This window comes from Hymenobacter citatus (assembly GCF_014333615.1).
GTDB classification, from domain to species: domain Bacteria; phylum Bacteroidota; class Bacteroidia; order Cytophagales; family Hymenobacteraceae; genus Hymenobacter; species Hymenobacter citatus.
This window is the reverse complement of the sequence record NZ_JACSCY010000009.1, coordinates 115344-171711: the sequence shown is the minus strand read 5'-3', so window position 1 is coordinate 171711 and position 56368 is coordinate 115344. Positions and strand designations below refer to the sequence as shown.

The 56368-nt window shown below is 56.2% G+C and carries 53 protein-coding genes and 2 tRNA genes (1 of these 55 running past the window's edge); 35 read left to right on the top strand and 20 right to left on the bottom strand.

Features of this window, described 5'->3' with window-relative positions; all coding sequences use genetic code 11:
- Window positions 1-492: 492 nt before the first annotated feature.
- A tRNA-Ile gene (locus H8B15_RS13075) sits at window positions 493-566 on the bottom strand.
- A 151-nt stretch (window positions 567-717) separates the two neighbouring features.
- On the opposite strand from H8B15_RS13075, the gene H8B15_RS13070 reads away from it, so the two are divergent.
- The 3 genes from H8B15_RS13070 (at window position 718) to H8B15_RS13060 (ending at window position 3340) form a co-directional block, all read left to right on the top strand.
- Window positions 718-1371, top strand: a complete 654-nt coding sequence (locus H8B15_RS13070) for an HAD family hydrolase (RefSeq protein WP_187320126.1) — start codon at window positions 718-720, stop codon at window positions 1369-1371.
- Window positions 1346-2578: a site-2 protease family protein gene (locus tag H8B15_RS13065; protein WP_343069159.1), complete on the top strand. Its 1233-nt coding sequence runs from the start codon at window positions 1346-1348 to the stop codon at window positions 2576-2578. The genes H8B15_RS13070 and H8B15_RS13065 overlap by 26 nt, the downstream gene beginning before the upstream one ends.
- A gap of 129 nt (window positions 2579-2707) precedes the next feature.
- Entirely contained in the window at window positions 2708-3340 is a 633-nt protein-coding gene (locus H8B15_RS13060; protein WP_187320125.1) for a hypothetical protein, read from the top strand.
- Window positions 3341-3464: 124 nt separating this feature from the next.
- On the opposite strand, the gene H8B15_RS13055 is transcribed toward H8B15_RS13060, so the two are convergent.
- Entirely contained in the window at window positions 3465-4655 is a 1191-nt protein-coding gene (locus H8B15_RS13055; RefSeq protein WP_187320124.1) for a phosphoglycerate kinase, read from the bottom strand.
- A 271-nt stretch (window positions 4656-4926) separates the two neighbouring features.
- On the opposite strand from H8B15_RS13055, the gene H8B15_RS13050 reads away from it, so the two are divergent.
- From H8B15_RS13050 to H8B15_RS13020, 7 genes are all read left to right on the top strand, one after another.
- Entirely contained in the window at window positions 4927-7680 is a 2754-nt protein-coding gene (locus tag H8B15_RS13050) for a D-alanine--D-alanine ligase family protein (RefSeq protein ID WP_187320123.1), read from the top strand.
- 169 nt (window positions 7681-7849) lie between these two features.
- Window positions 7850-8641 carry a PASTA domain-containing protein gene (locus tag H8B15_RS13045; protein ID WP_187320122.1) on the top strand — a complete coding sequence of 264 codons (792 nt, stop codon included), beginning with the start codon at window positions 7850-7852 and terminating at the stop codon, window positions 8639-8641.
- Window positions 8642-8753: 112 nt separating this feature from the next.
- Window positions 8754-10625, top strand: a complete 1872-nt coding sequence (locus H8B15_RS13040; RefSeq protein ID WP_187320121.1) for a T9SS type A sorting domain-containing protein — start codon at window positions 8754-8756, stop codon at window positions 10623-10625.
- Between the two features lie 26 nt (window positions 10626-10651).
- On the top strand, window positions 10652-10951 hold the full coding sequence (locus H8B15_RS13035; protein ID WP_187320120.1) for a rhodanese-like domain-containing protein: 300 nt from the start codon (window positions 10652-10654) through the stop codon (window positions 10949-10951).
- A 164-nt stretch (window positions 10952-11115) separates the two neighbouring features.
- Window positions 11116-11583, top strand: a complete 468-nt coding sequence (locus H8B15_RS13030; protein WP_187320119.1) for a MarR family winged helix-turn-helix transcriptional regulator — start codon at window positions 11116-11118, stop codon at window positions 11581-11583.
- A 40-nt stretch (window positions 11584-11623) separates the two neighbouring features.
- Window positions 11624-12055: an organic hydroperoxide resistance protein gene (locus H8B15_RS13025; RefSeq protein WP_187320118.1), complete on the top strand. Its 432-nt coding sequence runs from the start codon at window positions 11624-11626 to the stop codon at window positions 12053-12055.
- Window positions 12056-12142: 87 nt separating this feature from the next.
- Window positions 12143-13156 carry an NADP-dependent oxidoreductase gene (locus H8B15_RS13020; protein WP_187320117.1) on the top strand — a complete coding sequence of 338 codons (1014 nt, stop codon included), beginning with the start codon at window positions 12143-12145 and terminating at the stop codon, window positions 13154-13156.
- Window positions 13157-13317: 161 nt separating this feature from the next.
- On the opposite strand, the gene H8B15_RS13015 is transcribed toward H8B15_RS13020, so the two are convergent.
- Complete coding sequence (locus H8B15_RS13015) at window positions 13318-15255, bottom strand: RecQ family ATP-dependent DNA helicase (RefSeq protein WP_187320116.1); 1938 nt, start codon at window positions 15253-15255, stop codon at window positions 13318-13320.
- A gap of 467 nt (window positions 15256-15722) precedes the next feature.
- On the opposite strand from H8B15_RS13015, the gene H8B15_RS13010 reads away from it, so the two are divergent.
- Window positions 15723-16214, top strand: coding sequence for a hypothetical protein (locus H8B15_RS13010; protein ID WP_187320115.1), 492 nt, complete (start codon window positions 15723-15725; stop codon window positions 16212-16214).
- 162 nt (window positions 16215-16376) lie between these two features.
- Here H8B15_RS13010 and H8B15_RS13005 read toward each other — a convergent pair whose 3' ends face one another.
- Window positions 16377-17171 (bottom strand): hypothetical protein, encoded by a 795-nt coding sequence (locus H8B15_RS13005; protein WP_187320114.1) that lies wholly within the window; start codon window positions 17169-17171, stop codon window positions 16377-16379.
- A 489-nt stretch (window positions 17172-17660) separates the two neighbouring features.
- A complete protein-coding gene (locus H8B15_RS13000) occupies window positions 17661-18314 on the bottom strand; it encodes an ABC transporter ATP-binding protein (RefSeq protein ID WP_185282911.1) in 654 nt (217 codons plus the stop codon).
- A 198-nt stretch (window positions 18315-18512) separates the two neighbouring features.
- On the opposite strand from H8B15_RS13000, the gene sucC reads away from it, so the two are divergent.
- The gene (gene sucC, locus H8B15_RS12995; protein ID WP_187320113.1) at window positions 18513-19715 is read left to right on the top strand and encodes an ADP-forming succinate--CoA ligase subunit beta; all 1203 of its coding nucleotides are present in this window, start codon (window positions 18513-18515) and stop codon (window positions 19713-19715) included.
- Window positions 19716-19781: 66 nt separating this feature from the next.
- Here sucC and H8B15_RS12990 read toward each other — a convergent pair whose 3' ends face one another.
- Window positions 19782-20273 carry an Ohr family peroxiredoxin gene (locus H8B15_RS12990; protein WP_187320112.1) on the bottom strand — a complete coding sequence of 164 codons (492 nt, stop codon included), beginning with the start codon at window positions 20271-20273 and terminating at the stop codon, window positions 19782-19784.
- A 149-nt stretch (window positions 20274-20422) separates the two neighbouring features.
- On the opposite strand from H8B15_RS12990, the gene H8B15_RS12985 reads away from it, so the two are divergent.
- A tRNA-Arg gene (locus tag H8B15_RS12985) sits at window positions 20423-20497 on the top strand.
- A gap of 484 nt (window positions 20498-20981) precedes the next feature.
- Window positions 20982-21410, top strand: coding sequence for an STAS/SEC14 domain-containing protein (locus H8B15_RS12980; RefSeq protein WP_187320111.1), 429 nt, complete (start codon window positions 20982-20984; stop codon window positions 21408-21410).
- Between the two features lie 14 nt (window positions 21411-21424).
- Here the strand turns inward: H8B15_RS12980 and H8B15_RS12975 are convergent, their stop codons facing one another.
- From H8B15_RS12975 to H8B15_RS12965, 3 genes are all read right to left on the bottom strand, one after another.
- Window positions 21425-21874, bottom strand: coding sequence for a hypothetical protein (locus tag H8B15_RS12975; RefSeq protein ID WP_187320110.1), 450 nt, complete (start codon window positions 21872-21874; stop codon window positions 21425-21427).
- A gap of 426 nt (window positions 21875-22300) precedes the next feature.
- Window positions 22301-24610, bottom strand: coding sequence for a heavy metal translocating P-type ATPase (locus H8B15_RS12970; RefSeq protein ID WP_187320109.1), 2310 nt, complete (start codon window positions 24608-24610; stop codon window positions 22301-22303).
- 147 nt (window positions 24611-24757) lie between these two features.
- Window positions 24758-25039 carry a GNAT family N-acetyltransferase gene (locus H8B15_RS12965; RefSeq protein WP_187320108.1) on the bottom strand — a complete coding sequence of 94 codons (282 nt, stop codon included), beginning with the start codon at window positions 25037-25039 and terminating at the stop codon, window positions 24758-24760.
- A 162-nt stretch (window positions 25040-25201) separates the two neighbouring features.
- Between H8B15_RS12965 and H8B15_RS12960 the strand changes: the two genes are divergently transcribed.
- From H8B15_RS12960 to H8B15_RS12945, 4 genes are all read left to right on the top strand, one after another.
- Window positions 25202-25678 (top strand): hypothetical protein, encoded by a 477-nt coding sequence (locus tag H8B15_RS12960; protein WP_187320107.1) that lies wholly within the window; start codon window positions 25202-25204, stop codon window positions 25676-25678.
- A gap of 22 nt (window positions 25679-25700) precedes the next feature.
- On the top strand, window positions 25701-25949 hold the full coding sequence (locus tag H8B15_RS12955) for a hypothetical protein (protein WP_187320106.1): 249 nt from the start codon (window positions 25701-25703) through the stop codon (window positions 25947-25949).
- Between the two features lie 126 nt (window positions 25950-26075).
- Window positions 26076-26891, top strand: coding sequence for a universal stress protein (locus H8B15_RS12950; RefSeq protein WP_187320105.1), 816 nt, complete (start codon window positions 26076-26078; stop codon window positions 26889-26891).
- A 17-nt stretch (window positions 26892-26908) separates the two neighbouring features.
- A complete protein-coding gene (locus H8B15_RS12945) occupies window positions 26909-27013 on the top strand; it encodes a twin-arginine translocation signal domain-containing protein (RefSeq protein ID WP_187320104.1) in 105 nt (34 codons plus the stop codon).
- A 66-nt stretch (window positions 27014-27079) separates the two neighbouring features.
- On the opposite strand, the gene H8B15_RS12940 is transcribed toward H8B15_RS12945, so the two are convergent.
- Together H8B15_RS12940 and H8B15_RS12935 are read right to left on the bottom strand one after the other, a co-directional pair.
- Window positions 27080-27775 (bottom strand): peptidase associated/transthyretin-like domain-containing protein, encoded by a 696-nt coding sequence (locus H8B15_RS12940; protein ID WP_187320103.1) that lies wholly within the window; start codon window positions 27773-27775, stop codon window positions 27080-27082.
- 269 nt (window positions 27776-28044) lie between these two features.
- Window positions 28045-30141 (bottom strand): TonB-dependent receptor family protein, encoded by a 2097-nt coding sequence (locus tag H8B15_RS12935; protein WP_187320102.1) that lies wholly within the window; start codon window positions 30139-30141, stop codon window positions 28045-28047.
- A gap of 168 nt (window positions 30142-30309) precedes the next feature.
- Between H8B15_RS12935 and H8B15_RS12930 the strand changes: the two genes are divergently transcribed.
- The gene (locus H8B15_RS12930) at window positions 30310-31401 is read left to right on the top strand and encodes an acyltransferase family protein (protein WP_187320101.1); all 1092 of its coding nucleotides are present in this window, start codon (window positions 30310-30312) and stop codon (window positions 31399-31401) included.
- 154 nt (window positions 31402-31555) lie between these two features.
- Here the strand turns inward: H8B15_RS12930 and H8B15_RS12925 are convergent, their stop codons facing one another.
- Window positions 31556-32422 (bottom strand): alpha/beta fold hydrolase, encoded by an 867-nt coding sequence (locus tag H8B15_RS12925; RefSeq protein ID WP_187320100.1) that lies wholly within the window; start codon window positions 32420-32422, stop codon window positions 31556-31558.
- A gap of 110 nt (window positions 32423-32532) precedes the next feature.
- Between H8B15_RS12925 and H8B15_RS12920 the strand changes: the two genes are divergently transcribed.
- From H8B15_RS12920 to H8B15_RS12880, 9 genes are all read left to right on the top strand, one after another.
- Window positions 32533-32814 carry a hypothetical protein gene (locus tag H8B15_RS12920; RefSeq protein WP_187320099.1) on the top strand — a complete coding sequence of 94 codons (282 nt, stop codon included), beginning with the start codon at window positions 32533-32535 and terminating at the stop codon, window positions 32812-32814.
- A gap of 4 nt (window positions 32815-32818) precedes the next feature.
- Window positions 32819-33517, top strand: coding sequence for a hypothetical protein (locus tag H8B15_RS12915; RefSeq protein ID WP_187320098.1), 699 nt, complete (start codon window positions 32819-32821; stop codon window positions 33515-33517).
- 51 nt (window positions 33518-33568) lie between these two features.
- Entirely contained in the window at window positions 33569-34762 is a 1194-nt protein-coding gene (locus H8B15_RS12910; RefSeq protein ID WP_187320097.1) for a PQQ-dependent sugar dehydrogenase, read from the top strand.
- Window positions 34763-34932: 170 nt separating this feature from the next.
- Window positions 34933-36219, top strand: a complete 1287-nt coding sequence (locus tag H8B15_RS12905; RefSeq protein ID WP_187320096.1) for a dicarboxylate/amino acid:cation symporter — start codon at window positions 34933-34935, stop codon at window positions 36217-36219.
- Window positions 36220-36706: 487 nt separating this feature from the next.
- Window positions 36707-37255 carry a hypothetical protein gene (locus H8B15_RS12900; protein ID WP_187320095.1) on the top strand — a complete coding sequence of 183 codons (549 nt, stop codon included), beginning with the start codon at window positions 36707-36709 and terminating at the stop codon, window positions 37253-37255.
- A gap of 171 nt (window positions 37256-37426) precedes the next feature.
- The gene (locus H8B15_RS12895; protein ID WP_187320094.1) at window positions 37427-37750 is read left to right on the top strand and encodes a hypothetical protein; all 324 of its coding nucleotides are present in this window, start codon (window positions 37427-37429) and stop codon (window positions 37748-37750) included.
- Window positions 37751-37764: 14 nt separating this feature from the next.
- Window positions 37765-38073 carry an outer membrane protein assembly factor BamE gene (locus H8B15_RS12890; protein WP_187320093.1) on the top strand — a complete coding sequence of 103 codons (309 nt, stop codon included), beginning with the start codon at window positions 37765-37767 and terminating at the stop codon, window positions 38071-38073.
- Between the two features lie 141 nt (window positions 38074-38214).
- Window positions 38215-41037: a S8 family peptidase gene (locus H8B15_RS12885; RefSeq protein ID WP_187320092.1), complete on the top strand. Its 2823-nt coding sequence runs from the start codon at window positions 38215-38217 to the stop codon at window positions 41035-41037.
- A gap of 261 nt (window positions 41038-41298) precedes the next feature.
- Window positions 41299-41547: a hypothetical protein gene (locus H8B15_RS12880; RefSeq protein ID WP_187320091.1), complete on the top strand. Its 249-nt coding sequence runs from the start codon at window positions 41299-41301 to the stop codon at window positions 41545-41547.
- 80 nt (window positions 41548-41627) lie between these two features.
- On the opposite strand, the gene H8B15_RS12875 is transcribed toward H8B15_RS12880, so the two are convergent.
- Window positions 41628-42335, bottom strand: a complete 708-nt coding sequence (locus H8B15_RS12875; protein ID WP_187320090.1) for a carbonic anhydrase — start codon at window positions 42333-42335, stop codon at window positions 41628-41630.
- Window positions 42336-42466: 131 nt separating this feature from the next.
- Between H8B15_RS12875 and H8B15_RS12870 the strand changes: the two genes are divergently transcribed.
- Window positions 42467-42880: a hypothetical protein gene (locus H8B15_RS12870; RefSeq protein WP_216859147.1), complete on the top strand. Its 414-nt coding sequence runs from the start codon at window positions 42467-42469 to the stop codon at window positions 42878-42880.
- 6 nt (window positions 42881-42886) lie between these two features.
- Here the strand turns inward: H8B15_RS12870 and H8B15_RS12865 are convergent, their stop codons facing one another.
- Together H8B15_RS12865 and H8B15_RS12860 are read right to left on the bottom strand one after the other, a co-directional pair.
- Window positions 42887-43573 (bottom strand): TIGR02117 family protein, encoded by a 687-nt coding sequence (locus tag H8B15_RS12865; protein ID WP_187320089.1) that lies wholly within the window; start codon window positions 43571-43573, stop codon window positions 42887-42889.
- Window positions 43574-43710: 137 nt separating this feature from the next.
- On the bottom strand, window positions 43711-46017 hold the full coding sequence (locus H8B15_RS12860) for an aconitate hydratase (RefSeq protein WP_187320088.1): 2307 nt from the start codon (window positions 46015-46017) through the stop codon (window positions 43711-43713).
- Between the two features lie 167 nt (window positions 46018-46184).
- On the opposite strand from H8B15_RS12860, the gene H8B15_RS12855 reads away from it, so the two are divergent.
- Window positions 46185-47471, top strand: a complete 1287-nt coding sequence (locus tag H8B15_RS12855; protein WP_187320087.1) for a TlpA disulfide reductase family protein — start codon at window positions 46185-46187, stop codon at window positions 47469-47471.
- Window positions 47472-47557: 86 nt separating this feature from the next.
- Here H8B15_RS12855 and H8B15_RS12850 read toward each other — a convergent pair whose 3' ends face one another.
- Window positions 47558-48148: a GNAT family N-acetyltransferase gene (locus H8B15_RS12850; RefSeq protein WP_187320086.1), complete on the bottom strand. Its 591-nt coding sequence runs from the start codon at window positions 48146-48148 to the stop codon at window positions 47558-47560.
- Window positions 48149-48300: 152 nt separating this feature from the next.
- On the opposite strand from H8B15_RS12850, the gene H8B15_RS12845 reads away from it, so the two are divergent.
- Complete coding sequence (locus H8B15_RS12845) at window positions 48301-48627, top strand: hypothetical protein (RefSeq protein ID WP_187320085.1); 327 nt, start codon at window positions 48301-48303, stop codon at window positions 48625-48627.
- A gap of 171 nt (window positions 48628-48798) precedes the next feature.
- On the opposite strand, the gene H8B15_RS12840 is transcribed toward H8B15_RS12845, so the two are convergent.
- Window positions 48799-49779: a polyprenyl synthetase family protein gene (locus H8B15_RS12840; protein WP_187320084.1), complete on the bottom strand. Its 981-nt coding sequence runs from the start codon at window positions 49777-49779 to the stop codon at window positions 48799-48801.
- 156 nt (window positions 49780-49935) lie between these two features.
- On the opposite strand from H8B15_RS12840, the gene H8B15_RS12835 reads away from it, so the two are divergent.
- From H8B15_RS12835 to H8B15_RS12820, 4 genes are all read left to right on the top strand, one after another.
- Window positions 49936-50310 (top strand): DMT family protein, encoded by a 375-nt coding sequence (locus tag H8B15_RS12835; RefSeq protein ID WP_187320083.1) that lies wholly within the window; start codon window positions 49936-49938, stop codon window positions 50308-50310.
- A 38-nt stretch (window positions 50311-50348) separates the two neighbouring features.
- Window positions 50349-51209: an alpha/beta hydrolase family protein gene (locus tag H8B15_RS12830; protein ID WP_187320082.1), complete on the top strand. Its 861-nt coding sequence runs from the start codon at window positions 50349-50351 to the stop codon at window positions 51207-51209.
- A 96-nt stretch (window positions 51210-51305) separates the two neighbouring features.
- A complete protein-coding gene (gene folK / locus H8B15_RS12825; protein ID WP_187320081.1) occupies window positions 51306-51791 on the top strand; it encodes a 2-amino-4-hydroxy-6-hydroxymethyldihydropteridine diphosphokinase in 486 nt (161 codons plus the stop codon).
- 55 nt (window positions 51792-51846) lie between these two features.
- Entirely contained in the window at window positions 51847-52338 is a 492-nt protein-coding gene (locus tag H8B15_RS12820) for a hypothetical protein (RefSeq protein ID WP_187320080.1), read from the top strand.
- Window positions 52339-52407: 69 nt separating this feature from the next.
- Here H8B15_RS12820 and fabD read toward each other — a convergent pair whose 3' ends face one another.
- The 3 genes from fabD to H8B15_RS12805 form a co-directional block, all read right to left on the bottom strand.
- Window positions 52408-53289, bottom strand: a complete 882-nt coding sequence (gene fabD / locus H8B15_RS12815) for an ACP S-malonyltransferase (protein WP_187320079.1) — start codon at window positions 53287-53289, stop codon at window positions 52408-52410.
- A gap of 135 nt (window positions 53290-53424) precedes the next feature.
- On the bottom strand, window positions 53425-53802 hold the full coding sequence (locus H8B15_RS12810) for a hypothetical protein (protein ID WP_187320078.1): 378 nt from the start codon (window positions 53800-53802) through the stop codon (window positions 53425-53427).
- Window positions 53803-53872: 70 nt separating this feature from the next.
- A protein-coding gene (locus H8B15_RS12805; RefSeq protein ID WP_187320077.1) for a T9SS type B sorting domain-containing protein crosses the window boundary here: on the bottom strand, window positions 53873-56368 show its 3' portion. 279 nt of this gene lie beyond the right edge of the window; 2496 of the gene's 2775 nt are visible here — the last part of the coding sequence; its start codon lies off the right edge, out of view — the gene reads right to left on this strand; its stop codon occupies window positions 53873-53875.

Genomic DNA, 56368 nt, shown 5'->3' with positions numbered 1-56368 from the left:
CAGACACCGTATCTTACTCACCAACAGCTCCTCCAACCTAACGCCCTAAACTGTCCAGCGTAATCGGACCACCTCATCGTTACTATATGATTTGTCCGGTATCCGGCCGGCGGGCAACGGTCTTGTTTCTCCGTGAGGGCACAGGTAAGTTTGCCCACCGTCTAGCTTACGGCCCGACCCAGCTTTTTTATAGTTCACAGTTAGAATCTAAAACGTTCCGGGGGTTGAGCAGCTATTTTGGTGTTGATAGAGAGTGGGAGAAACACTACAAGAAAGGCCGCAAAACGCACTACCAAGGCAAGCCTACCAAATGGTACACCCGGTTGCTAAAACTAGGTGAGAAAGCCGACGCCCTAGCGCCAACAATGGATAAGCTACTGAATGGGTACCGATAAATAGGGCATTGATTCTTTTTTGTCCCGTAAAACGTCCCAAGCAAAAACAAGAAAGCCTGTATAATGTTGATAAACAACGCTATACAGGCTTTACTTGTGGGCCCACTTGGAATCGAACCAAGGACCTACTGATTATGAGTCAGTTGCTCTAACCGATTGAGCTATAGGCCCGATGCGTACTAATCTGACAGAGCAGGTTGGTTTCGCTGCTACAAACTTCGAAGTTTGCGGGCGAATTTCCAATTTTAATCCGCGTCGGAGTGGTTCCGAGCGGACGAAACCTGCCTTCGGGCGGCTGCAAGCTGCCCCTACCTAACCCCGTATGACCAAGAAACCCAATCTGCTGTTCGACTTTGGCGGCGTTATTATCAACATCAACTACCAGCGCACGCTGGACGAAATGCGCCGTTTTAGCCCGGCGGGCAGCACTATTGCCTTCAACCAACAAGCCCAGGCCGAGCTATTCGACCAGCTGGAAACCGGCCGCCTCACGAGTGAGGCGTTTCGGGAGGGGCTGCGCACGGGCTACCAGCTCACCGCCACCGACGACGAGCTGGACGCCGCCTGGAACGCCATGCTGCTGGATGTGCCCGCCGAGCGTCTGGCTCTTATTGCCGAACTGCGGGAGCAAGGCCACGAAACGGCGCTGCTCAGCAACACCAACCACATGCATATCAACGTCATCAACCGGCAATTGCAAGAACAATACGGCTTCGCGCACGGCATTGCCGATGCGCTAGACCGCGTGTTTTACTCCCAGGAGGTAGGGCTGCGCAAGCCCGGCGAGGAGATTTTCCGGCACGTGCTGCGCGAAATGAACTGGAAAGCCGAGGAAACTCTTTTCATTGAAGACAGTATCCAACACATTGAAACAGCGCGCCGCCTGGGAATACAAACGCTATTTCTGGCGCCACCGCTGACGCTCACCGACGCTTTGCCCGACGCCATTCGTGCCTTCTCCCCTACCTCTGCCTGACGCCGAAGCCCCCACGGCTGCCGACGATTCTGCTTCTTATACCCTGGCCGATGCCCAAGAGGCTTTCGTGCGCTACGAGCAGCCCGAGCCGCCGCGCTGGCGCGTGTATGGCCTGCACCTGCTGCTATTCCTGGTCACGCTGGTGACTACCACGTTGGCGGGCATCATGCTCACGCGCGGCGGGTTGGATTTCCTACCCCTCGATGTCTTTGGGCTGCGGGGTGAGGCCTTGCGCACGGAGTTGAGCCGGGGGCTGTGGTTTTCGGTGCCATTTTTGGGCGTGCTCACGGTACACGAGTTTGGGCACTACTTCACGGCGCGCTACAACCGGGTGCGGACTACCCTACCCTACTACATTCCGTTTGTGCTGGGCATTGGCACGTTTGGGGCGGTTATTCGCATCAAAGACCGGATTTTCTCGCGTCGGGAGTACTTCGACATTGGCCTGGCCGGGCCACTGGCGGGCTTCCTGGTGGCGGTGCCGCTGCTGCTATATGGCTTCACGCATTTGCCGCCGCTGGCCGATTATTTATTCCAGATTCATCCGGAATACCAGCAATTCGGAGCCGATTATGCACGCCATGTATACCCACCCGGCGCCCAGGGCATCACTTTCGGCAAACCCCTGATTTACCAATGGCTGGAAACCTGGCTGGCCGATCCAGCACGGTTGCCGCATCCGTATGAGCTGCTGCACTACCCGGTGCTGCTGGCGGGGGTGCTGTCGTTATTTTTCACGGCGCTCAATCTCCTACCTATTGGGCAGCTCGATGGGGGGCACATCCTATACGGTTTGTTGGGCTACCGGCGCTTCAACCGGCTATCCACGGTACTGTTCATCGGCTTTATTTTCTATGCCGGGCTAGGAATATTTTCGCTGCACTCTGACTACGACACGTGGCTGTATGGCGGCGTGCCCTACGCGCTATACCTGTTTGTGGTGTTCCGCAAACTACTCCCTACCCCCGGCCGCACGGTGCTGCTAGCAGCAGCCGTGTGGTTTGGGCAGTTGGCCCTCACGGTGGCCCTACCCGGTGTGCTGGGCAACCCCGGCTGGCTGGTCTTCGGTCTACTGTTGGGTAGACTGACTGGCGTACACCACCCTCCTGCCCCCGACGAAAGTCCGCTGTCGCCGGGCCGCAAGGTGCTGGGCTGGTTGATGCTGGCGATATTTGCACTGTGCTTCACCCCGGCACCGTTTCATTAAATGGTGAAATGGTGAGGTGGTGAAATGGTGAGTTTGTTGTCCTGATCGCGCGAAATGCGCCGATAGCTCAATCAGAACAATAAACTCACCATTTCACCACCTCACCATTTCACCTCTCGCAACTACTTGATGGTTTTAGAACAACGCTCGCTTTTCTCTACCACCCAGCTCACCTTGCGTGCCCACGGCGTGCACGTCAGCAAGCGTTCGGCCACTGGCGACGTGCTGCTGGAATTTGAAATGCCGTACGAAGAGGTGTTGCCCGTGCGCGTGGAGAAGCGCCGCCCTACCCTGCCGCACCGCTGGCGCACGTGGCTGTTTGTGCTAGGCTGGCTGGTAGTGAATGCCTTGGGCAGCTCCTACGTGCGCGACCGGCTGAGCAACACCGTCTGGCTGGCCGCTACCGGCGGCGTGCTGGTGCTGGGCTTGATGCTCTATGGCTGGAACACCTGGCGACGCTATTTTGTGCTCGTCACGGCCCGCGCCCACGTGGTGCTGTCCGACAGGTGGCGGCAGCGTCGGGAGTTGCACCGCTTCGCCGATAAACTAGAGCAAACCACTAAAGATTACCTGCGCTATCACTACGCCGACGTGAACCCGCTGGGCCTGATTGAGCCGCAACTGCGTCGCCTACGCTGGCTCCGCGAACTGGAAGTCATCAGCGAAACCGAAGCCCGCACCGGCACCGTGCGCCTCACCGGCCGCCACTCCGACACCATCCAAAGCATGGGCCAGGAGCTGGAAGCGCCTTACTTGAATTAGTGGTGAGATGGTGAGATAGTGAAATGGTGAGTTTGATGTTCTATTGGTGCAACCTGCGCAAACTGCGCCAATGACACCAGTAGAACATCAAACTCACCATTTCACTATCCCACCATCTCACCTTCTACCCCAGCGCGGCTACGCCGGGCAGCTCTTTGCCTTCCATATACTCCAGCAGGGCGCCGCCGCCGGTGCTGATGTAGGAAACCCGGTCAGCAAAGCCAAGCTGATTGACGGCCGCCGCCGAGTCGCCGCCGCCAATGAGGGAGTAGGCGCCGTTTTCGGTGGCTTCGGCCACGGCGCGGGCTACGTACTCAGTACCCAGCGAGAAGTTCGACATCTCGAACACGCCCATCGGCCCGTTCCAGAGAATAGTTTTGGAGTTGCGGATAATGTCGGCGAAGATTTCGCGCGACTCAGGGCCGATGTCGAGGCCCATCCAGGTAGCAGGAATGGTGTGGTTGCCGGCCACGTCGATGTCGGCGTCGTTGGCAAACCGCGTGGCAATGATGCTGTCGCCGGGCAGTACCAGATTTACGCCTTTGTCTTTGGCTTTTTGGATGAGGCTGGCGGCCAGATCTACCTTATCAGCTTCCAGCAGCGAGTTGCCGATGCTGCCGCCTTCGGCCACCGAGAAGGTGTAGGCCATAGCACCGCCAATCAGCAGGTTGTCTACTTTATCCAGTAAGCGCTCAATGATTTCAATTTTATCCGAAATCTTGGCGCCGCCCATGATGGCCGTGAAGGGATGCTCGGGGTGCTCCAGCACTTTTTGGGCGTTGTCCAGCTCGCTTTGCAGCAAGTAGCCGCCTACCCGGTCTTCGGGGCCAAAGTATTGCGCCATCACGGCCGTAGAGGCATGGCGGCGGTGGGCCGCACCAAAGGCATCGTTCACGTACACGTCGCCGAGGCGGGCGAGTTGCTGGGCAAAGGCAGCGTCGCCTTTTTCTTCTTCGGCGTAGAAGCGCACGTTGTCGAGCAGCAGGATTTCGCCGGGTTGCAGGTTGTTAGCCATATCGGTGGCTTCCTGGCCGAGCACGTCGCCACCAAATTTCACTTCCTGACCATACTCCTGTTGCAGGCGCAGCACGAGGTTGCGAAGCGAATTTTTCTTATCGGGTCCGCCTTTGGGCCGGCCCATGTGCGAGAGCAGCACCACGGAGCCACCATCAGCCAGAATCTTCCGGATGGTAGGCGTAGCGGCCCGGATGCGGGTGTCGTCGGTGATGCGCAGCTCGTCGTCGAGGGGCACGTTAAAATCGACGCGCACCACCGCACGGTGGCCGGCAAAGTTGTATTGATCGAGCGTTTTCATGGGTGAAACGGTTGGGTTAGGTACCGTCTTATACGCGACGGCGCCGCGTAGTTCGGGAGAATTTCGGAAATGTTGCGTGTTGAGCCGCGTTAAATTGCCTTTCTGCTGTGCTGTCATCCTGAGCGGAGCGAAGGACCTTCTCACGCCAGAACAAGCCATTGGTACGCTAGTCAAGCACGCGTGAGAAGGTCCTTCGCTGCGCTCAGGATGACAAATGGGTTTACCTCACAGCACTCAACACTTCTAAACTCCTCCTACCTTTGCACTACGTATGAAAATAGGCATCTTCTTCGGCGGCACTTCGCGCGAGCGGGAAATTTCGTTTGCGGGCGGCCGCACGGTATATGACAATCTGGACAAGGCCCTGTTTGAGGCCGTGCCCATCTTCGTGGACAGTCGCGGCAACTTTGTGTTGCTGGACTGGCAGTACATCTATAAAGGCACCATCCGGGACTTCTACCCGCCCGTATCGGCACTGCCGGCTTCTGAACACAAGATGCAAGTCTACCTCGAAAGCCTGGGTGATTTGACCCAGCAGGAGCAAGACCAGATTATCAGCGAGGTAGGCCGCCGCGTGGCTCCGCATGAGCTGCGCGAGTTGCTGGATTTTGCTTTCCTGGCCTTGCACGGCCCCAGCGGAGAAGACGGTGCCATTCAGGGCCTGCTAGAATGGTATGGCATTCCGTATTCCGGCTCGGGCATTCTCCCCTCGGCCTTTGGTATCGATAAGATTGCGCAGAAAAAACTGCTGAAAGCGCTGGGCCGCCCTACCCCCGAGTTTCGCGTGATAACGCAGGAGGAGTGGGACGCTGTCGACCCGGAGGCTACCCTTGCCTACCTCACGCGGGAACTGGGCCTACCCCTCGTGTTCAAGGCGCCGCGCCAGGGTAGCAGCATCGGCGTGAGCATCCTGCGCAACAACGACGTGGCTAAGTTCCGCGCCGCCGTGGAGCGCAGCTTGTTCCGCAAAACCGTGTACCGCTCGGAATGGGCGCAGTTCACGGAGCGCGACAAGCTCGTGTGGGTGCAGCAGCTCACCGACATTCGCGAGGGCATCGGCCTGCCGGTAGAGCTGCGAGTTATAAGCTCCGAGTTACCAGTAAGCGACGATTCGCAACTCGCAGCGCGTAACTCGCAGCTCATCTACCATCCCGCAGCCCTGCTACATGCCCTCAACGAGGCTTTCTTGACCTCCGACGAAGTGCGCCTGACTAACGCCGACGGCGAAACGCAGGTATTAGTAGAGCAATTTGTGCACGGGCGCGAGTTTTCGTGCATTGTGGTGGAAGACCCCAATGGCAATCCGCTGGCCCTACCCCCCACCGAGATTGTGAAGGGCGAGGAGATGTTCGACTACCGCTCGAAGTACTTACCCGGCCTCTCGCGCAAAATCACACCCATCGACCTGCCGGAAGCCGACATTCAGCGCATTCGGGAGCAATGCGAGGAGATGTTCCGCACGTTTGGTTTCCAGGTGTATGCGCGCCTGGATGGCTTTATGACGGCCGATGGTGAGCTATTTTTGAACGACCCCAACACCACGTCGGGTATGCTGCCGGCGTCGTTCTTCTTTCATCAGGCCGCGGAAATTGGGCTGAACCCGAGTCAGTTCCTCACCTACCTTGTTCGCACTTCCCTGGCCGCGCGGCGGCGGGCGGGTATGAAGCCGCTGCAACTGGCGCAGCAGCTACAGCAGCTCGACACGGCCGTGGCCCAGCGTCAGCAGGAAGACCGGCCGCGCACGAAGGTGGCCGTGATTATGGGCGGCTACTCGTCGGAACGGCACATTTCGGTGGAGAGCGGGCGCAACATTTACGAGAAGCTGTCGTCGTCGGCTAAGTACCAGCCGGTGCCGGTGTTCCTGACGGGTAGCAGCGAGCATTTCCGGCTGTACGTGCTGCCCATCAACGTGATGCTGAAGGACAACGCCGACGACATTCGGGAGAAGATTGAGCAGCACGAGGCTGGCCACGACCTGCACCCGATCTTGCAGCGCATCCGGCGCGAGGCGGAGGGCATCACCAGCACCTACGCCGGTCAGCCCACGGCCCAGCCGCGCCGCATCTCCTTCGAGGAGTTGGCCCAGGAGGTAGACGAGGTGTTTATTGCCCTTCACGGCCGCCCCGGCGAGGATGGCGCCCTGCAAACCGAGTTGGAAAAGTACGGCCTACCCTACAACGGCTCGGGCACAGCTAGCAGCAGCATCACCATCAACAAGTTCGAAACCAACAAACGCCTGCGCGAAGCCGGCCTGCGCGTGGCCGAGCACCGCATGGCTACACGCCTGCACTGGGAGGCCGACCCCGAAGGCTTCTACAACGAGCTGGAAACGCAGTTCCCCTACCCCTTCATTGCCAAGCCCGCCGACGACGGTTGCTCCTCGGCCGTCAAGAAAATTAAAAACCGCGACGAGCTGGTAGCGTTCTGCCGTCTCATCTTCCGCCACCAGGAAGACCTGCTGCCCGACGCGGCCACAACCCTGCACTTGGGCTTCAAAGAGGAGTTTCCGCGCAAGGATGCTTTCCTGGTGGAAACGCTGATTGACCGCGACGGCGCGGCCCACTTCCTGGAAGTAACCGGCGGCCTGCTCACGCACTGGGGCGAGGCCGGCGAGTTGGAAATTGAGGTATTCGAGGCCTCGGAAGCCCTGGCCACGGGCGAGGTGCTGAGCCTGGAGGAGAAGTTTTTGGCCGGCGAAGGCCAAAACATCACCCCCGCCCGCTACGCCCCCGACCCGCAGGAGCGCCAGCGCATCTCCGAGGAGGTGAAGGAGGAGCTGCGCCGCGTGGCCGAAATCCTGGACATTCAGGGCTACGCCCGCATCGACGCGTTTGTGCGCGTGCGCCAGACCGGCGCCGTGGAGGTCATCATCATCGAGGTGAACTCCCTACCCGGCATGACGCCCGCTACCTGCATCTTCCACCAAACGGCCCTCAACGGCTACACGCCCTACCAGTTCATCGATCAGATTCTGGAGTTTGGCAAAGCGCGGCAGGAGAAGGCAGCGTTGGAGGCCGGAGAATAGAAAACCATTTGTCATCCTGAGTGCAGCGAAGGACCTTATTACGCAAGAACAACTGGCACAATAACGACTCGTTCTACCCTGAGAAGGTCCTTCGCTCCGCTCAGGATGACAAACGGTTTATTCCCACCCTCAATTCTTAATTTATAATTCTTAATTTTTAATTGAATAAATGGCTTTCCTGAAATCCGATACGCCTTTTGACGTGGTGAAGCACCTGGTGGTGATTGGCGTGCTGGGCGCGGCACTGCTGTTTGCCTTCTTCTTCGTGTACCTGCCGATTTCGACCAACCACGGCGAAACCATCATGGTACCTAAGATAACGGGCATGCAAATGGCCGACCTGGAGGACTACCTCGACGAGCGCAACCTGCGCTACTTTGTAGACGACAGCACCTACGAACCCGGCGTACGCCCCGGCACAGTGCTGATGCAGGACCCCGCCCCCGGCGAATTTGTGAAGGAAGACCGCAAGATTTATGTGTCGGTGGTGAGCAAGAACCCGCCGCAGATCAAGATGCCCAGGCTCACCGACGGCTCGGTGAAGAATGCGCAGATGATTCTGAAAAGCTACGGTTTGTCGGTGGGCAAGATTACGCTGGTGCCCGATCTGCGACAGAACGAAGTGTTGAAGCAGATGATGAACGGCAAGGAAATAGCGCCCGGCGCGGCCGTCACCAAAGGTAACCAGATTGACCTGGAAGTAGGCGACGGCCTGGGCAACCAGGAGTTCCCGGTGCCCAACGTGGTGGGCATGCCCGCCGACGAGGCCCTGACGCTGCTGGCTGGCCAGGGCTTGCAGCCCGGCGAGAAGTTCTACCAGCCCGCCACCGCCGACCAGCCCGAGGGCACCGTAGTGAAGCAGCGCCCGGCCGCTACCGGCAATGCTACCATTCGCATGGGGCAACTGGTAGATCTATGGATTGCGGGCAGCGAGCCCACCTCGCTCACGCCAGTAAACTAAAGCGGCTCAAAGCGGTATTGACGTAGGGTAGCGCGGAGCTGGCTGGCTCCGCGCTACTGCGTTCGTACCAAACTGCCGGGCCTACCGTTTAGCGTCCGTAACTTGCCTGCTGATGAACTATCTGCTACGCGTTTCCTGCTTACTGCTATTCCTCACGGCGTTGGTAGCACCCGGTCGTGCTCAAACGGTGCACCCCCTCGAAGCCGACCTGGCACGGGCAGCTCATGCCCGGCCCCGCGTAGCGCAACGCCCTACCCTGCTCTCTCTACCCTTCTTCGATGATTTCACGCTTCCAGTGGAAGGCGTGCCTAGCCCAACACGCTGGTTGCCGGGCGGCGCGCTGGTCAACAACCGCTTCCCAGTAGCGCCGCCCAGCCGGGGCGTAGCTACGCTCGATGGGCTCAGCGCCAACGGACAACCCTACGGCCCTTCTACCGCCTACAGCGACACGGACACACTTACCTCTCAGTCCATTAACCTGGCCGGCCTCACGGCAGCCGACAATGTGTATCTGAGCTTCTATTGGCAGGCTGGTAGCATAGTGGGTGCACCGCAGGCCAACAGTGGAGCGCGCCCTGTGTATCTGCAACTGGAGTTTCTGGACCGCAACCAGGTGTGGCAAGTGGTGTGGCAGCAGCTCAGCACAGGAACACGCACCGCGTTCCGGGAACAGTTTTTTGCTATCAATACAGCGGCCTACCTGCACAGCGGCTTTCAGTTTCGCTTCCGGACGGCAGGCAATTTGGCTACCACCCGCGATGCCTGGAGCATCGACTATGTACGGCTCGACCGCAACCGCTCCGCCGCCGACAACTCCACCCAGGATATTGCGACCAGTGCTCCGCTCACTAGTCTGCTGAAGCGCTATGCCGCCATGCCGGTGTGGCAGTATAACGCAGCGGCGAATGCAACGGATGAGCTGAACGACCAGGTAACCACCACCGTCAACAACTTCGACGCTATTGTGCCTACCCCCGTGCCCTATGCGGGCACTGTACAAGTATTACCCAACGGTGCCCCTGCTACCTTCCTCACAGGTACCCGCTCCCTCGACCCCAGTGCCCAGCAGGTATCCCTTACGGGTAGCCTGCGCACTACGCCCCTACCCCTCACGGCAGAGGCCAAGCGCGTGAGGCATCAAGTGGTATTGCGTACCAGCGAAGCCACCCCGCGCACCTTGCCCAACGATACCATTTACCGGGTAACGGAGCTGAACAATTACTACGCCTACGACGATGGCTCGGCAGAAGCAACTTTCAACGTACCGCGTGGCAGCACTGGCCCAGCCAACTACTTTGTATATCGCATCGACTTAAATAAGCCCGACCAAGTGCAGGGCCTGCGCCTGTACCCGCTGCCCTCCCCCACTGCTACCAGCCAAGGCATTGTGGTAGCTGTATGGAATGATAACCAAGGCAGACCCGACCGAGAAGCAATAGCCACCCGTGCTTATGCCGTGCCTACTACCCTACCAGCCGGCCAGTCCTACGTGGATGTCAATTTTGCCGCGCCGGTGCCAGTCAGCGGTACCTTTTACGTAGGCTTTGCGCCCACCAGCGACTTCCTGAATTTTGGAGCTGATTTGAACAGCAACGTACCCCAAGGCTACTTGCTATCAGGCTTTAATGGCACCAGCACCACCCAGGGCACCTGGAATGTTACAACGGCTATACCTGCTTATGCTCCCATGATGCGTCCGCTGATGACCAACGGCGTTACCACGGCTGCCGCGTCGGCCGGAGCAGCGGCGGCCCTTGCGCTCTACCCCAACCCCAGTGCTGGCCGGGTGCGGGTGGAAGGGCGCTACCGGTCGGCTACGGTGCTCGATGCCCTGGGCCGGGTGGTCTGGCAGCAGCCCGCGGCGCAGGCCGGGCAGGCCACACTGGATTTGCAGGCGCTGCCAGCAGGCCTTTACCTGGTACGCCTTACCCTCCCCGACGGTAGCACCACTGTTACCAAACGACTGGTTATCACCAAATCGTAGTTTTTCACCCCCTCCTCTTTTCATCTATGGCCGACATCACTGCCCCCGAACTCAAGCAACGCCTGCAAGCCGGCGAAACCCCCACAATTATTGATGTGCGCGAAACCTGGGAAAACGAAGAATCCCGCATCGACGGCAGCCAGAACATTCCGCTGGGCACCCTACCCGACAAGCTCGATGAGCTGGAGGAGCTGAAAGACCAGGAAATCATTGTGCATTGCAAGAGTGGCGGGCGTTCTGCCTCGGCCAAAGCTTTCTTGACTCAGCAGGGCTTCACCAACGTGCGCAACCTACTGGGCGGAATGCAGAGCTACCAACAGAGTTAATTTGCTATTTTTCAGCAGTGTATGCTGCGCCGTCTACCCTCGGTTAGTAGTTTATTCTGCCGGGGTAGGCAGCTTGGCGTATCATTTGCCTGTAAGATTTATGTAAATTTAATTTTACACAATTAAACATTACATCAGAGTACCGGTTATTATTGCACTTTCTCATGGCACAAGCTCCCGAACCCACCACGTCTGAAGAAGATTTCTCGCTGCTGAAGCTGGAAAATCAACTGTGTTTTCCACTCTATGCGGCGTCGCGGCAACTTACCAAGGCCTACCAACCCTACCTGCGCGAGTTGGACCCCGATCTGACATATCCGCAGTACCTGGTGCTGTTGCTGCTGTGGGAACACCAGGAAATGACGGTGAAGGAGCTGGGCGAAAACCTGCTGCTGGACTCGGGCACGCTGACGCCCCTGTTGAAACGCATGGAGCAGAAGCAGTGGGTGAGCCGCCGCCGCGACCCGCGCGACGAGCGCTCCGTTATTATTGGACTCTCGCCAGCAGGCGAGGCTCTGCACAAGCCGGCTTGTGCTATCCCGCAAGGTTTGTTTAGGCAACTTGCTATTTCTATGAAAGAGATAGCCACCATGCGTCGACTGCTCGATCATATTATCAAAAGGCTTACCTGACGCCTTTACGCGTCGCTTTTTTACTTTTTTCACCCCCCACATGAGCATTCAACGCTTGTACACGGCGAAAGCCAAAGCCACTGGTGGCCGCGATGGCCGCGCCATCTCCAGCGACAACATCATCGACCTTCCGCTGAGCACACCCAAGGAAATGGGCGGCCCTGGTAAAGAAGGCGCTACCAACCCCGAGCAGCTGTTTGCCGCCGGCTACGCTGCTTGCTTCGACGGCGCCCTAAACCTGGTGGCCCGCATGGAGAAAACACCCATCACGGGCAGCACCGTGGAAGCCAACGTAAGCTTCGGCAAAGACGGCGACAACTACGGCCTAGCCGTGGATCTGCACGTAAACATCCCCGGCATGGAGCAGGAACAGGCCGAAGCCCTGGTAGCCAAAGCGCACCAGGTATGCCCCTACTCGCGTGCCACCCGCAACAACATCGAAGTTAACCTGTCGACTTCCACCAACGCCTAACGGCTTTGTCGTTGCGCAACGCGTTGCTTTCCCGCTTCGTTGGGAAAGCAACGCGTTTTTGTTTTTCCACCCTTTTCATACTACACCATGAGCAACCGCACCATCTTGCTGGCTAGCCGCCCCCAGGGCAAGCCTACCCCCGACACATTCCGTTTTGAAGACTGCGAGCGGCCTACCCCTTCGCAGGGCCAGGTGTTGCTGAAAGCCCTGTACGTTTCTGTGGATCCGTACATGCGCGGCCGCATGAGCGATGCCAAATCCTATATACCACCTTTCGAGGTAGGCCAGCCGATTACTGGCGGTGTGGTGGCCGAAGTAGTGGAAAGCCAGCACCCTGAGCTGCCGGTCGGCACGGTGGTTACCGGCAACCTACCCTGGCAGGAGTATAGCCTATCGGACGGCAAGGGCCTGACGCCGGTGCCTACCGACGGACCATCCATCAGCTACTATCTGGGCATATTGGGTATGCCGGGCCTCACGGCCTACTTCGGCCTGCTCGACATCTGCCGGCCCAAGGAAGGCGAAACCGTGGTGGTATCCGGTGCGGCCGGGGCCGTGGGCTCTATTGTAGGGCAGCTAGCCAAAATAAAAGGCGCCCGCGTGGTAGGCACTGCCGGCTCCGATGAAAAAGTGGCCTACCTCAAAGGGCTGGGCTTTGATGAAGCCATTAACTACAAAACCACCCCCGACATTGCCCAAGCCCTGGCCGATGCCTGCCCCAACGGGGTAGACTGCTACTTCGACAACGTAGGCGGCGAAATCACGGATGCTGTGTACGATTTGCTGAACACCCACGCTCGTATTGCGCTCTGCGGTCAAATATCGACTTACAACGCCGAGGAAACGCCTGTGGGCCCGCGCCCAGAAGGTAAGCTGTTAAAAACCAGCTCGATGCTACAGGGCTTTATTGTGAGCAACTACGCCAAGCGCTTTCCCGAAGGCGTGCGCGAGCTCACGCAGTGGGTGGAGCAGGGCAAACTCACTTTTGAAGAAACCATTACCGAAGGCTTCGACCAGATTCCGGCTGCTTTCCTGGGCCTGTTTACTGGCGAAAACACCGGCAAAGCGCTTGTGAAAGTAGCCGACCACGGCGCCGCTTAGAGCGAGGGTAACCCTACCCTAAAAAGCACGATACACCTCGCAAGGCTGGCGAGGAAATTGCAGTACCTACCCGGTACCTTTTAGCAGAATTAGCCCTTCTGCCGAATGGATGAGCACAGCCCCGGCGCCACTTTGGTAGCCGGGGCTGTTTGCGTATAGCGTTATTCAGCAGCAGCTTGCCGCATCAGGCGGCCATCAGAGGCATAGCAGAGCTGCCCCAGATCCACCAGTTCCCGCAGCAGGGTCGTTACTCCGGCGGCTTGGCTGGGCGCAAACTGTGCTACAAGTTCGCGGGGCGTTTGGGGGGTAGTAGACAGCAGGCCTAGCACTTGCTCGCGCAGGGCCGGCGCGGGTGCCAGGGTCTGGACTTTTTTCTTTTGCGCCAGGCAGTAGTCGCACACGCGGCACGGTGGCGCGTCTAGCTCGCCAAAGTATTCCAGCAGCAGTTGTTGGCGGCAGCGGCCGCCGTTGGCATAGCGGAGCACCGCCTCGGTCTTTTCCTGTGCCAGTGTGCGGGCCTGGTTTAGGTATTTTTGGTTGAGAGGCAGCTTATCAGCATCGAAGCGCGGGGTGGTGAACAGGGCCTGAGGCGCGTCGTGGCGGGGCTGGTAGTGGATGATGTTGGAGCGATGCAAGAACAGCAGCATTTTGCGCACATCCACTACGCTCACCCGCAAGTGCTGGGCAAGGCTATTTTCCGAAATCCGCTGAAAACCCACAAAGATTTCGCCGCCGTTGAAGCGCAGCAGGGACTTGATCAGCGCATCGTGCTGGGCATTGGCTACCTGAAAGCGGTAGAGGTCGGAGTGGTCGATGGGGATGTGCACGCGGGCGGGGTTGTGCACGGCCTCGTTCAGCTGCACAAATCCCTCGCGCCCCAGCGTGCGCAGGGCGTTGTGCGCGTCCAGTGCCTTGATACGGTAAGTTTCAGCGAACTGCTGCAAGTCGAAATCGAACGCCACTAGCTCGCCGCCGCCCACTGCCGTGCGCGAGAAATTGGCCAGCGCCTGATACACGCGCCGCACCGTATCCAGCGGCGGGTGGGCCTGCTGGGTGCGGCGGCGCAGCTCATCGGCATCGTTGGGGCCTTGCAGCAGCACGGCAAAGGCGTATTTCTCGTCGCGGCCGGCGCGGCCCGCTTCCTGGTAGTAGGCCTCCAGGTTGTCGGGCGCATCGAGGTGCACCACTAGGCGCACGTCGGGCTTGTCGATGCCCATACCGAAGGCGTTGGTGGCCACGATGACGCGGGTGCGGTCCTGCATCCAGTCCAGCTGGGTACGGTGGCGCAGCTCGGCGCCCAGGCCGGCGTGGTAGGGTGCGGCTTTCACCTGATGATGCTGAAGGTAGGCGGCGGCGTCTTCGGTCTGACGGCGCGTGCGGGCGTACACAATGGCTGTTTTGTCGGCCCCTACCCCGCGCACCACTTCCAGCATCCGGCGGTATTTATCCTCCGTAGCCAGCACCGAGTACGACAAATTGGGCCGGGCAAAGCTCTGCTGAAACACCCGGTAGCTCGGCCGGAAATGCAGCTTCTCCACAATATCCTGCTGCACCTGCGCGGTGGCGGTGGCCGTGAGGGCAATAACCGGCGCATCGGGCACCAGCTCGCGCAGGGCCGCAATCTGGAGGTAGGGCGGCCGGAAATCGTAACCCCACTGCGAGAGGCAATGCGCCTCGTCTACAGCCAGCAAGCGTACGCGCATCTTCCCTACCCTGGCCCGAAACATATCCGTGAGCAGCCGCTCGGGCGACACATACAGAAACTTCACCGGACCATACACGCAGTTGTCCAGCGTTTGGTCGATTTCCTGGTGGCTCATGCCCGCGTACACGGCCTCGGCCTTGATGCCACGTTTACGCAGGTTTTCCACCTGATCTTTCATCAACGCAATCAGCGGCGACACCACCAAGCAGAGCCCTTCCCGCGCCAGTGCCGGCACCTGAAAGCAAATGCTTTTGCCGCCGCCTGTAGGCAGCAGCGCCAAGGTATCGTGCCCCGCCAGCACCGAGCGGATAATGTCTTCCTGCATGGGCCGAAACTGGTGGTGACCCCAGGTCTGGCGGAGTACATGCAGAATGTCGTCGGTAGCGGGCAGCATAGGAGACAAAGGTACTATGTGTCGATGCCTTTTCTGCTGCCTTTAGCCTGCTGATCCTGTTACGTGCCTATGTATACGGTATATTCTGTGGCGTCCGGCCCGATGTCCGATGATGTGCAACCGGCGGTAGCACCCAACCCAACGAGCGCACAGGCCACTGTAGCCTTCCCTTGTGCAGGAAGGCACTTTGCGCCTAATGGTTTAATGATGCAGGGCACCTTGATATAGGCACTGGAAATGCCGGCGACACTTCTTCCTATCAATTCACAAGAGCTAACCCGGTCAATTTATACTTTATCAATACAGGCAGCCCAGATAACACGTCTACCTAATCGGGTATGAGGTTGTTAAAAATCGTATTTGTTATATAAAATCAATTTTTATTGTATTATATCATTATAAATAACAGTACATTTGTCATCAAATTTTTTTCGCCTTTTAGCACATTATTGCCATACAACACTTCTATGGAACAAGAGCTACTTCTGGCTGCCTCCAATGTAACGGCTTATTATGATCGTACTAATAACTGGCTTTATCTGGACTGGCACGGCGAGATAACGCTGGACTCCGTCCGCTCCAATTGCTTGCAATTAGCACGCTGTTTCTTAATCAGGCGGTACAAACGTATTCTGAACGACAATACCAACGTTACGAAAATTACGCCGGAGGTAGCACCATGGCTGGCCGATGACTTTTTGCCTTATCTACGTTTACTGGGTATTGAATATGTAGCCTGGATATGCTCGCCTGATATGCACATCCAAAACGACACAGAAATAGTGTTGGAAAAGCTTACCTCGCCGGTAGTGGCCCTCTTCGATGATGTAGCTACGGCATACGCATGGTTAAGTGTCGCTAAGTTTCAGTCTCCTGTCATGCTAAATTCACCTCAAAGCTTCACTCAGATCATGACGGCTTTGAAAGAACGTATATCCTCTTTAGGAGGAAATGCCTAGCTGTTGCTACCTATGAAGTAGTGAAGCTGCCCAACGCTATATTCTACTTATTCGTGTTACATAGCTGGTTGCGCTTCTAGAGTTCCTTACCCGCCCCGCATAAAAAAACCCGGCGCCATGTGGTGCCGGGTTTTTCGTATATGCAGTTGTTTGTTTTGTGTATTAAGCGGCAGCCGACTCACCGTTCTCGCGGTCGTCGATGGCCTTCTTCAGCTTGGCAACGGCCTGCGTTGCGCGCTCCTCATCAAGACGATTGATATTCAGGAGCATTTTCGTTTTCTCCTGACGCGTAATCACCGGGTGGTTAAGCAAGCGGATAATTTCTTCCTTCTGCGCAGCCGAAGCATACGTAACAGCAGGCTGCTCGGCTGGTACGGCTTTCATAGCCGGTGCCTCTGCTGCTACAGCTGGTGCCGGAGCAGCAACTGGCTGCGTAGCTACCGGAGCCTTCACCTCGGGCGTATTGTTGCCATAGTCCATCTCCTCGGCGGGGGTAGGCTCGTAGCCAGCAGCCCGGATGATCCAAGCCAGGATGTTGCGGTAAGCCTTACCAATGGCGCGGGTTTGGGCCATGCTCATGATAGCAAACTCTTGGTAGAACTTCTTACCGTTCTCCTTATTGGAGCACACCGCAAAGCCAGCGCCTACCGTATGGCCCGAACGCAGGTCAAACAACGTCACTTTGGCCTGATACTTCAACTCGGTCTCGGTGCTGACGTTGATAACGTGGTCGACGATGGGCACGATGCCCAGGCGCGAGCCAGCGTACTGCCAGCCCTCCACGTTCACAAACTCCTTGCCCTGCACCGTGGTTGAGAGCTTATTGTCTTTGATGAACTTGGCCAAGTCAGTAGCCAAGTGCAACGTTTCATCAGAGCGCGCAATGTCGTAGCTCTCTACTTTGGCTTTGCGGGCGGTTTCCTTCGTGTTGTTGGTGGTCTTGGTTACTTCGCTCATGGCGTCTTCCCTTTAGTACGTTATGTTGTTCTTATTACTAACGAATGCAGCGTAAAATAGGTGCAATGAATCAAAGATTTTTCAACAAATTTTATCCTTGATTTTCAGACTATTACAAACTACATACCGCTTTGTATATCCTAACAAAATTAGCAATACTAAAATTCATTTCAACAGGATTTTGCTAAAAAAATGAGTCAAGCATACTACCCTATTGCGCTGGCTTGCTCTACGGAAGTAAGAATTACGATAGTAGGGTATCCTACCGCGTCGGCATAGCCTTTTTTGATTTGCATGACTTCCTGGGCCACGTTCGTCACCACAACCTCGCCACACGCAAAAAACCCGTCTCACTGTTCTAGAAACAACGAGACGGGTTACACAAACGGTCCGGGGCGGGTCGGACGCGTTGCCAGGTATACGGGTAAGGGTATAGCAGGAAAGAAAGTTCCTAGCTTAATACGATATACGCTTTCGTTACAGTCGAGCTTATTCTGAGATGTACCCGTCTTTCATCGTGATAGTGCGGTCGGCCATTTCGGCCAGCTGGTCGTTGTGCGTCACAATCACGAAGGTTTGACCCAACTCTTTGCGCAGCAAAAAGAAAATTTGGTGCAGCTCCTGCGCGTTTTGCGAGTCGAGGTTGCCGGAGGGCTCATCGGCGAAGATGATTTCCGGGGAGTTGATGAGGGCGCGGGCTACCGCCGTGCGCTGCTGCTCACCGCCGCTCATCTCCGAGGGCTTGTGGTCGGCGCGGCGCTCCAGGTTCAGCATGCCCAGTAGCTCGCGGGCACGTACGCGCACTTCCTTCTCCGAGCGCCCGGCCAGGTAGGCCGGCAGGCACACGTTTTCGAGGGCCGTGAACTCGGGCAATAGGTTGTGAAACTGGAAGATGAAGCCGATGTGTCGATTGCGAAACCGCGCCAGGTCCGAGCGCTTCAAGGCACTCACCGATTCGCCATCGAACAGCACCTCGCCCGTATCGGGGTTGTCGAGCGTGCCCAGGATGTGCAACAATGTACTCTTACCGGCCCCCGACGAGCCCACGATGCTCACGATTTCGGACTTTTCAATAGTCAGGTCAATACCTTTCAGCACTTCCAGGGAACCGTATGTCTTGCGGACGTTGATGGCTTGCAGCACAGCAGATGAATATAGTCGGGGGTAGGAAAACAAATCTACGGAGGAAAGCCGGAGTTTGTGGTCGGGCAGTGGGTCGGTTTCCGCGAAAGGTAAGGCGCCTGCCAAAATCCGGCCGAAAGCCCAGGTTCCGTTTCCCCCGATTATTACCTACTTTCGCGGTTACGAATACGACCCGAATCCCATTTTCAACTGACCTCTATGAACATTCACGAGTATCAGGGTAAAGAAATACTCAAGCGCTACGGCGTGCGCGTGCAGGAAGGCATCACGGCTGATACGGCCGAAGAAGCTGTAGAAGCCGCGAAAAAGCTGAACGCAGAAACCGGTACCAGCTGGTACGTGGTGAAAGCCCAGATTCACGCCGGCGGGCGCGGCAAAGGGGGCGGGGTGAAACTCGCTAAGAACCTGGAGCAGGTGAGAGACATTGCCGATCAGATCATTGGCATGCAGCTGGTAACCAAGCAAACGGGTGCCGAAGGCCGCAAGGTGCACAAGGTGCTGATTGCTCAGGACGTATACTACCCTGGCGAGTCGGAAACCAAGGAGTACTATATGAGTGTACTGCTGGACCGCGCTACCGGCAAAAACGTGATTATCTATACCACCGAGGGCGGGATGGATATTGAGGAAGTAGCCGAAGCGCACCCCGACAAGATCAACAAGGAGTACGTGGACCCTGCTGTGGGCCTGCGCCCTTTCCAAGCCAGCAAAATTGCCTTCAACCTGGGCCTCACTGGCCCGGCGCAGAAGGAGATGGTGAAATTCGTATCGGCTCTGTATAAGGCCTATGACGATACCGATTCGGCTATGTTCGAAATCAACCCCGTGTTGAAGACCTCGGACAACAAAATTTTGGCCGTAGACGCCAAAGTAACGCTGGACGACAACGCCCTCTACCGCCACAAAGACTTCGAAGCCCTACGCGACACCAACGAGGAAGATCCGCTGGAGGTAGAAGCCTCGGAGTCGAACCTGAACTACGTGAAGCTCGACGGCAACGTGGGCTGCATGGTGAACGGCGCCGGCCTAGCTATGGCCACTATGGACATCATCAAGCTATCAGGTGGTGAGCCTGCTAACTTCCTCGATGTAGGAGGTGGAGCCAACGCCCAGACGGTTGAAGCCGGTTTCCGCATCATCCTGAAAGACCCGAACGTGAAGGCCATCCTAATCAACATCTTCGGGGGTATCGTACGTTGCGACCGGGTAGCGAATGGTGTGGTAGAAGCCTACAAGAACATCGGCGACATCAAAGTGCCGATTATCGTGCGCTTGCAGGGTACCAATGCCGAAGAAGGCGCCCGCATCATCGATGAGTCGGGTCTGAAAGTATACTCGGCGGTGCTGCTGAAGGATGCTGCCGAGAAGGTGAAAGAGGTACTGGCAATGCAAAACGCCTAGGTTCTTTCTCTCAAAGAAAAAGCCCGCTGGAGCATTCCAGCGGGCTTTTTCTTTGAGAGAAAGAACCTATTGAGCACCGCCCTTCTCGGCGACACCAGTATTCTCGCTGGCATCTACCGGAATGGCTTCGCCTTGCACGCGCAGTTCTACTTCCATATTGCCACGAGTACCTACTGAGTAGGGGCAGATTTTGTGGGCCTGCCGCACCATATCAATGGTCTTGTCCTTGTCGAAGGCTTTTAAATCTACGTCTAGCACTGCCGAAAGGCCATAGGCTTCCCCTTCCTGAAACAGCGATACGGAGCATTTCACCTCCGTTTGCGGATCGAGCTTGTCGCCGGCGCGCTGGGCAATTACTAGCAGTGCTTGCTGAAAGCAAGACGAATACCCGGCGGCAAACAGCTCCTCGGGGTTGGTAGCGCCTTTTTTGCCGCCCAGGCCTTCCGGCACCGACATATCCAAGTCGATGATGCCGGTAGCAGAGCGTACGTGGCCACTACGGCCACCAATAGCCGTTGCATCGGCCGTATAAAGAGTCTTTTTTTCGGTGCTTGCCATAAAAAGAATGGGTCAAAGTAAACAGTTATGTATGCTAACTGGACTGAGCCGCGGAAGGTTACTATAACCGAGTGTATGATTTTGCAGAAAAAGCCTTTGGTGGTTTGGCAACGGCGTATTTTCTGTCTAGTTTTGCGCCTCACAAATCGGGTCGCGTAGTACAACGGATAGTATAGGAGTCTCCGAAGCTCTTGATCCAGGTTCGATTCCTGGCGCGACCACCACTAAGTATATAAGCCCTTGTAATACATTTGGTTACAAGGGCTTTTTGTTTTGCCTTTACGTATGTAGTCACCTACACTGCTTCTCTACCTTGCCTTGCTGATGCTGCCTAGCTTACTTACTATTGGAAGTTTACAGCCTTCTGTTAGCAATATCAGTGACTTTATTATCATTTACAGGCCCATACGGAGTGACGGCACTACTTCCAAGGCTATACTTATAATTATAACCAAGAGGTGCTTTTTACGTTTGTGCTGCTATCGGTTTCCATCACGCAGTACTTGGATAACCGGTAAGAAACGCTATTGAACTTGTAGAGCACCTCACTCGCCGAGTTTTCAGTGTTTTTCTTTTTTCTTACTGCTCTTTGCGCCCCTGTATTTGTTAAGCCAGAAAGTGAGCCAGCATACTGCTAGCCCACAACTAACCGGATTACACACTTACCGTGCTCCATCATTATCATAAGGCGCTATTTGCACAGTCCGTATGCCAACAGAGTTAATCAACGGTTTCGGTAAGGTATACCTTACTATTGAGTTCGATGCAGCGAATAACTGGGTGTATAACAATTGGATTGGCTATCAAACTTATGTAGGCATCATTGCCGGAGCTGATGCTTGCCTGCATCCCCTGCGGGACCACGCCTGCTCCTACCTGCTCAACGACAATCGGCAGGTTATTGGCCCTTGGGACCACGCTGTGGAGTGGCTGGTTACCAATTGGGCGCCCCGAGCCATCCATCAGGGCCTTACGCATTTTGCGCACATTGTTAGCTCGGAGGCACTGGCAGCACTTTCTGCCGAGGCCATGCATATTGGCATCAATGGTAAGCTACAGATGCGGATGTTTGATGATGGAGATGCGGCCCAAGAGTGGCTACGAATGGCCCAACGGGCTAGCAGCACGGCCTATTGAACTATGCCCTCTACTTACACCACGTAAATACTGCGTAGCCAGCGCACTGCTGGCTCTACTTCCGTGAAAAACTGAGCCGTAAGGGCAGCCGACGCATCACAGGCAGTTACTTTGGCTATTGCTGCCCTGGTCTGACTGTTGCGGGCCGGTATGATAGCCCGGTGAGAATAATTGGTTTCACGCACTACTGTAGGGGTCCAGTCGTGCATAAGCCAAGTTACATCGGCAGGTGACGGGGGTAGCATTTCACGATGGTCGGTTAGCACCAGCGAAGCCTGCGTAATAATTAGCAGTGCCTGTATATACCGAAACACTGCCCGAAATTCAGCGCTGTTCATTGGTTGTCCGGTCCAACGTACGTGGATGTAGCTGTCGGCCAGCCACTCTACTTGGGCTTGACTATTCTGGAAGCATAATGCACTGGGCTCGGATGAGGAAGCGCCAAATGGACTAGCCGACGTCATACCCAGATGAGGTTTAAAGGTCAGCAATGGTGAGGAAGCAAGAGGGCGGAGAAAGGAATGCATACAATCGTATTGTGCTGCTAAGGTTGCTACTTCCTGCTTCGAAGTCAAAGAACATCTGCCATTAATTGTGACAATAATTATTTTTATAAATTATATGACTCTTCCAGTCAAAATCAATTATAAATGTCTAGAATTCAATCTTGTAACGGATATTCTTTACCATAGAAAGGCGCCTTTTTTTCTGATTTATCTAGATTTACCACTGTATTGGAGATATAATGAATGCAACTAATTATGTAGTTTAAGCAGTATAGTTGGGCGAAATAGTGCTTTGATTTGCTTCAGTCGCGTATTGTTTCGTCTGGTTGCACCCCTCCGACGCACTATACCGTCTATGTACCGGCATGGCTATTTCAATGCTGATTATCCGCGAAACCCACGCAAGCGCAGCGAGTTAGTAAGCACCGAAACGGAGCTGAGCGCCATAGCGGCCGCCGCCAGCATGGGCGAGAGCAACACTCCGAAAAAAGGATACAGCACGCCCGCCGCAACAGGAATACCCAGTGCATTGTATACAAAGGCAAAAAACAGGTTTTGGCGTACCACGCGCATGGTTTGCCGCGATAAGGCAATGGCAGTTACCACGCTCCGCAAGTCGGCGCGCATGAGGGTGATGCCGGCGGCTTCCAGGGCCACGTCGGTACCGGTGCCCATGGCCAGGCCCACATCGGCCTGGGCTAGCGCGGGGGCATCGTTGATACCGTCGCCTACCATAGCCACTACCCTACCCTCTTGCTGTAGCAGTTGCACCTGAGCGGCTTTGTCTTGGGGGAGCACCTCGGCCACGTACCGCCGGATGCCTACCTGCGCCGCCACGGCCTGGGCCGTTTGGGGGTTGTCGCCGGTCATCATTACCACTTCCAGGCCCAGCGCCTGTAGCTCGGCAATGGCCGCGGCGGAGGTAGGGCGCACGGTGTCGGCCACGGCCAACAGGCCAGCCGCCTGCCCATCGAGGGCAACGTAGAGCACGGTTTTGGCCTGTTGCAAGAGCGCGTTGGCGGCCTGAGATAGGGCAGCGGGTAGGGCGATATTAGCGTCGGTTAGCAGACGCTGATTGCCAATGAGCACATGCTGCCCTGCTACTGTGGCGCGGGCGCCATGACCAGCTACAGCCTCAAAATCAACCACATCCAACGCAACATCCACTGGCTGCTGGATGGCGTACTGTACCACCGCGGCCGCCAACGGGTGCTCCGAGTGCCGCTCTACGGCTGCTACCAGGGCCAGCAAGCGCGCTTTAGGGTAGGCGGGCGTGGCCACAACGTCGGTTACAGTGGGCTGGCCGTTGGTGATGGTACCGGTTTTGTCGAGCAGGATGGTGGTGACGGCGTGGACTTTTTCCAGGGCTTCGGCGCTACGGATGAGCACCCCGTGCTCGGCTCCCTTGCCAGTGCTAACCATAATAGCCGTGGGCGTGGCCAGCCCTAGCGCACACGGACAGGCGATAATCAGCACAGCTACGAAATTGATGAGCGCCAGCGGCAACCGCATGCCGGCGGGAGCCAGCAAAAACCACGCAATGAACGTGAGCACCGCAATACCAATAACCGTGGGCACAAAGATGGCGCTGATGCGGTCGGCGAGGCGCTGAATGGGCGCCCGCGAGCCTTGCGCGTCTTCTACGAGTTGCACAATGCGCGCCAGCATAGTTTCCTCCCCTACCTGCGTTACGCGGAAGCGGAAGGCCCCGGTTTTGTTGAGCGTGGCGCCGAATACGGCGTCGCCGGCTGCTTTTTCTACGGGTAGGCTTTCGCCGGTGAGCAGACTTTCGTCGAGGGCCGAGCGACCTTCCGTGATGATGCCGTCGGTGGCTACCTGCTCGCCGGGGCGCACTGCTACCACATCGTCTACGTCGAGCTGCTCTACGGGCAGGTCTACCTCTTTGCCGCCGCGGAGCACGCGGGCCGTTTTGGGCTGTAGCTGCAACAGCGCCCGCATGGCGTCGGACGTGCGGTTTTTGGCGCGGGCTTCCAGCACTTTACCCACCAGAATGAGGGCAATGACGGTGGCCGTGGTATCGTAGTAGGGCTCGGGCATCAGGCCATGCGCCCGGAAAAAGCCGGGGGCCAGCGTCACGGCCAGGCTGTAGAGGAAAGCTGCGCCGGTGCCCACGGCAATCAACGTATCCATGTTGGCGGTGCGGTGGCGCAGGCCTTTCCAGGCCGAGACGTAGAACTCGCGGCCGCTATATAGCACCACCGGCAGCGTGAGGCCCAGCAGCAGATAATTGAGCCACTGCATGTTGATGCGGGCCGACAGCGCGGGCCACAGCATCAGCATCGACAATGGCATGATAACGGCCGTGAGTCCCGCAGCTACCCACAGGCGGCGCTTGAGGTGGTGGTAGGCCTGGGCCTTTTGCTGGTCTAGCGCGGCCTGGCGGTCGGCGGCGCTGGTGTCGAGGCGGCGGGCAGCCACCTCGTAGCCAGCGCGGCGCACGGCCTCACGCAGCACACCCGGCGAGGCCGCGCCCGGCTCGTATTCCACGGTAGCCTTTTCGGTAGCGTAGTTCACCAGCGCCTGCGTAACGCCCGGCGTGCGGCGCAACGACCGTTCAACGGCCGACGCGCAGGCCGCGCAGGTCATTCCCTCGATATCAAGGGTAGCCGACGCAATAGGACCAGCAGGAGCAAGCAAAGCGGATTGCTGGGACGTGGTGGGTTGCGTATCCATAAGGGTAGGAAGCTCAGATTAATAGCGAAGTCATCGAAAGCTGTGAATTCGCTATCAAGTAAACCAACAAAGGCCCCCGCTTGGATGTGCGACATTTGCCGGGCAAGTGTGCAGAATTTTGGCCTACCTTGTCTGCGTTGCTCCCTCCTACCCCAGCAAGTCTTGGTATTCGGCTTGATGGGACTGCACGAATTTTTGCATGAACTCGCAGCTGGTGCGTACCTGTAGCTTTTGCTCGCGGGCGAAGTCCAGGGCACGGCGGGCCATAGCATCGGCTACACCCTGGCCCCGTAGGGCTTTGTCGACGAAGGTGTGGGTGAAATCGACGACTCCTTCGGTGGGGAAGCTATACGCCAGCTCGCCCTGGTGGCCGTCGATGTCGACGGTAAATTCCTGATCCTGGGGGTGATGCTCGATAGAGAAAGACATATGCGAAAAATGTTGAAAGCGAAAAACAAAGCGGTGCGCACAGGCCACGCAGGCATTTTTTGCGGCCGGACGTAGCCACGTGCTGCCCACTTTACGTAGTTCAGGAAGCGGAGGCGGTCATTTCCACCGTTTTTCCGCCGTTTCACCCTAAGTCTCTCTCCCATGCAAAAGCACCCCAACGACGGCAGCAACGATAATCCGGACGAGTTCAGTGAGTTGCGCGAACCGCACGAAAACCAGGACGTCTTCAATTTGAAGGAAGGCAAAGAGGTAGCCAACCAACCCTTGCAGCCCAATCCACAAGCAGCGCAGCCCAACGCTGGCACACCCGGCTATGGTGACTTTGGCAAGCAGCCGCACACAACTACCAGTGACACAGAACACAAGCCAGCCGGCACCAACCCCGGTGGCTCGGCCGCGCCCGATACAGTTGACCCGCTCCAGCGCGGCGGCGTAGCCCAAAACCAAGACCCAGGCGGGGTAGCGAAAGCAATGGGCGACGACGCTCAGGAAGACGAAAGCCGTGCCTCTTGGGCCGACGACGACCCGCGCTACGGCAGCGGCACCCGCAACTGGCCTACCAACGAGCCCGGCAACCCTACCACAGTAGGACCCGACCCAAACGAGGATAATCTGTAATTCCGACCTTATCTAGCACATCATGGCTGATTCAGCAAACAATACCTCCGACAACCAACCCATGTCTGAGGAGCAGCGCAAGCACCACGACGAATTGTACTCTTATAAAAAGGACGAAGAAGGTACGCTTGACACCTCCGACATGCTGGACGAAGCCTCGCATGGCTTACCCGATACGCCCACGGCCGGCCCCGATTCCGACACCAGCAGCCAAACCGACGAACTGATGAATCCGGGTTTCAACAACCCCATCGACGACAACAACCGCTAAGCGGCGGTTTATATGGCATAAGCCCGCTCCTCCGTTTTGTTGGAGAGCGGGCTTTTGCATTGCTATCTGCTACGCGGTGGCTATTTTGAGCTTGTATCGTTTTACAGAACTTAACTTCAGTGCCCGATGCATCTACTTGTTCTAACTGATTTCTCGCCCGCCGCCGACCACGCGCTGGCCTACGCCGACGCACTGGCGGTGCAGCTACGTGCTACCTTGGTCTTGCTGCACGTGCAGCGCACGTCGCTTTTCGACCCGGAGGCCCTTACAGGTAGCTTGTCGCCGCTGAGTGAGGGCGAAATTGCTACGGCCTTGTTGCAGAGACGGGAAAAGCTGTCGGTGCCGGTTGTTACGGAGGCCACGGTAGCGCGTGTGGCCGAAGCTGCGGCCGCCGGCGTGCGGCGTTATCAGCCTGCCTTGCTGGTACTGGGTAGGCCGGCTGCCACCAAAGGCTCGCCAGAAGTAGTAGCCCAGACGACAGCTCTCAAGCTGCTCGGGCATTTGCCTTGCCCGTTGCTGGTGGTGCCCGAAAGTGCTCCTACCCCCATGCCGCCGCAGTGCGTTGGCATCGCTGCCGACAATCAACCCTTCTCCCTGCTCCCGCAGGCAAACGCTATAATAGCCTGGCTGCATCAGCTGTCGGCCCGCTTTACCATTCTGCATGTAGCCGAGCCGGAGGACAACGACAGTACCACTGTGGCGTGCCAACACGTGCTGGAAAGCGGCTTATTACCCGTCGATTCGCGTCCGCACCACCACGGTGTGCGACACCTGTCTATGGCCGATGGTATTGCGCAGGGTGCGCAGGAAGTTAAAGCGGACTTACTAGTTGCGCAGGTGCACCGGCACACGTGGCTGGGCGACTTGTTCAGCCACAGCGTTACGGCCCGGATGGTACAGCGGACTACCCTACCGTTACTGCTGCTACCTATCAACGACTAGCTACCGTTCTTGAACGCATGCACAATCTGAAACATATTACCTCACGCCGGCATTTCCTGCGCAATGCAGGGCTGGGCACTACCGCCGCGCTGGCTTCGACAACGATAACTGCTGTGCAGTAGTTTGCGAATTTTCAAAAAACCGTTTTCATCCTCGGTAGCGCCTTACAGATTAGCAGATCTAATTTATCAATAGGTTACAGTATAGTTAGCTGTAGCACCGGCAGACACGAATAAAGAATCAACATTCCATATCGTGACACCGTTTTTGATCTTTGAAGTACGTATTAGTACGGGCTGGTCTCCCGCTATTGGTAAAGGATTCTCAAGGGGTAGACTACTCCAATTAATTACCGGTCCGCCTCCTTGAATTTGAGAGCTAAAAGTACTGTTGTGACCGTAGCAATTATTAAAGGATGAACTGTAATACCCTACTATCTCCGTGGGGTTTGTAACCATCAATCTGACATAGGCTTTGCGGGGTATTATATAATTGTATAATTGCATCATAGTGTCGCGTTTAGCATCATATAAGGCAATTACGTCCACTCCTATCGTATAATATTTCTTGTCGTCGACTCCAAAAATCACCTCGAAGAAGCCGTCTTCCAACTCTCCGCCTTTAATAAAGAAACTTGTGTGGTAGTTTCCATTAGCATCTGTAGTAGTTTGACTCTTTAGCTTTGCTTTTGGCCAGCTTGGCGGCCCATAGATCCATTTGACAGACACTTGCGCACCCTTGATGCCCTGCTGGCCATTTGCAGTTAGCAGGCGGCCCGTTATAGTAGTACAAGAGCCCATGCATTCTTCTAGCTTATCTTCTGTCTCACAGCTAGTAGTTAACAGTGGTATTGCCAATAGGCAAAAAGAGAACATGGTTTTCATAGCCAATTGTACTATTTGCATATAAGCTAGAGTGAGCTACTAGATCTTGAACATAATGTGATACTACCGGGAAAAAGTATAGAGAGAAAACCAAAAGACGAACGCATCTGACTTTAATAAAAGAATATCAGAGATGTAACTTCATTCAAAAAGCAGTTGAGTGGTGCCTATCGGCAGTTTTAACGCCTTATAATTTAGATTTTATATAAGATGTTGCTCAGGTTGTTACGGACAATATGAACGCTTTCCACACCATTTATTGCAACTCTCTACCAGCGCCAGCCTACCGTGGCGCCGCCGTACCAGTTGCGGCCGTTGGCGGGCTGGAAGTAGCGGTTGCCGAATGCGTTTAGGTCATTGCCGAGGCTGTAGTTGCGGTCGGTGAGGTTGTTGACGCCCGCAAACACGTCCATTTCCAGGCGGCCCAGCAGAGTGCGGCGCCAGCCGGCGCGGCTGCCGAAGGTCCAGTAGCCGGTGGCGTACTCCGTGTTGGCATCGTTGAGGGGTAGGCGAGCTTGGTGGTTAACGGTGGGGTAGAGGTAGAAACCCAGCTGTGAGGTAGCGTCTAGGCCGGCCGTGAGCGTATGCGGCGCGGTGCCCGTAAGGCGGTTGCCACTGAAATCATTTCCGCCCGACTCGTAGGCGCCGAATCGGTAGCGCTGGTAGACGTAGCTGGCCCAAGCACGCACGCCGGTGGGTAGGGCAGTAGGTTGGGTACCCACGGCTGCATTGCGCCACAACCAGCCGCTTAGGGTGGCCTCTACCCCGCGCTGCCGGGTGGTGCCGGCATTGTAGAACACGCTCACGCCCTGGTTGGTGGTGCGCGTCACGATGGTTTGGTTCAGGTGGAAATCGTAGGCAGCCACATCAAACGTGAGGCGCTCTTGCCAGAAAGAGCCGCGGGTGCCTACTTCATAGCTGGTGCCGCGCTCGGCCTGCAACTCCTGGTTCAGAGCACCATCGGAAGTACGAATGTCGTCGGTGGTGGGCGGGGCGTAGCCGGTGCTCACGCTGCCGTACACCGACCATTGCGGCGTCAGTTGCTTCAGCAGGGCCACCCGCGGCGACACCTCCGGCCGGAACGTGCGCGTCAGCTCGTAGCCGTCGGGATTGGTGGTAGCGTCCGATACCCGCGCAATGCGGTAGCGCAGGCGGTTGTAGCTGGCGGCCACGGTCAGCAGGAAATCGGCGGGCAGCTCATAATCAGCCTGCGCAAAGCCGAAGCCTGTGAGCGTGCGTACCTCGTCGTTGTAGCGCAGCGCCCCTACCCTACCACGCAGGTTCTGGAAGCTGCGTCCATCCAAGAAACCCGTTTGCAGCTCGCCGCCGGCCGTGAGGCGTAGCGTGCGCCCGGCCAGCGCCGTGCGGTAGGTGAACGTAGTGCGCCCGCCGCCGCCCAGCTGGGTATTGCGCTCATAGTCAGTAATAGCCGCCGTACGGATGGCGCTGCCGGTGGTGTAGAGCGTGGTTTTGTTGGAAAAGCGCTCCGTGAAGCGGTACTCGTGCGACACGCCCAGCAGCGCCGTGCGCGAGGCGTAGAATGTGTTTTGCGCCACCGAGCCCGCCGCGGTGGCCGTGCTGGGCCGCGCCTGCCGCGGGTTCTGCTCGAACTGCGCCCGCGTGAGGCCGCCGGGCAGCTCATAGTCGATATCGGTGTAGAGCACGTGCACGCCCACGGTCTGCTTGGCCGATGGCCGAAACTCTCCATCCAGCGCTACCACGTCGCGGCGCAGGGCGCTTTGCTGGCGGTAGCCATCGAGGGTCTGGCGCACGTACTGCGCCCGGATGGAGCTAGTAGCCATACCGCTTTCGGCCACAGCCGCGTAGCGCCGTAGCCCGTAGCTACCCGCCGTAAAACCCACTTGTGCCCGCGTGGTGCCTATCTCGGGTTGGCGGCTGCTTAAGAGGGCCACGCCACCCGTGCCGGCGCCGTACACGCTGCCGGCCGGGCCTTTCAGCACCTCAATGCGCCCTATACTTGCGGCGTCTAGCAGGTTGAGGGCCGTGCTGCCGGTGGCGTCCGTAAACGGAATATCGTTGTAGTACACCTTCACATTGCGCACACCGTAGGGCGAGCGGAGCGAGCTGCCGCGGATGTTGAGCCGGTAGCTGGCCGTGGCGCGCTCCTCCAGTCGCACGCCGGGCAGCGTGTTTACGGCTTCAGCCAGGCTGGCTTCGTTGAAACGGCCGATAACGCGGGCGTCTATCACGCCCACGGCGGCAGCCGTGCGGCGCAGTGGCAAGTTTTGGCCGTAGCCTACCACCGTGGCTTCTGGTAGCACGCGCGCTGTATCAGAAGGTGTGGTTTGGGCGCGCAGAGTGGCGGGCAGCAGTATTAGCAGCAGCAGCGAGTAGCGGTAGGACATCAGGGAGCAGCAAGGTGTGTTGTGCCCAACGGGAAGTAACGGGTGTTTGTTTGGGCAATTTTATGCGTTGCGCGCTCGGCAGGTCGATATAACAGATTTATAGTAGTTTGGCCAACTACTCCCTGTGAAAACTCTATCACACAGCAACGTACTTCCTGGAATTCTACTATGCAATCAACACTATCTCCGCCTACTTCTCTTGCTAGCAGGCCTCATTTAGAAATACTGGATGGCCTTCGAGGGGTAGCCGCTGTAGCCGTGGTGGTATTTCACTTCATGGAAATTATTATCCCTGATTCCAGCAAGAATTTTATCGGGCACGGGTATTTAGCCGTTGATTTCTTTTTCTGCTTATCGGGTTTTGTCATTGCTTATGCATATGACAATAGAATTGCCGAGATGAGTATTGGGCGCTTTTTCGCACTGCGACTTATTCGCCTGCACCCGCTGATTCTTATCGGTACTGTAGTGGGTTTGCTCGAATTTCTTTTTGACCCACTGGTTGATTTATATGCTGTTTATGGAGCGGGGAAAACCTTTCTACTGGTCATATCGTCTGGCTTACTCGTTCCCTATCCGCTAGTCACGGAGCGGTACGCCAATATTTACCACTTAAACCCGCCCACGTGGTCGCTATTGTGGGAATACGTAGCCAGCATTTTCTACGCATCGCTGCTTTTCAGGCTGCGCAATAAAGGCCTATGGATTTTAGCACTTAGTGCGGCCGCGGTCCTTTTCTATACGGCGTATCATTTTAAAAATCTGTCTGTTGGGTGGAGCGGCGAAACGTTTTGGGGCGGCGGCAGCCGGGTGTTGTTCTCGTTTCTGGCAGGTATGCTAGTATACCGCTCGCGGTGGATACTGCCGTCGCGGCTTGGGCTGGGCGGTGTAGGTGTGCTGTTGCTTCTTGCCTTGCTTTCTCCGTTTTCAGATCAGTACAACTGGATAACCGAGCCACTTATCGCCATTGTTTACTTCCCGTTGCTGATTGCCCTGGGCGCCGGCGCGCAGGTATCCGGACGGGCGGCAACGGTTTGTCGGTTTTCCGGCGAGATTTCCTACCCGCTCTATATCATACACTATCCATTTATCTGGCTGTTTTATAGCTACTTCCAAACACAAAAACCCGATACCAACCAGCTACGTGTTCTGGTACCGCTGGCAACCGCCGCGCTGATTTTGTTGGCTTACCTAACGTTAATCTGGCTGGATATCCCCATTCGGCGGCGCCTCAAACACTGGCTGGACAAAGCCCGCTGAGTGCGCATCCTCTTTAAAATTTTAAAACGCCGTTGCGCACTGTAGAGACGTTTCGTCGTTGTTGATGTTGTTTGCTAGAGCGGTGCTAACGCGAGTCGTTCAACGACGAGACGCAAGGAGACATCTCTACAGCGTTCAGAAACTGAGGTTTTGTCTATTCCAGCCCTTTCAGTCCGTGCTTGGCAAAGTTCAGTAGGTCGCGGTTGAACCGGTCTTTATCTGTCAGAAACAGGCCGTGCGGGGCACCGTCGTATTCGAGGTAGGCAGCTTGGGGCACGTATTGCCACATGCGGCGCCCGCCTGCATCGGCGGCAGCTAGCTCGTCGTGGCTACCGTGGATAACTAGGGTAGGGATGGGTACGGCCAGGCTCAGAAAGGCCAGATCGGCGCGGAAATCGGTGGTACCGAAGGCCGCAATGCAGGCTTCGGTAGCCCAGGGCGCAGCGTGCTGGCAGAGCTGTTGCATCCATTGCAGTGAAGCACTGCCCACGGAAGCGTGCAACAGGCCGCTGCTGTAAAATTGCCGGTTGTAGTTGCGCAAGAACTCGAACCGGTCGGCGCGGACACGGGCAATTTCCTCCTCGCGGTCTTCTTCGCTCAGTCCCGCAGGGTTAGTCTCATCCTGAAAAAGGTAGGGCGTCACCGACGACACGAACACTACCTTACCTACCCTGGCGCCCTGGTGGCGGCGCATGTAACGAGCCACCTCGCCCCCACCCATCGAAAAGCCTACCAACGTCACGTTGTGCAGGTCTAGCGTATCAAGCACGGCCTTTAGGTCGTCGGCCAAGGTGTCGTAGTCGTAGCCATTCCAGGGCTTATCAGAGTAGCCGAAGCCGCGTCGGGAGTAGGCCACTACGCGTGCGCCGTGGCGCGGCAGCTCGCGCAATTGCGGCTCCCACATCTCCAGGCTGGCGGGGTAGCCGTGCAGCAGCACGATGGGGTCGCCCTCGCCCAAATCGACATAGTGCAGGCGGATAGGCTGGTGTTGGGCGTCGTGGCCGACGGTCAGAAAGTTCATGCAGGCAGAGCAAAAGGTGATTGGAGCTTGTGCGTACGGTCTAACGCGGACGGCCGTTTCGTAGGCTTCGGTGGTTTTTGCGTAGCTTAGGCTCTATCCTACCTTACTGTATGAAGCAATACCTCACGCCCCAAGTACTGGCCGCGCTGCAACGCCTGCCCACCACCGAGGCCCCTACCCCCACCACGCTGGCCACCACGCCTGAAGAGCTGCACCAGCGTGCCACCCAGCTCGACCCTACCCTGGCCGAGCTACCGCTGGACGCTATCGAAGCCCAACTGGCCGGCATCTACGACGATGATACCTGGACGCAGCAGCAGCTGCCGCAGGTACCCGAAGGGGTAGCACATCGGTATACGTATGTGTATGTGAATCAGGAGTTATTAGGATAAGCCGATGTATTTCCCACGCCGCTACCGCCGTAAGTTGTTTTTCCCACCGGGGCTGCTGGCGCTGGCGTTTCTGCTGCTGATGGGGTGTATGTGGGTGAGCAGGGATGTTCGATTAAAGCCGAAATATGTCATTGAACTGAACATGCCACCGCCTTATCCGACTAATGATCCAGGCATTAATCCCCCACCATACTCCCTGTCAAAAGACAAACTAGAAAGGTTTCGCAAATGGGACAATTTCATTGTAACTGGCAATAAGTTGCAGGATTCTATTTCACTATCATTCGCAAGTAAAATAGCGCTTCAGTACCAGATAGATACTTTACAAGAAAAAGGCATGCGTATTATACTTCAACCTAAGTCAAAATATGTTAGCATGATCACTATATTAGATATTATGAAAAAAAGCAACATCAAGAAATATTGGTTTGATATATTTCATTCTCCTACTACTTTTTATGCCATTACTGAAAAATACGTGCCGACATCAATCACTGAAAAATCTTATATGTTCATATGCGGCACTAGTGACCACATAGAAATAATTAATTATTCAGAGGAAGCTAAAGAATCATTTCTTAGCCGCTTAAAGCAATTCATTTTACCTTTTTTTATTTCACCTTGGCGTAATTCCTTATTTCTCCTTTTCCTCATCGGCATCGTGTCTATGTGGAAAACAATGCAATTCCGCTGGCAGCCGTAACCCTACCTCTTTATCCGCAGTTGAATAGGACACACCCTACCTCATTCAACCATGCATCTACTGCGCCACACCTTAACCGCGGCGGCCCTGGCGACTACGCTCACCGCCGCCGCCCAAAACGACTACCAGAAGTCCGTCAAAGCATCCTACGACGGCCACATATTCAAGCCCGAGCAGGTAGACCCCACCGATGCCCGAGTGGCACAGCTAAAGGCCCCGCCCGGCTTTAAAATCACCAAGTTTGCCGATAAACTGGAGAAGCCCCGGATGCTGGCCGTGGCCCCTAACGGCGACGTGTACGTATCAAACCGCGACAAAGGCACCGTTACGCTCCTGCGCGACACCAACAAAGACGGCCGCGCCGACCAAACCAAGCAGGTAGCCCAGGCCGACAACCTGCACGGCCTAGCCATCAAAGACGGCAAGCTCTACGTGGCAGCCATCCGGGATTTGTACGTGGCCGATATTCAGAAAGACGGCTCGCTGAGCCAGCTCAAGCGTCTCTACGACGACCTACCCGACGCCGGCCAGCACCCTAACCGCACCCTCAACTTCGCCCCCGACGGCACGCTCTACCTCTCGGTGGGGAGCACCTGCAACGCCTGCGACGAGAACAACAAGGAAAACGCGACCCTGCTGCAAGTGAAGACCGACGGCTCGGGCCGCACCGTGTACGCGCAGGGCCTGCGCAACACCATCGGCTTTGGCTGGCACCCGCGCACGGGCCAGCTGTTCGGCTTCGACCACGGCATCGACTGGCTGGGCGACGAGCAGCAGCACGAGGAGTTGAACGAAATCAAAAAAGGCGGCAACTATGGCTGGCCGTTTGTGTTTGAAGACGGTAAAGCCAACCCCGCCGATGAGCCGCCCGGCGGCCAGAGCTATGAGCAGTATGCCGCTAAAACCGAGAAGCCTAAGCTGTTGTACAAAGCCCACTCGGCCCCACTGGGCATGGTGTTTTACAACGGCAAACAGTTTCCGCAGGAATATCAAAACGATGCTATCGTGACCATGCACGGCTCCTGGAACCGCGCCGAGCCCTCGGGCTATAAACTGGTGCGCGTGCACTTCAACCAGCAGGGCCAACCCGAAAAGTTTGAGGATTTTGTGACCGGCTGGCTCGTCGACAACGATAAGGCGCAATTTGGCCGCGTGTGCGGCATTGCCCAACACGCCGATGGCTCCTTGCTGGTATCGGATGATGCGAATGGAGTGATTTACCGCGTGGCCTACGCGAAGAAGTAACTCCTTTTCACCTGTCATCCTGAGCGCAGCGAAGGACCTTCTCACGGCAGAACGACTCACATTAGGTAGTTACTATCTGACGTAGGTCGTTCTGCCGTGAGAAGGTCCTTCGCTGCGCTCAGGATGACATACTTTCTACTCTACCGCCCGCTTTCGTAGCTTCGCGCTGCATGAAGAAACTCTCCCGTAACCTCACATTTCAGGTTCTGACGGCCATTGCGCTGGGTATTTTAGTTGGTTCTATTTTCCCGGAGGTAGGCGCGGCGCTGAAGCCCATCGGCGACACGTTCATCAACCTGATCAAAATGCTGATTGGGCCTATCATCTTCCTGACGGTGGTGCTGGGCATTGGCAACATCGGCGACCTGAAGAAGGTAGGACGCGTGGGGGGCAAGGCCATTCTCTACTTTGAAATCATCACCACGTTTGCGCTGGTGATTGGGGTAGGCGCAGCCAATCTGGCCCAGCCCGGCCGCGGCATCGACACCAGCGGCGTGGCCGCCCAGGCCAGCCAAACCGCCGAGTACGCCGAAAAAGGCGCCAACATGGACTGGGTAAAATTCTTTACCCACATCGTACCCGACAGCTTTGTGGGCGCCTTCGCCGAAAGCGACGTGCTGCAAGTGCTGCTGATAGCCGTGCTGTTTGGGCTGGCCCTGAGCAAGGTGAAAGTCGATATCAGCGCGCCGGTTATCGGCATGTTTGAGAAGCTGAGCCAGATCTTTTTTGCGGTGCTGGGCCTGGTAATGAAGCTAGCGCCGCTGGGCGCCTTCGGTGGCATGGCCTTCACCATCGGGAAGTACGGCATCAGCACGCTCCTACCCCTGGCCAAGCTAATGCTGACCGTGTACGGCACTATGGCCTTGTTCATCTTTGGGGTGCTAGGGCTGGTGGCGTGGCGCTACAAATTCAGTATTCTGACGCTGCTGGGCTTTATCAAGGAAGAACTGTTGATTGTGCTGGGCACGTCGTCGTCGGAGTCGGCCCTCCCTCTGCTCATCGATAAGCTCGAAACCTTTGGCTGCTCGCGCTCGGTGGCGGGCCTGGTGATTCCTACGGGCTACTCCTTCAACCTTGATGGCACCACCATCTACCTGTCCATCTCGGCCATTTTCCTGGCCCAGGCCTTTGGCATCGACCTTTCGCTTACGCAGCAGCTCACTATCATCGGTATTTTGATGCTGACGAGCAAGGGCGCGGCGGGCGTTACGGGCTCGGGCTTTATTGTGCTGGCCTCTACCCTGGCCGCTACCAAGGTGATTCCCGTGGAAGGCATGGCTCTACTGCTGGGCGTAGATCGGTTTATGTCGGAATCGAGGGCCATTACCAACATCATCGGCAACGCCGTGGCCACGGTGGTCATTGCCAAAAGCGAGAACGAGTTTGATGAGGAAAAGAACCGCCTGGCTTTGGCCGGCCGCATCCAGCCCGAGGCACAGGAAGTAGCGGAGGAGTAGGGGCGTGTTGCGCGCGCCCGGCGCTGCTGAGGTTGTTGAAACTGCCGTAACAAACTATCTGGCTACCATTTTATCTTTGGTACAAGCGTACGGTTACACCTCACCAACACGGTAGTCTTTGAAAAGACGAAACCCCGACTGTTGGAGCAATCGGGGTTTCAGAAAGTAGGTGCTGTAACACCTAAATTCAATCGACAAGGAGCGTAAGATGCGTACGAAAGCGGAAGGGGCTTGACCGGTTTAGCTTCTTTCGCGTCTCCCTAGAGCTATGCAAAACAGCTGTGAGAGCGGTGATTAGAGCCGTAGTTAGCTACTGGCTCGAACATCACTAGTTGCAGGTAGCCGGTGCCCGTGTGGTGCCGGCTATTTTTGTCTCAGGACTGTGTCAAATTCGTCTCAATCTGTTTCATAACTATCTCAAAGTTGATAAGGTTGCACGAATATTTCAAACAATCATCGATCAGCATATCAGCCCATCAAAAGCCCAATGCCCGCCCTACCCCCCGACCTGCGTAAAGCCTTATTCAACCTTCGCCAGAAAGAAAAAGACCAACTGCTGGCCCGCCTCGTGGCTCAGGATAGCGTGCTCACGGAGCAGCTCAGCTACCGCCTACTCGAAGGCCCCGACGCGTTGGAGGACCGCCGCCACCGCTTGCGCCAACAAGTAGACGACCCCGTGCGCGGCTACCACCAAACCCCCAACGACCTGCTCGTGATTTTGCGGCAGCTCCAGGCCCGGCTGGCTTACCACACCAAAATTACGGGCGACACTTACGGGGAGGTGGAGCTGAGCTTCCGTCTGCTGCTGAACGTGTTTGCGCACCAACCCGAAAGCATGGCCCGTCTGCACGGCCCTACCCAGCCCTTGTTGCAGCACGTGGCCCGCCGCACGCAAGAAGCCCTCAAACAAGCCCAGAAACTGCACGAAGACTACCATGTGGAGCTGGCCGACAGCATCAATGAGCTGCTGACACGGCTCTATCAATCGGCCGCCGCACCGCTGGCGAGAGAATTAGGCGTGCCGGTGGCATGGTGAGATAGTGAAATAGTGAGTTTGGCGTTCTGCACTGCGCCAATAGTGCCAAAACAGTAACAAACTCACCACCTCACCATCTTTTCATTGCACTACTGCACAACTTCCCCATTCTGTAATCAGTAGAAGCAAGAACAGCCGCCGATAATCGGTCAGCTCTATCATTTCTACCCTATGTCGTCTGTTCCCACTCCCGAAAATGTGCGCGTACCCCAACACCTTTCCGATGCCGACTTACGGCAGGCGTTGGAGGAACTGGACGCCAAAATAAAAACACTGCACAACCGCGCCCACGCTACCACTGCCGGCTCGCACGCCACCTACCACGAGCACGCGGCGGCACTGGAAGCCAAGCGGGCAAAACTGGTTGCGCAGCTCGGCCCTGCCCCCGCCGAACACACGACTGGCACTACGCTGTCGGAACAAAATAAAAGCCTGTGGGAAGAAATAGCGCGGGGCATCGAAAACCTGCGCAACGACCTGCGCGACATCGTTTAGAAGTACCCTACCCTATGAAACTACACGCTACGCTGGCCGCTGCTGCTGCCTTGCTACTGAGTGCCTGCACCGCGCAGGAAAGCTACAAAAACGCGGTTAGCTGCGCCGAGGTAACTACAGGAATGACGCAGGAGCAAGTGCGCCACCTAATGGGTGAACCTACTGGCGACGACGCTACTGGCAATGGCCACACGTGGTCCTACCTTTTCGGTAGTGCCACCGACACGCAGCCCATCAAGATTATGTTTGACGCCACTGGCAAAGTAACAGGTAAAGAATGCGCCCCGGAAGCCTCGGGTAGTGAGCGGCCTACGGGCAACTAAGCGGCCGGCGAAACACGCGCAAAAAGGCGGGGTTCTTGCAGTAATTGAGAGCCACACAAGCGGACGAATCCGTACTCATCGGCAAGTTCGTATGGACTAGCAGATGGTCAGTACTTTCTACCGCTCCCTCATCCGCTCCCGATGCAGCTACTGCTACGCGCTATTCGTTATTTCTTGCTGATTTGCTGGTTGCTACCTGTTATGCGGGTAGCAGCTCAACAGTCTGGTTCGGCTACATCTTCAGCCCCCACCGTACAGCCAGGACGGTTGGTTTTCCGTTTGAAGCCGGAGCTACGTCATCTGGCTACTGCTACTGCTATTGCTGAACCTACCTTGGTGACCGCGCTGCAACGTCTTGGCGCGACGCACCTGCACCAAAAATTCAGCCATACACTCCTCCCCGATCCTGAAAAGCCCGAATCGGTAGATATCAGCTTGATTTATGAAATCCAGCTGCCTACCCCCACGGACCTTGACCGAGCACGGCACCTACTTCAGAATACTGGTTCCGTATTATACGCCGAGCCGCTTTACTATTACGCGCCCCTGTCTCAGCCCAACGACCCTCTGGCTGACTCCACCCGTGCCGATGGGCAATATTACCTGCGCAACATTCGAGCGTACAGTGCCTGGGATATCACGAAGGGCGATACAACCGTTGTAATTGGTATTTCTGATACGGGTATTCGCTTTGACCATCAAGATTTAGGTCAGGTAAAGTACAACTATGCAGACCCAATTGATGGCATTGATAATGACAATGATGGTTACGTAGACAACTTTAGAGGCTGGGACTTGGCCGACAACGACAATAACCCTTACGTTGACGCACTGCTAGGTCCTAAGAAACATGGTGTACTGGTTACCGGCATAGCAGCAGGCACACCTGATAATGCTAAGGGTATAGCTGGAGTAGGCTATAAGTGTCGCTATTTGCCTCTCAAAATATATCCCAGTACGGCCCAAGGCGCTTTTGCGGGTTATGAATCGATGGTGTACGCAGCCGAGCACGGTTGTCAGGTAATTAATCTATCGTGGGGCGGACCAGGTAACCGCTCTCAGTTCGAGCAGGATATTATCAGCTACGTTGCTGTAAACCGGGACGTGGTGATTGTAGCAGCAGCCGGCAATACTAATTTGGAAGAGGATGTTTATCCTGCCAGCTACGACCATGTACTGTCAGTGGCTGGTCTAAAAGCTGATAATACGAAAGGCACCTTAACTTATAGCCGTCGCGTTGATTTGTGTGCGCCAGGTACTGATATTCTAACAGCATGGGGCGATTATATCGATGGCTATACGGCAGTAATGGGTTCGTCGTATGCTTCGCCTATTGCGGCAGGTGTGGCGGCGTTGGTGCGCAGTCGGTTTCCTACCTATTCAGCAGCACAAGTACTTGCGCAGTTACGTGCCACTACCAATCCCGATATTTACACTCTTCCCGGTAATGCGGCCTACATAGGCAAGCTGGGCACAGGCCGGTTAGATGCATACCGAGCTGTGCTAACCACCGATGCGCGCGCTGTGCGAGTCGTACGCAATCAGGTACTGCGCACCAATACCGTAGGGCAACAGGAGTTGGAGATAGAGGTGCAAAATCTTTTGCAGCCGGTAACTAATCTACAGGTGTCTCTCACATCACTTTCTCCCTACCTCACCACTCCTGCTGCTGTTTTTGGCGTGGCAGCCCTCCCTACCCTCGGAAGAGCCACCAACATCGACCGCCCCTTTCGACTGACGATTGCTGCCAATACGCCCCTCAATGCCAAAGCACTGATTGAGTGCCGGCTAACGGCTGACAATGGTTACCAGGCCACACAGTATCTAACGGTAGTATTAAATCCTGGCTATGTAGTACTCAATGCCAACGACTTACAGCTTACCCTAGCCAGCCAGGGCACGTTGGGCTACGACAACCCTGCCTCCGGCATTGGAGAAGGGGTTACTTATCGTCAAGGCAGCTCGCTTCTATATGAAGGGGGATTGGTGGTAGCTACCTCGCCCACGCGTGTTTCCAGCCAAGTGCGTGGTGCCAAGGGTACCGATCAGGATTTTTACATGCAAAGTCAGACGCTCTTCAGCCGCCCTGTGCGGGCCACGCAAGAGGCGCAAGGGGTATTTCAGGACTCGCTACCCAGTGCTACACGCAACCGCACGGTAGGGGTACGTGTGCACCAACACGCCTATGCTTGGGCTGCTGCTCCCGCCCGCAACTATGTAGTACTGCAGTATCGGCTCACAAATATGACACCTGATACACTAAAGCCGCTATACGCTGGCCTGTTTATGGATTGGGACCTCCCCCGCGATGCCGCCCGTAACGTGGCCCTGTGGGATGCCAGCCGCTCGCTGGGGTATGTGTATAGTGTAGCTACGCCTGATCTGTATGCGGGTGTACAAGTTCTGGATGGTGGTGCGCCAGCGTATTATGCCATCAACAATGCAGCTACTACGGGTCTGGTAGCACCAGCTGCCGAGGGTTTTAGCCGCGCCGAGAAATATGCTGGCCTCAGCAACGGAACTACATATGCCAGTGCCGGCCTACCCTATGGCGCCGATATATCGCAGCTGGTAGGCGCCACTCTGCGCGCCCTCCCACCCGGCGACTCCACTACTCTAACGCTGGCCGTGTTGGGGGCATCATCGTTGCCAGAATTACAAGCGGCTGCCGACGACGCCCGCCAGCGCTTCGCACAGGTGCTACCCACGCGCTTGGCGTCGCCTAGCATCACCTGGCAGGTCTACCCAAATCCTACTACCGGAAAACTGCATATAGAGGTACCGCCTACCTTCTCTCCTGTTGGCATCCGTTTGTTTAATCAGGCAGGCGCTGTGGTATTGCAACAGGCAGCTACTACCCGTACTGTGCTGGATTTGCATCCGTATCCAGCGGGGCTGTACCTCCTGCAAGCATACTCAGCTAATGGTAGTACACTTTCTCAACGAATAGTTGTGCAGCCATAGCCAAAATGGTTTCTGGCTTAGTGCGTCTTGCTCCTCAGCATACTAACCACAAGATTATATACGTTTTATAAGAAACAATAATAAACTAATTATGTTAGCAAATGCAATAAAACATAGTAAGAATACTATATAACAACTCTATACAAAAAAGTACAATTTATACGCATTTATTATAACTATTTGACTATTAAAGCCGCATTAAATTTAGAATATATAAGTACTAATTTGCTTAGATTCGAATCAATATTCGTATCTTTGGATATGTCGAAAGTCAAATTACCCGTTCCAACGCCCGTGCAGCATTTTGCCCGCTGCGTAGACGACTCGTGTCGCCCGGCTGACTATGTAGGCGAATGGCCCGAAGCGGGCCAGATCTATCCTGTGCGCGTGTTAGCACACGCCCGTACTGGTGAGCCGCAGGTGCACATTCTGGGTTTCTACGCCGAGGCACCTTATGGTGCGTTTGCAGCTAAGCGCTTTGCGCCTGTTGCCAGCATCTGGCTGAACTAACTAGCCAGCCGTTTCTTCACGCCTTACCGGCTGCCTCCGTTACGCTACACGGAAGCAGCCGTTTTTATTTAGCGCCGGTTCTATCGTTTGTTTTCTACACTCGCTTCCTTCCCAATCTCCAAGGCGGGCGTGCTTTTGCCGCCATACAGTGTCTCTTCACTCAGGTTATAAATGTCTTGAATGTCGTGCAGGATGTGCTCAAAATCCAGGTTCAGATCTTTCAACAGACCAGTTCGCAAGTCGAATACCCATCCGTGTACAATGGGGTAGCCTTGCTTGAGGTAGGCCTGCTGCACCACAGCGGTTTTAATGACATTCACGCACTGCTCCTGCACATTTAGCTCCACTAAACGGTCATAGCGAGCATCGGTATCCTCAATAGCATCTAGCTCGGTGTGGTGCAAGCGATATACGTCACGGATGTTACGCAGCCAGGGATTCATAATGCCCAGATCCTTTGGTTGCATCGCTGCTTTTACGCCACCACAACCGTAATGCCCGCATACCACAATGTGCTTCACCCCAAGGTGCAACACAGCATATTCAATCACCGACATGGCGTTCAAATCGATGTTAATCACCATGTTGGCAATATTGCGATGCACAAAAGCTTCGCCGGGGGCCACGCCCATCAATTCTTCGGCTGTTACGCGCGAGTCGCTGCACCCAATGTACAAGTAATCAGGGCGTTGATCAGAGGCCAAACGCTTCAGAAAGTCCGGGCCGGATGCCTCATTGTTGGCTACCCACTGGCGGTTGTTCTCGAAAATCTGTTCGTATGTAATCATGGTAGGTTTGGAAAAAGTGCAGACAGTTCTCGGCTATACTACGATTTTGTTGGAGAATAGCTGTCTATAACTGCGTTACTTTTCCAGCCGATGTGGTGTTCCTACCTTTGTTCGGACTAACATTTCACCGTATGACTCCGCCCTCCGAACAGTTTGTGTACACCATTCCCGCAGCGTACCGACGCTTGGAAAACCTACACATTCTTTTCTGGCTACTCAAGGATATTGGCTGGTGCATGATCTGGAAACCTCTTGGTATTAGCATGATCTTTCCTACCCTGAGTATTGCGTTGCTCATTACGTGGCGCACCCGCGGCATTAAAGCCGAGCTGGCACATAATCTAGCCATTGTGTTCTGGATTACAGCCAACTCTTACTGGATGATCAGCGAATTTGCTGGTTTTGACGCGGTACAACTCGGCTACGGCTTCACGGGCAAACACTTAGCCTTAGTACCATTTCTGCTGGGCCTGAGTATTCTAGCTTATTACTACCTCATCGAAAAGCCGCGCGAGACGCAGCCCGAACAAGTGGCTACTTTATAACGTGTGCTACCGATACTGATAGAAAATACCCGAATCAAACAGTGTCCAGAGAGCGGCCTTTTGGTTGGCGACTTTCAGGCCATCGTTTGCCCAGGTGTTGCAGGTGTAGAATAGGTTATACACGCGCTTGGCCTCATAAAACGCATCGTAGCGGCCGTAGCTATGGCCTGTGATGTGCTGCACCCTACCCTGCGCATCGTAGCGGAAGCTATTTTTGATAAACTCAATCAGGCGGGCGTAATCGGCGGGCTTGAGATAGATGCGTACGCAATCGGGGCCTTCGCTGGGCTCGTGATAGAATGTGGTGTGCATGGCCGAGGAACTGAGCCAGAACATGGCTTCAAAGGCCGTGCTAACCTTCAGATCGGCCCAGGTAGGCGTATCGAGGTAGAAGCCTTTGTCGCCCCACCCAAAGCCCACATAGCGCATGGTAGTATCGGAAGCGGGCGTATCGGTGTAGGGAATAAACTCGCTCCAATCGATTTGCGAGGTACGCACGGGTAGTACAATGTCAGTATGCACCCCGTTGGATAAGATAAAGGCCTCAATAGCGCCCTCGGTTGGTGGGGTGCGCGTACCCACCGGAATGCGTGATAAGATAAACGACGTGCCCAAATACAGCGCTACCGCTCCCAAAATACCTGTGCCGGTATAGGCAATTCCTTTTCCTATCTTCTGAAGCGCTGTTGCCATAAAGAGTGTTGAGCTTTTTCCTTCATACGATTTCAGCCGAAAAGTAACCAGCGCTTCCTACCCTCGGCAACATAAAAAGCCGCTTCTCTACGTGAGAGAAGCGGCTTTTAGAAGGTAGAGCAAACTACACCAACTCGTTACACGAGGTTACCAGCCGTGTCGGTAGGTACCTGGCCCGACTCCTGCAAGCGGATCAAGTTGAGGGCCGAACCGGCTTTGAACCACGCAATCTGCCCCTCGTTGTAGGTGTGGTTGAGGGTGATAAGGTCGGTGTCGCCATCGGCGTGGTGCAGGCGGGCCTGCAAGGGCTTGCCGGGCTGGAAGTCCGTCAGGCCCAGGATGTCGATGGTATCGGCTTCCTCGATCAGGTTGTAGTCGTTCTTGTCGGCGAAGGTGAGGGCCAGCATCCCCTGCTTTTTCAGGTTGGTTTCGTGGATACGGGCAAACGACTTCACAATCACGGCGCGCACGCCCAGGTGGCGGGGCTCCATGGCGGCGTGCTCACGCGAGCTGCCTTCGCCGTAGTTCTCGTCGCCTACTACTACCGTACCGATGCCCATGCTCTTGTAGCTACGAGCGGCCTGCGGCACGGTGTTGTAGCCGTCGCCTTGCACTACGAAGTCGCGTACCGAGTTGGTCTCGTCGTTGAAGGCGTTGGTAGCCCCGATGAGCATGTTGTTGGAAATGTTATCCAAGTGACCACGGTACTTCAACCACGGACCGGCCATCGAGATGTGGTCGGTAGTGCACTTGCCTTTGGCTTTGATGAGCAGACGCAACCCTTTTAGGTCGGTGCCTTCCCACGCTTTGAAGGGCTCCAGCAATTCCAAACGCTCCGAGGTAGGATTAACAACAACCTCCACGCCCGAGCCATCGGCAGCGGGCGCCTGGAAGCCGGCATCCTCTACGGCAAAGCCCTGGGAGGGCAGTTCAATACCCATCGGCTCGTCCAGCTTCACTTGCTGGCCGTCTTTGGTGGGTAGGGTGTCGGTGAGGGGGTTGAAAGTCAAATCACCGGCAATGGCGAAGGCCGTTACGATTTCGGGCGAAGCCACGAAAGCGTGCGTATTCGGGTTGCCGTCGTTGCGCTTGGCAAAGTTGCGGTTGAACGAGGTGATGATGGAGTTCTTGCGCTTGGGGTCGTCGGTGTGGCGGGCCCACTGGCCGATGCACGGACCGCAGGCGTTGGCCAGCACCACGCCACCCATCTGGGCGAAGGTGTCGAGGAGGCCGTCGCGGGCTACCGTGTAGCGCACCTGCTCCGAGCCGGGCGTTACGGTGAATTCAGCATTTACCGACAGGCCTTTCTGCACAGCCTGCTGGGCAATGCTAGCGGCGCGGGTGATGTCCTCGTACGACGAGTTGGTGCAGGAGCCAATCAGGCCTACTTCCAGCTTTTCAGGCCAGCCAAACTCTTTTACAGCCGCCGCGAATTGCGAAATCGGCCAGGCGGCGTCCGGCGTGAACGGGCCGTTCACGTAAGGCTCCAGCTCCGACAGGTTGATTTCGATCAGCTGATCGAAGTACTTTTCCGAATCCTGGTACACTTCGTCGTCGGCGCGCAGGTGCTGGCGGATGCCGTTGGCCAGCTCGGCCACGTCGGCGCGGTCGGTAGAGCGCAGGTAGTCGGCCATCTTATCATCGTAGCCAAACACCGAGGTAGTAGCCCCAATTTCAGCGCCCATGTTGCAGATGGTGCCTTTGCCGGTGCAGCTCAGGTTATCGGCACCTTCGCCGAAGTATTCTACGATAGCGCCGGTGCCGCCTTTCACGGTCAGAATACCAGCTACTTTCAAAATCACGTCTTTGGCCGAAGCCCAGCCCGACAGCTTGCCGGTCAGCTTCACGCCAATTACTTTCGGGAATTTCAGTTCCCAGGCCATGCCAGCCATCACGTCTACCGCATCGGCACCGCCTACCCCAATGGCAATCATGCCGAGGCCACCCGCGTTGGGCGTGTGCGAGTCCGTACCGATCATCATGCCGCCGGGGAAGGCGTAGTTTTCGAGTACTACCTGGTGAATGATGCCAGCGCCGGGCTTCCAGAAGCCGATACCGTATTTATTGGAAACCGAAGCCAGGAAATCGTATACTTCCTTGTTTTCGTCGTTGGCCGTGGCCAAATCTTCCGAAGCGCCTTCTTTGGCCTGGATCAGGTGGTCGCAGTGTACGGTGCTGGGCACCGCTACCTTGGGCTTGCCGGCCTGCATAAACTGGAGCAGCGCCATTTGGGCGGTTGCGTCCTGCATAGCCACGCGGTCGGGAGCGAAATCGACGTAGGAAACGCCCCGCTCGTAAGCCTGTTTTACGTCGCCGCCGTAGAGGTGGGAGTACAGGATTTTTTCGGTTAAGGTGAGCGGGCGGCCAACGGCGGCACGGGCGGCTTCAATGCGCTGGCCCATACCGGCGTACACGGCCTGAATCATTTCTAAGTCAAACGCCATAATGCAAAAAGGGAAAAGGTGAACTAGGGTAAACTTCCTAATAGGTACGCAAATATAGTTGCCCGGCGTTGCGCTACCCAAACTTTATCTTAGCCAGAACTTAGTCTATAAACCAACTACCTACCGTAGTAGTTTAGCTTTGACTCATTCCTTACCTTGTTTAGAATATGTCTGTTTTTCAGAAGCTCCTCTTGGGTGCTGCTACTGCCCTCACCATAGCCGCCTGCACCTCCAATTCCGGCGACCGTACAACCGCTGATTCTGCCGCCGACCAGCCTTCCGGTCCGTTGCGCGAAGGTCCGTGGCGCGGTGTTCTTACAGCGCAGGGTCAGCAGATCCCCTTTTTATTCGTGGTCGAGAAAGACTCAGCCAACCAACCCGTGGTGTACCTGCGCAATGGCGAGGAGCGCCTGAAGCTGGATGAAATCACTACGGCTGGCGACTCCACGACCATCCGGCTGGGGGCGTTTGATGCGGCATTGGTCGTGCGCTCCGCCGGCGACGGGCAGCTGACGGGTGCCTGGGTGAAGTATGATGCCAAAGAGCCCTACCGCGTGCCGTTTACGGCGCAGCTGGGCGGGCAACAGCTGTTTCTCAGCAAACAACAACTCAACCCAGCTGACTTCAATGGCACTTGGCGCGTCACATTTCAAGGCAATAAGCCCGAAGATTCCTACCCTGCCGTAGGCGTATTCGAGCAAAAAGGCCACGACGTGACGGGCACCTTCCTGACCACCACCGGCGACTACCGCTACTTGGCGGGCCAAGCCAACGGCGACACGCTCCGCCTCTCTACTTTCGACGGTAGCCACGGTTTCCTGTTCACGGCGACTAAACAAGCAAATAACACATTGCAGGGCGATTTCTACAGCGGCAAAAGTGGCCACGAAACCTGGACGGCCACCCTCGACCCCAATGCCAAGCTACCCAACGCCGACTCACTGGCGGGCATGAAGCCAGGGCAGAAAAAGCTGACGTTTAAATTCCCCAGTGTGCTGGAAGGCGGCAGTATTTCGCCCTCCGACCCCAAGTACCAGGGCAAGGTAGTGGTGGTGCAGCTGTTGGGCTCGTGGTGCCCCAATTGCATGGACGAAACCAACTTCCTGGCTCCGTGGTACGAGAAAAATAAGCAGCGCGGCGTCGAAATCATTGGGCTGGGCTACGAGCGCACGCCCGACCAGAAGAAAGCTGCCGAGAAACTGCGGAAGATGAAGCAACGCTTCAACGTGGGCTATGATGTGGCCGTGGCCGGCGTGGCCGACAAGGACGCCGCCGCCAAATCCCTACCCCAGGTAGAGAAGGTGCTGGCCTTTCCTACTACTATTTTCCTGGATAAGAAAGGGGAAGTGCGCAAGATTCACACGGGCTTCTCTGGCCCCGGTACCGGCAAATACTACGACCAGGAAATTGCCGAATTCAACAAGACGATTGATCAGCTTCTGACCGAAAACTAGGTTATAGCACCGCCGAGGCTGAAAATAGCGCCCTGTCGCTCTGCGGGATTCTCCTGTGGGGCGACAGGGCGCCTTGCTTTTGCCTGTTACTCAACAGAGAGGTTTTTGTCTTCTCGCAGCCGTTCCAACACAACAATCGTATCGTTGTGATAGGTAGCGCGGGCAAACTCCTGAAAGCCAAATTTCCGCGCCAAATTCAGGGAGGCTATATTATCGGGGTCGATGATGCAGGTGATACGATTTGTTGGTAGCTGCGCATCAGCCCAGGCCAGTGCAGCATGCAGCGCCTGCGAGCCGTAGCCACGGCCGTGCACGTGCGGAGCCAGTACCCAGCCTGCCTCTGGTATACCTTTAAGTGAGGGTGTGAGGTCGCGCTGGAAATCAAAGAAACCGACTGTGCCTAGGTATCGGCCAGTAGCTTTTTCCTCGATAGCCCACGCACCGTAGCCCAACATAGCCCAGTGCCCTAGCTGCGCTAGCATACGGCGCCACACCTCTTCTTCAGAATTGGGCTTGTTGCCCAGAAAACGATAAAAGACCGGGTCGGTGTGCATGGCAGCGGCTTCCGGCAGATCGGTGGGGTAGGGGGCACGCAGGTACAGATCGGCCGTTTCGAGGAGGGGCACCAAGGGTAGGGGCGTCGTCCGTAGGTTAAGGGGTAAGGAGGCAGAAGTCATCAGCCGGCAAGATAACATACCTCTGGTCTGCGCCCCATGCTGCGTTGACCACTTTGGCGGTCATCACACGGTTTCTGGCAACTTAACAGGGCCTTCTGCGCGTACACTAAGGCTATACCGCCCTTTTACTCCAAAACCAAACCAACCTCCCTATGTGGATTCAACAAAAAGCCGACGAGCGTGCCTCCCTTTCCGATCTGCAAGGCCGCGCCGTGGGCCTCAAATTTGAGTGCAATAAGTGCCACGCCGAGGTATTTACGGACCTCATTGGCGTGCCCGCTCCCGATGCCCCTACCCCCGGCCAGCCCGAAACAGCCGCCGAAGGCTATGAAATCGAGGAAATCCAATGCCACAACTGCGGTATGCGCCACGAGCTAATGGTAGACAGCACCTTTGATGGTGTGCTATTCAACGTGAGCGAGGTAGCCCCGGACAAAGTGAGCTACCAGGTAGCCGAGCCCGAGCAAGACCTGCGGTAGTCTGTCTAAACCACGGATTCGCTCGGATTTTCCGGATTCCACGGATTTTGTGGACGACTACAAGCAAAAAGCGCTTCCCAAATGGGAAGCGCTTTTTGTTTTCGTACGGTTTAGGTTGTTCACAAAATCCGTGGAATCCGGAAAATCCGAGCGAATCCGTGGTTCAGATAATCAGTGATTCCGCTCGATAGTGTAGTTAATCAACTGTTCCAGCGACGTGCGGGCCGGCGACGCCGGAAACGTGTAGAGCAGCTGCAAGGCCTCGTCGCGGTAACGCTGCATGGTTTGGATGGCGTAGTCGAGGCCACCCGATTGCTTCACGAAGTCGATAACAGCCTGGATACGGTCTTTGCGGCCGTCGTTGTTTTTGACGTTGTAAATCACGCGGCGCTTGGTGAGCCAGTCGGCTTGTTGCAAGGCGTAGATGAGCGGTAGTGTCATCTTTTTTTCTTTGATGTCGATGCCCACCGGCTTGCCTATTTCGGCCGTGCCGTAGTCGAACAGGTCGTCTTTGATCTGAAAAGCGATGCCTACCTTTTCGCCAAACAAGCGGGCTTGCTCAATAGTAGCCGCATCGGCACCAGCCGAGGACGCGCCCACAGCACAGCAGGAGGCAATCAGCGAGGCGGTTTTCTGACGGATGATATCGAAGTATACGTCCTCGGTGATGTCGAGGCGGCGGGCTTTCTCGATTTGCAGCAACTCGCCCTCACTCAGCTCGCGTACGGCGTTGCTCACAATTTTCAGCAGGGCGTAATCGTCGTTTTCCAGACTCAGCAGCAGGCCCTTGCTAAGCAGGTAGTCGCCCACCAACACGGCTATCTTATTCTTCCAGAGCGCATTAATAGAAAAAAAGCCGCGGCGGTAGTTCGATTCGTCCACCACATCATCGTGCACCAGGGTAGCCGTGTGCAGCAGCTCGATGAGGGCCGCGCCGCGGAAAGTGGCTTCGGGCAGCGGGTCGCCGCCGCAGATTTTAGCCGAGAAGAACACGAACATGGGCCGGATCTGCTTGCCCTTGCGCTTCACAATGTAGCCCATGATTTTGTCCAGCAGCAGGACGTTGGACTTCATGGACTGGCGGAATTTGCGTTCAAACTCTACCATTTCGCCCGCAATGGGGGCTTGTATCTCGTCCAGGGTTACTTTCATGCGGGCAAATTGGGCGCTGCAATGATACGGGGAAAAACGATGAGATATAGTGCCTTTCTCTATCAGATCAATCGTATGTGTATCGCGGAGATAAACAGCACACCGCAGCCGTAAGCTCCTCTTTGTTCTCTCATTCCTCTTTTTTTCCTCTCTTCTATGCGTGGAATCACCTCTCTTGTGCTACTCACTGTTTCCAACCTATTCATGACCTTTGCTTGGTACGGCCACCTGCATTTGTTCAAGAAAATACCCTGGTTCGCTAAGCTGGGGCTCACGGGCGTTATTCTGGTGAGTTGGGGATTGGCTCTTTTTGAGTACATCTTTCAGGTGCCGGCCAACCGTTTGGGGTTTGTTGAAAACGGGGGGCCGTTCAGTCTATTTCAACTCAAAGTGATTCAAGAAGTTGTGACGCTCACTGTATTTACACTATGCGCCGTCTTCGTCTTTAAAACTGATAAGCTAGGGTGGAATCATGTGGTAGGCTTTGCGTTGCTGGTAGCAGCCGTCTATGTCATTTTCAAAAAATGGTAACCCACTTTATTGCTTAGTTGCAGTGTACCTTCGCTTCTATGGCTTCTTCTGTTCCTATTTCCGCCGATTTTCTGCTCCGCAGCCCCAACCACACGCGCCCGTTTGCGGCCGATGCCCGCTACCTGCCCACTGGGCAAGCCAAGCCAGTGGTGGTGTTTGTGCATGGCTTTAAGGGTTTCAAGGACTGGGGCCACTTCAATGTACTGGCCGACTACTTTGCCCGGCAAGGCTTTGTGTTCATCAAGCTGAACCTCTCACACAACGGCGTGGTGGTAGGCGGCAGCGGCGACCTAGAGGATATGGAAGCCTTCGGGCACAATAACTTCAGCCTGGAGCTAGACGATCTAGGCGCCCTGCTCGACGCGCTGCACACGCCCGGCGCCACGCCCCTACCCCCCACCGAGCTGGACCTCACGCGCCTCACCCTCATCGGCCACAGCCGCGGCGGCGGCTTGGTGCTGCTGAAAGCCGCCGAAGACACCCGCGTGACGGCCGTGGTTGGCTGGGCCGCCATCAACGACATCGACCAGCGCTGGAGCCCCGACCTCATGCAGCGTTGGCAAACCGATGGCGTACAGTACATCGACAACGCCCGCACCGGCCAGCGCATGCCGCTCTACTACCAGCTGGCCGAGGACTACCAGCGCAACAAGACCCGCCTCGACATCCCTACCCTGGTACGCACCCTGCGCCAGCCCCTGCTCCTGCTTCACGGCGACCAGGATGAAACCCTGCCCGTGCAAATGGCCCACGACCTACAAGCGTGGCAGCCCCGCGCCAAGCTGGTGGTGGTGCCCGGCGCCAACCACGTCTTCGGCGGCCGGCACCCCTGGGAAGAAACGACCCTGCCCGTCGATGCCCAGCGCATAGCCGACGAAACCATTGCCTTTCTGCGGTAGGGGCGCCTTGTAGGCGCCCGTCGTTGAACGACGCCTCCCCCTCCCGACAAATTTTATAGCCCCCGAGCCACGGGCGCCTGCAAGGCGCTCCTACCCATGCCTACCCTCGCCTACCTCCTACTCGGCAGCAACCTCGGCAACCGGCAGGAAACCTTGCGCGCCGCCGTCGCACAGCTGCACGAAGCCGCCGGCCCCATAGTAGCCCAATCCAGCCTCTACGAAACGGCCGCCTGGGGCTTCACTGACCAACCTGCATTTCTGAACCAAGCCGTAGCCGTAGCTACCTTGCTGCCGCCTGAGACGCTGCTCGCCATCTGCCAACAGGTAGAGCAGCAAGCCGGCCGCACCCGCGAAATCCGCTGGGGCGCCCGCACCCTGGATGTGGATATTCTGCTCTACGGGCAGGAAATCATCGATACCCCTACCCTGCAAGTGCCCCACCCGCGCCTGCCGGAGCGCCGCTTCGCGCTGGTGCCGCTGGCGGAAATTGCGCCGGAGGTAGTGCATCCGGGGCTGGGTAGGACGGTAGCGGAGTTGCTGGCGGGGTGTGGAGATGCGTTAGGGGTGAAGCGAATCAGCTAACAGATTCTATAAATACATATTAATTAAAATTCCTTTTTAATATTTTGCATCTTCTATGATAAAAAAGTTGACAGAACATGAGTTATCATCAATTAAGAGAAATCTTCCACAAATAAAGAAGCAGCTGTATAAAGACAGGGAATTATATCATGGAATATGTATTAGTATTTTTGAAAAATGGTTAAGTAAAGATGAATGCGAAAAAATTTATAAAACTAATCCAACCATATTGGCTGCTTGGCGAAGCAGATTAGAAAACGTAGTAACCGAGTTTTATAAGCTGACAACTATATATTTATGGCGACACAAAAACAATTATCGCATTGTTTTCTATAAGCCAAATGACTCAAAACATTTATATAAAAGATGCAATATTAGAAACCAGATTTGGAGTACCGGGCATAGCTATGATCTGCTATTGCCTGAATATTCTGCAGTTTATAGTGAAGAGTTCGATTGGACCAATATTATTTGGTATAATGATTTCGAAAAAATACAGCCTTTACTAGAATTAGTCAGAAAATCAGGTTTGTATATTCTTCCCTAAGTAGATATAGAAAATCCCAGCAGTAATTACTGCTGGGATTTTCTATATCTGTTATTGTTTCCTACCCTACTACACTGAAGCCACCGCCACTGCTGGTGCAATCTTCTTCACCAGGCCTTGCAACACCTTGCCGGGGCCGCATTCTACGAACTCGGTGGCGCCGTCCTGGGCCATGCGCTGCACGCTCTGCGTCCAGCGGACGGGGGCGGTGAGCTGGCGCACCAGGTTCTGGCGGATTTCGTCGGGGTTGGTGTGGGGGGCGGCGTCCACGTTTTGATACACGGGGCAGATGCCGGGCGAGAAGGTCGTTTTCTCGATGGCCTCGGCCAGCGCCGCTTCGGCCGACTGCATCAGCGGGGAGTGAAAGGCCCCGCCTACCGGCAAAGGTAGGGCACGCTTGGCGCCGGCGGCTTTCAGCTGTTCGCAGGCCAGCTCGATACCGCGCACCGAACCGGAAATCACCAGCTGACCAGGGCAGTTGAAGTTGGCGGCCACCACCACGTTGCCGGCCTCCGTGATTTCCTGGCAGATGCGCACGGTGGTATCATCGTCGAGGCCGAGGATGGCGGCCATGGTACCGGGCTGCTCCTGGCAGGCGGCCTGCATGGCCTGGGCGCGCTGGGCTACCAGCCGCAGGGCATCGGCAAACGTCAGCACTTTGGCAGCTACCAGAGCCGAGAACTCGCCCAGCGAGTGGCCGGCTACCATGTCGGGCCGGAGGTCGGGTAGCACGGCGGCTTGCACCACGGAGTGCAGGAAAATGGCGGGTTGGGTAACGTCGGTACGGCGCAGGTCTTCATCGGAGCCCGAGAACATGATGTCGGTGAGCGAGAAGCCCAGGATGTCGTTGGCCTGCATCATAAGCGCTTTGGCCTCGTCGTGCTGCTCGTATAAGTCGCGGCCCATGCCGCTGAACTGGCTACCCTGACCGGGGAAAATAACTGCCTTCATTGGAGAAAGGTGGGAGTGGGTTGTTGATTTGATTCTGATTGTCATTGATTGTCATTCCGAGCGAAGCGAGGAATCTGAATAGCCCTTCTGTTGCTTACTCAGATTCCTCGCTTCGCTCGGAATGACAAGATGCGCTTACTTCACGGGCTGCACCGATACGACGCCAGTTTGCTTGTCCACATTGAACGCGGCTTTGTTGGGCATGCGGCCGGCCCAGTCGGTGCGCGGTACCAACACTTGAAACTGCGCATCAGATTCTACCACGCTGGCCGAATCGACCTGGTACACAGTGCGGTTAGGTAGTTCCTGCACGTAGTCACGCACGGCCGTGCGGGCGGCGGCCTCAGTATTAATAGACGCATTCGGCACGGAGGTAGTGGCGGGTGTTGCAGCCGAATCGGCAGTTACGGTGTCGGCGGTAGTGGCGGGCATATCGGTAGTGGTTTCGGTACGCTGACAACTGCCTAATGCGCATGCAAGCCCCAGCAGAAGGGCCGGAAGGTTCTTCATCATACCGCAAAGAAAAACAAAAGGCGCAGACCAGCTTGGTCCACGCCTTTTGCTATTTAATAGGTAGGCCACCCTACCTATTGATCTGCACCCAGCCTTTGTAGGTACGCTTGGTGCGGCTCAGGTCATTGAACTCCACCTCGGCCAGGTAGAAATACATACCATCCGAAAGCTGGGGGCCGCTATTGCGTTCTTCGCTACTGCCGCCCCCGTCCCAGTTGATAAAGGGGTCCTGGTCGCCCTCATACACCTTCACGCCCCAGCGGTTGAAGGCGGTGAAATGTGTGCGGCGCAGGCTACTGGTCACTTTCGGCCGAAACGTATCGTTCACGCCGTCGTTGTTGGGCGTGAAGATATTGGGTAGCAGAAACAGCTGGCACTCATCGTTGCACGCCTCGTTGCTGAAGGCGCTCAGCTCGCCGTTGCTACCCACCGCCCGCACCTGATAGCACCCCGATACGGTAGCGAGGCCCACATGCGCGTAGCGGGGCTCTACGGTGGTAGCCAGCAGCTGATAGGCTGTTGCCTCGGGGCCACGGTAGTACACTTGGTACCCGGTTACGGCCACGTTGCAGTTGGGTGGCGAGTTAGTATCCAATTGCCAGCTTAGGTAGTTGGTGTAGCGCTGATTAGGTCCGATAATGGTAGCAGGCAGCGCGTACAAATTGGCCACCAGACTGTCGCAGTTCGTAGTTTGCAGGGTCAGGATGGGCCGGCATGGCACTGGCGCCACGCATATTTCCTGGCTGGCATTCAGCAGGTTGGTGATGTTAGGCGAGGCGTAAGAGCCGTTGGTCTGCACATAGTAGCAGTAGGTTTCGCCCAGTACGAGGGGGTTGGCCGCCGTGCCTCGGTCGGTGTAGGTGCCGCTAGTGGCAGTGCCCGTCACGGTAGCCAGTAGCGTGAAGGTAGGGCTGCCCGGTGCCCGGCGGTAGATGGTGGTAGGCTGCCGGGTGTTGTCCCAGGGCACGTTGTAGGTCCAAGTCAGCACGTTGCCGGATGCGGCCTCATCGGCCCTACCCGACAGACGCACGCTGGAGGCCGGAGCCGTCGTCTCCCGGATTTCGGCAGCGTTGGCGCTGGTGTTGTCGCGGCTGAAAAACTCCAGCTTGTAGGTGAAGGCACTATCCACCGTGTTGCGGCCCGCATCCACAAAGGTGGTTTCGGCGAGAGAAGTGGTATTGAATACCTGTTTGAAGGTAGCGGAAGTAGCTGCCACATTTTGGCCCGGTGCCCGGTAGAGGCGGTAGCCTGCCGGCGCCGTAAAGCCCGTCTGGTTGAGAGGCAGCGTCCACTTCACAGTTACCTGCCCATTGGTGGCAGTACGGTCTACCGTCACGTTAGTGAGCAGAGTGCTGGTACCATCCAGCGTGACGCAAGCTTCGGCAGAGGCAATGCTCTCGCCGCCTTTGGGCAGCGGAAACACCGCATAGATGCGGTAGCAGTACGTTTTGCCACGCTCCAAGCCCCGGCCGTTGTTGTCATCCAAGAAAGAACTCAGCCCCGCATCAATAGCTCCAATCTGCGTGTAGCCCGCATCAGCCGGGATGCCCGTCTGACAGTCACCGGGGGTGAAATCCGACGGGTTTTCCTTCCGGAAAATCAGCATCTGGCTGGCCTGCATGCATTGGTACCGGTCCCAGGTGAGTACCACCCGTGTGCTGGTGCCCTGCCGCTGGGCCTGCAAGGTTTGGGGCGGCGGCCCAATCACGCGCACCCGCCATATCTTTTCATCTATCAGCGGCGGGTTGCCGCTAGCGGGTACGTCCTGGGCTTTAAAGGTAAACAGGTAGGGGTCACGGCGCACGTCTTCGCAGCTCGTCACCCACCGAAACGTGCCGCGCGCCGCGGGTGGCCCCGTGGCCGTTTGCTGAAACGTGATGGGCGGAAACGTGCCGTAAGCAAACAGCTGCACGGGGTTACGGTCGGGGTCGGTGGCCGTCACGGCGCCATTCACAGTAGTGCCCGCCACCACGCAAATGTCTTCTGGAATGGTCACTTCGGGCCGCAGGTTGGTGCTGGGTCCTACCACAATTTGCATATCCCGGATAACGGTGCCAATAAGCCGGGGGCGAGCACCGGCCGTGCGCCGCCATTCTTCCACCACAAAGGCAAAGTTATACTCACCAATGCTCTGGCTACTTGGTGCGTTCCACACAATCAATCCTGTATTGATGTCCTGCCGAAAGTAGGATCGGTCGCCGACCGGATTACCCAAGTAGGCTACCTGCCGGCCGTTGGTATCATATATATCGGGATACTGAAAGCCGGGTACGGTACTCGCACTTACTACCCCGCCCCCGCTAGTGGCCCGCCTACTAGGCTGCAGCTTAAAAGCCAGTGAGTCACCATCCGCATCATACGCAGCCGGACTGTGCAAGTACACTTGGTTGGCAGTGGCCTGGTCGATGGCTGGAGCCGTGAGCACGGGCGAACGGTTGATGCCCAACGCCGGATCAATGGTAATACTAGTGCTTATAAAGAACGCCTGCATATCCGGATTGCTCAGATTTCGCACTTCCTTGTTGCGATACTCTCCTATGAAGCTGACTGCATACTGCCCTGGCGC

Coding starts and splice junctions, on each gene's coding strand:
- H8B15_RS13070 (WP_187320126.1), top strand. CDS start 718: ATGACCAAGAAACCCAATCTGCTGTTCGACTTTGGCGGCGTTATTATC.
- H8B15_RS13060 (WP_187320125.1), top strand. CDS start 2,708: ATGGTTTTAGAACAACGCTCGCTTTTCTCTACCACCCAGCTCACCTTG.
- H8B15_RS13055 (WP_187320124.1), bottom strand. CDS start 4,655: ATGAAAACGCTCGATCAATACAACTTTGCCGGCCACCGTGCGGTGGTG.
- H8B15_RS13050 (WP_187320123.1), top strand. CDS start 4,927: ATGAAAATAGGCATCTTCTTCGGCGGCACTTCGCGCGAGCGGGAAATT.
- H8B15_RS13045 (WP_187320122.1), top strand. CDS start 7,850: ATGGCTTTCCTGAAATCCGATACGCCTTTTGACGTGGTGAAGCACCTG.
- H8B15_RS13040 (WP_187320121.1), top strand. CDS start 8,754: ATGAACTATCTGCTACGCGTTTCCTGCTTACTGCTATTCCTCACGGCG.
- H8B15_RS13035 (WP_187320120.1), top strand. CDS start 10,652: ATGGCCGACATCACTGCCCCCGAACTCAAGCAACGCCTGCAAGCCGGC.
- H8B15_RS13030 (WP_187320119.1), top strand. CDS start 11,116: ATGGCACAAGCTCCCGAACCCACCACGTCTGAAGAAGATTTCTCGCTG.
- H8B15_RS13025 (WP_187320118.1), top strand. CDS start 11,624: ATGAGCATTCAACGCTTGTACACGGCGAAAGCCAAAGCCACTGGTGGC.
- H8B15_RS13020 (WP_187320117.1), top strand. CDS start 12,143: ATGAGCAACCGCACCATCTTGCTGGCTAGCCGCCCCCAGGGCAAGCCT.
- H8B15_RS13015 (WP_187320116.1), bottom strand. CDS start 15,255: ATGCTGCCCGCTACCGACGACATTCTGCATGTACTCCGCCAGACCTGG.
- H8B15_RS13010 (WP_187320115.1), top strand. CDS start 15,723: ATGGAACAAGAGCTACTTCTGGCTGCCTCCAATGTAACGGCTTATTAT.
- H8B15_RS13005 (WP_187320114.1), bottom strand. CDS start 17,171: ATGAGCGAAGTAACCAAGACCACCAACAACACGAAGGAAACCGCCCGC.
- sucC (WP_187320113.1), top strand. CDS start 18,513: ATGAACATTCACGAGTATCAGGGTAAAGAAATACTCAAGCGCTACGGC.
- H8B15_RS12990 (WP_187320112.1), bottom strand. CDS start 20,273: ATGGCAAGCACCGAAAAAAAGACTCTTTATACGGCCGATGCAACGGCT.
- H8B15_RS12980 (WP_187320111.1), top strand. CDS start 20,982: ATGCCAACAGAGTTAATCAACGGTTTCGGTAAGGTATACCTTACTATT.
- H8B15_RS12975 (WP_187320110.1), bottom strand. CDS start 21,874: ATGACGTCGGCTAGTCCATTTGGCGCTTCCTCATCCGAGCCCAGTGCA.
- H8B15_RS12970 (WP_187320109.1), bottom strand. CDS start 24,610: ATGGATACGCAACCCACCACGTCCCAGCAATCCGCTTTGCTTGCTCCT.
- H8B15_RS12965 (WP_187320108.1), bottom strand. CDS start 25,039: ATGTCTTTCTCTATCGAGCATCACCCCCAGGATCAGGAATTTACCGTC.
- H8B15_RS12960 (WP_187320107.1), top strand. CDS start 25,202: ATGCAAAAGCACCCCAACGACGGCAGCAACGATAATCCGGACGAGTTC.
- H8B15_RS12955 (WP_187320106.1), top strand. CDS start 25,701: ATGGCTGATTCAGCAAACAATACCTCCGACAACCAACCCATGTCTGAG.
- H8B15_RS12950 (WP_187320105.1), top strand. CDS start 26,076: ATGCATCTACTTGTTCTAACTGATTTCTCGCCCGCCGCCGACCACGCG.
- H8B15_RS12945 (WP_187320104.1), top strand. CDS start 26,909: ATGCACAATCTGAAACATATTACCTCACGCCGGCATTTCCTGCGCAAT.
- H8B15_RS12940 (WP_187320103.1), bottom strand. CDS start 27,775: ATGAAAACCATGTTCTCTTTTTGCCTATTGGCAATACCACTGTTAACT.
- H8B15_RS12935 (WP_187320102.1), bottom strand. CDS start 30,141: ATGTCCTACCGCTACTCGCTGCTGCTGCTAATACTGCTGCCCGCCACT.
- H8B15_RS12930 (WP_187320101.1), top strand. CDS start 30,310: ATGCAATCAACACTATCTCCGCCTACTTCTCTTGCTAGCAGGCCTCAT.
- H8B15_RS12925 (WP_187320100.1), bottom strand. CDS start 32,422: ATGAACTTTCTGACCGTCGGCCACGACGCCCAACACCAGCCTATCCGC.
- H8B15_RS12920 (WP_187320099.1), top strand. CDS start 32,533: ATGAAGCAATACCTCACGCCCCAAGTACTGGCCGCGCTGCAACGCCTG.
- H8B15_RS12915 (WP_187320098.1), top strand. CDS start 32,819: ATGTATTTCCCACGCCGCTACCGCCGTAAGTTGTTTTTCCCACCGGGG.
- H8B15_RS12910 (WP_187320097.1), top strand. CDS start 33,569: ATGCATCTACTGCGCCACACCTTAACCGCGGCGGCCCTGGCGACTACG.
- H8B15_RS12905 (WP_187320096.1), top strand. CDS start 34,933: ATGAAGAAACTCTCCCGTAACCTCACATTTCAGGTTCTGACGGCCATT.
- H8B15_RS12900 (WP_187320095.1), top strand. CDS start 36,707: ATGCCCGCCCTACCCCCCGACCTGCGTAAAGCCTTATTCAACCTTCGC.
- H8B15_RS12895 (WP_187320094.1), top strand. CDS start 37,427: ATGTCGTCTGTTCCCACTCCCGAAAATGTGCGCGTACCCCAACACCTT.
- H8B15_RS12890 (WP_187320093.1), top strand. CDS start 37,765: ATGAAACTACACGCTACGCTGGCCGCTGCTGCTGCCTTGCTACTGAGT.
- H8B15_RS12885 (WP_187320092.1), top strand. CDS start 38,215: ATGCAGCTACTGCTACGCGCTATTCGTTATTTCTTGCTGATTTGCTGG.
- H8B15_RS12880 (WP_187320091.1), top strand. CDS start 41,299: ATGTCGAAAGTCAAATTACCCGTTCCAACGCCCGTGCAGCATTTTGCC.
- H8B15_RS12875 (WP_187320090.1), bottom strand. CDS start 42,335: ATGATTACATACGAACAGATTTTCGAGAACAACCGCCAGTGGGTAGCC.
- H8B15_RS12870 (WP_216859147.1), top strand. CDS start 42,467: ATGACTCCGCCCTCCGAACAGTTTGTGTACACCATTCCCGCAGCGTAC.
- H8B15_RS12865 (WP_187320089.1), bottom strand. CDS start 43,573: ATGGCAACAGCGCTTCAGAAGATAGGAAAAGGAATTGCCTATACCGGC.
- H8B15_RS12860 (WP_187320088.1), bottom strand. CDS start 46,017: ATGGCGTTTGACTTAGAAATGATTCAGGCCGTGTACGCCGGTATGGGC.
- H8B15_RS12855 (WP_187320087.1), top strand. CDS start 46,185: ATGTCTGTTTTTCAGAAGCTCCTCTTGGGTGCTGCTACTGCCCTCACC.
- H8B15_RS12850 (WP_187320086.1), bottom strand. CDS start 48,148: ATGACTTCTGCCTCCTTACCCCTTAACCTACGGACGACGCCCCTACCC.
- H8B15_RS12845 (WP_187320085.1), top strand. CDS start 48,301: ATGTGGATTCAACAAAAAGCCGACGAGCGTGCCTCCCTTTCCGATCTG.
- H8B15_RS12840 (WP_187320084.1), bottom strand. CDS start 49,779: ATGAAAGTAACCCTGGACGAGATACAAGCCCCCATTGCGGGCGAAATG.
- H8B15_RS12835 (WP_187320083.1), top strand. CDS start 49,936: ATGCGTGGAATCACCTCTCTTGTGCTACTCACTGTTTCCAACCTATTC.
- H8B15_RS12830 (WP_187320082.1), top strand. CDS start 50,349: ATGGCTTCTTCTGTTCCTATTTCCGCCGATTTTCTGCTCCGCAGCCCC.
- folK (WP_187320081.1), top strand. CDS start 51,306: ATGCCTACCCTCGCCTACCTCCTACTCGGCAGCAACCTCGGCAACCGG.
- H8B15_RS12820 (WP_187320080.1), top strand. CDS start 51,847: ATGATAAAAAAGTTGACAGAACATGAGTTATCATCAATTAAGAGAAAT.
- fabD (WP_187320079.1), bottom strand. CDS start 53,289: ATGAAGGCAGTTATTTTCCCCGGTCAGGGTAGCCAGTTCAGCGGCATG.
- H8B15_RS12810 (WP_187320078.1), bottom strand. CDS start 53,802: ATGATGAAGAACCTTCCGGCCCTTCTGCTGGGGCTTGCATGCGCATTA.